General features: G+C 34.1%; 45 protein-coding genes and 2 tRNA genes (1 of these 47 running past the window's edge). 36 read left to right on the forward strand and 11 right to left on the reverse strand.

Annotated elements, in window-relative coordinates; genetic code table 11:
- Positions 1-122: 122 nt before the first annotated feature.
- Together LNP27_RS05015 and LNP27_RS05020 are read left to right on the forward strand one after the other, a co-directional pair.
- Complete coding sequence (locus tag LNP27_RS05015) at positions 123-1097, forward strand: polyprenyl synthetase family protein (protein ID WP_229943441.1); 975 nt, start codon at positions 123-125, stop codon at positions 1095-1097.
- 72 nt (positions 1098-1169) lie between these two features.
- On the forward strand, positions 1170-1523 hold the full coding sequence (locus tag LNP27_RS05020; protein ID WP_229943443.1) for a hypothetical protein: 354 nt from the start codon (positions 1170-1172) through the stop codon (positions 1521-1523).
- A 26-nt stretch (positions 1524-1549) separates the two neighbouring features.
- On the opposite strand, the gene LNP27_RS05025 is transcribed toward LNP27_RS05020, so the two are convergent.
- Entirely contained in the window at positions 1550-1996 is a 447-nt protein-coding gene (locus tag LNP27_RS05025; protein ID WP_229943444.1) for a hypothetical protein, read from the reverse strand.
- Between the two features lie 218 nt (positions 1997-2214).
- Between LNP27_RS05025 and LNP27_RS05030 the strand changes: the two genes are divergently transcribed.
- The 5 genes from LNP27_RS05030 to LNP27_RS05050 all read left to right on the forward strand — a co-directional run bounded on the left by LNP27_RS05030 (position 2215) and on the right by LNP27_RS05050 (position 5704).
- The gene (locus LNP27_RS05030; RefSeq protein WP_229943446.1) at positions 2215-3048 is read left to right on the forward strand and encodes a hypothetical protein; all 834 of its coding nucleotides are present in this window, start codon (positions 2215-2217) and stop codon (positions 3046-3048) included.
- 2 nt (positions 3049-3050) lie between these two features.
- Positions 3051-3470, forward strand: a complete 420-nt coding sequence (locus LNP27_RS05035; RefSeq protein ID WP_229943448.1) for a hypothetical protein — start codon at positions 3051-3053, stop codon at positions 3468-3470.
- A 105-nt stretch (positions 3471-3575) separates the two neighbouring features.
- Positions 3576-4136, forward strand: a complete 561-nt coding sequence (locus LNP27_RS05040; RefSeq protein ID WP_229943450.1) for a glycosyltransferase family 29 protein — start codon at positions 3576-3578, stop codon at positions 4134-4136.
- Entirely contained in the window at positions 4129-4800 is a 672-nt protein-coding gene (locus LNP27_RS05045; RefSeq protein WP_229943451.1) for a glycosyltransferase family protein, read from the forward strand. The genes LNP27_RS05040 and LNP27_RS05045 overlap by 8 nt, the downstream gene beginning before the upstream one ends.
- A gap of 4 nt (positions 4801-4804) precedes the next feature.
- Complete coding sequence (locus tag LNP27_RS05050) at positions 4805-5704, forward strand: glycosyltransferase family 2 protein (RefSeq protein WP_229943453.1); 900 nt, start codon at positions 4805-4807, stop codon at positions 5702-5704.
- A 65-nt stretch (positions 5705-5769) separates the two neighbouring features.
- Here the strand turns inward: LNP27_RS05050 and LNP27_RS05055 are convergent, their stop codons facing one another.
- Positions 5770-6312 carry a hypothetical protein gene (locus LNP27_RS05055; RefSeq protein ID WP_229943454.1) on the reverse strand — a complete coding sequence of 181 codons (543 nt, stop codon included), beginning with the start codon at positions 6310-6312 and terminating at the stop codon, positions 5770-5772.
- A 118-nt stretch (positions 6313-6430) separates the two neighbouring features.
- On the opposite strand from LNP27_RS05055, the gene LNP27_RS05060 reads away from it, so the two are divergent.
- The 5 genes from LNP27_RS05060 to LNP27_RS05080 all read left to right on the forward strand — a co-directional run bounded on the left by LNP27_RS05060 (position 6431) and on the right by LNP27_RS05080 (position 11780).
- The gene (locus LNP27_RS05060) at positions 6431-9205 is read left to right on the forward strand and encodes a 2-oxoglutarate dehydrogenase E1 component (RefSeq protein ID WP_229943456.1); all 2775 of its coding nucleotides are present in this window, start codon (positions 6431-6433) and stop codon (positions 9203-9205) included.
- Positions 9205-9438 (forward strand): DUF4160 domain-containing protein, encoded by a 234-nt coding sequence (locus LNP27_RS05065; RefSeq protein ID WP_229943457.1) that lies wholly within the window; start codon positions 9205-9207, stop codon positions 9436-9438. The genes LNP27_RS05060 and LNP27_RS05065 overlap by 1 nt, the downstream gene beginning before the upstream one ends.
- The gene (locus tag LNP27_RS05070) at positions 9419-9655 is read left to right on the forward strand and encodes a DUF2442 domain-containing protein (RefSeq protein ID WP_229943461.1); all 237 of its coding nucleotides are present in this window, start codon (positions 9419-9421) and stop codon (positions 9653-9655) included. Before LNP27_RS05065 ends, LNP27_RS05070 begins: the two co-directional genes overlap by 20 nt.
- Positions 9656-9682: 27 nt before the next feature.
- Positions 9683-10906, forward strand: coding sequence for a 2-oxoglutarate dehydrogenase complex dihydrolipoyllysine-residue succinyltransferase (odhB, locus tag LNP27_RS05075; RefSeq protein ID WP_229943463.1), 1224 nt, complete (start codon positions 9683-9685; stop codon positions 10904-10906).
- Positions 10907-10991: 85 nt separating this feature from the next.
- Entirely contained in the window at positions 10992-11780 is a 789-nt protein-coding gene (locus LNP27_RS05080; protein ID WP_229943465.1) for a ThuA domain-containing protein, read from the forward strand.
- A 39-nt stretch (positions 11781-11819) separates the two neighbouring features.
- Here LNP27_RS05080 and LNP27_RS05085 read toward each other — a convergent pair whose 3' ends face one another.
- Positions 11820-12260, reverse strand: coding sequence for a retropepsin-like aspartic protease (locus LNP27_RS05085; protein ID WP_229943466.1), 441 nt, complete (start codon positions 12258-12260; stop codon positions 11820-11822).
- Between the two features lie 421 nt (positions 12261-12681).
- On the opposite strand from LNP27_RS05085, the gene LNP27_RS05090 reads away from it, so the two are divergent.
- From LNP27_RS05090 to LNP27_RS05105, 4 genes are all read left to right on the forward strand, one after another.
- Positions 12682-13449, forward strand: a complete 768-nt coding sequence (locus LNP27_RS05090) for a TatD family hydrolase (RefSeq protein ID WP_229943468.1) — start codon at positions 12682-12684, stop codon at positions 13447-13449.
- 66 nt (positions 13450-13515) lie between these two features.
- The gene (locus LNP27_RS05095; protein WP_229943472.1) at positions 13516-14652 is read left to right on the forward strand and encodes a 1-acyl-sn-glycerol-3-phosphate acyltransferase; all 1137 of its coding nucleotides are present in this window, start codon (positions 13516-13518) and stop codon (positions 14650-14652) included.
- Positions 14642-15670 (forward strand): asparaginase, encoded by a 1029-nt coding sequence (locus LNP27_RS05100; RefSeq protein WP_229943473.1) that lies wholly within the window; start codon positions 14642-14644, stop codon positions 15668-15670. The genes LNP27_RS05095 and LNP27_RS05100 overlap by 11 nt, the downstream gene beginning before the upstream one ends.
- A 61-nt stretch (positions 15671-15731) precedes the next feature.
- Positions 15732-15816: transfer RNA gene (locus LNP27_RS05105), tRNA-Ser, on the forward strand.
- Positions 15817-16073: 257 nt separating this feature from the next.
- On the opposite strand, the gene LNP27_RS15335 is transcribed toward LNP27_RS05105, so the two are convergent.
- Together LNP27_RS15335 and LNP27_RS05110 are read right to left on the reverse strand one after the other, a co-directional pair.
- Positions 16074-16196, reverse strand: coding sequence for a hypothetical protein (locus LNP27_RS15335; protein ID WP_428979011.1), 123 nt, complete (start codon positions 16194-16196; stop codon positions 16074-16076).
- Positions 16197-16636: 440 nt separating this feature from the next.
- Positions 16637-17200 (reverse strand): hypothetical protein, encoded by a 564-nt coding sequence (locus LNP27_RS05110; protein ID WP_229943474.1) that lies wholly within the window; start codon positions 17198-17200, stop codon positions 16637-16639.
- A 70-nt stretch (positions 17201-17270) separates the two neighbouring features.
- Here LNP27_RS05110 and LNP27_RS05115 point away from each other — a divergent pair, with 70 nt between their 5' ends.
- Positions 17271-18044 carry an amidohydrolase gene (locus LNP27_RS05115; protein ID WP_229943476.1) on the forward strand — a complete coding sequence of 258 codons (774 nt, stop codon included), beginning with the start codon at positions 17271-17273 and terminating at the stop codon, positions 18042-18044.
- On the opposite strand, the gene LNP27_RS05120 is transcribed toward LNP27_RS05115, so the two are convergent.
- On the reverse strand, positions 18034-19698 hold the full coding sequence (locus LNP27_RS05120) for an Ig-like domain-containing domain (protein WP_229943477.1): 1665 nt from the start codon (positions 19696-19698) through the stop codon (positions 18034-18036). The two genes, LNP27_RS05115 and LNP27_RS05120, sit on opposite strands and share 11 nt — an antisense overlap.
- A gap of 234 nt (positions 19699-19932) precedes the next feature.
- Between LNP27_RS05120 and mce the strand changes: the two genes are divergently transcribed.
- From mce to LNP27_RS05135, 3 genes are all read left to right on the forward strand, one after another.
- A complete protein-coding gene (gene mce, locus LNP27_RS05125) occupies positions 19933-20334 on the forward strand; it encodes a methylmalonyl-CoA epimerase (protein WP_229943478.1) in 402 nt (133 codons plus the stop codon).
- 123 nt (positions 20335-20457) lie between these two features.
- Positions 20458-20531 (forward strand) — tRNA-Ile (locus tag LNP27_RS05130).
- 164 nt (positions 20532-20695) lie between these two features.
- Complete coding sequence (locus tag LNP27_RS05135) at positions 20696-21448, forward strand: hypothetical protein (RefSeq protein WP_229943480.1); 753 nt, start codon at positions 20696-20698, stop codon at positions 21446-21448.
- Positions 21449-21612: 164 nt separating this feature from the next.
- On the opposite strand, the gene LNP27_RS05140 is transcribed toward LNP27_RS05135, so the two are convergent.
- Positions 21613-21771, reverse strand: coding sequence for a hypothetical protein (locus tag LNP27_RS05140; protein WP_229943482.1), 159 nt, complete (start codon positions 21769-21771; stop codon positions 21613-21615).
- 38 nt (positions 21772-21809) lie between these two features.
- Between LNP27_RS05140 and istA the strand changes: the two genes are divergently transcribed.
- From istA to LNP27_RS05165, 6 genes are all read left to right on the forward strand, one after another.
- Positions 21810-23192, forward strand: coding sequence for an IS21 family transposase (gene istA / locus LNP27_RS05145; RefSeq protein ID WP_229943484.1), 1383 nt, complete (start codon positions 21810-21812; stop codon positions 23190-23192).
- 182 nt (positions 23193-23374) lie between these two features.
- A complete protein-coding gene (istB, locus tag LNP27_RS05150) occupies positions 23375-24112 on the forward strand; it encodes an IS21-like element helper ATPase IstB (protein ID WP_131910895.1) in 738 nt (245 codons plus the stop codon).
- Positions 24113-24163: 51 nt separating this feature from the next.
- The gene (locus tag LNP27_RS15225) at positions 24164-24286 is read left to right on the forward strand and encodes a hypothetical protein (RefSeq protein ID WP_255673717.1); all 123 of its coding nucleotides are present in this window, start codon (positions 24164-24166) and stop codon (positions 24284-24286) included.
- A gap of 296 nt (positions 24287-24582) precedes the next feature.
- Positions 24583-42045, forward strand: coding sequence for a PKD domain-containing protein (locus tag LNP27_RS05155; RefSeq protein ID WP_229943491.1), 17463 nt, complete (start codon positions 24583-24585; stop codon positions 42043-42045).
- Positions 42046-42108: 63 nt separating this feature from the next.
- Complete coding sequence (locus LNP27_RS05160) at positions 42109-43014, forward strand: PorP/SprF family type IX secretion system membrane protein (protein WP_229943492.1); 906 nt, start codon at positions 42109-42111, stop codon at positions 43012-43014.
- A gap of 14 nt (positions 43015-43028) precedes the next feature.
- The gene (locus LNP27_RS05165; protein WP_229943494.1) at positions 43029-44612 is read left to right on the forward strand and encodes an OmpA family protein; all 1584 of its coding nucleotides are present in this window, start codon (positions 43029-43031) and stop codon (positions 44610-44612) included.
- Positions 44613-44747: 135 nt separating this feature from the next.
- On the opposite strand, the gene LNP27_RS05170 is transcribed toward LNP27_RS05165, so the two are convergent.
- Complete coding sequence (locus LNP27_RS05170) at positions 44748-45974, reverse strand: site-specific integrase (protein ID WP_072943815.1); 1227 nt, start codon at positions 45972-45974, stop codon at positions 44748-44750.
- A gap of 394 nt (positions 45975-46368) precedes the next feature.
- Here LNP27_RS05170 and LNP27_RS05175 point away from each other — a divergent pair, with 394 nt between their 5' ends.
- Positions 46369-46596 carry a hypothetical protein gene (locus tag LNP27_RS05175; protein ID WP_229943495.1) on the forward strand — a complete coding sequence of 76 codons (228 nt, stop codon included), beginning with the start codon at positions 46369-46371 and terminating at the stop codon, positions 46594-46596.
- Positions 46597-46629: 33 nt separating this feature from the next.
- Here the strand turns inward: LNP27_RS05175 and LNP27_RS05180 are convergent, their stop codons facing one another.
- A complete protein-coding gene (locus LNP27_RS05180; RefSeq protein WP_229943496.1) occupies positions 46630-47217 on the reverse strand; it encodes a riboflavin synthase in 588 nt (195 codons plus the stop codon).
- Between the two features lie 58 nt (positions 47218-47275).
- On the opposite strand from LNP27_RS05180, the gene pdxA reads away from it, so the two are divergent.
- The 9 genes from pdxA to LNP27_RS05225 all read left to right on the forward strand — a co-directional run bounded on the left by pdxA (position 47276) and on the right by LNP27_RS05225 (position 54879).
- Positions 47276-48325, forward strand: coding sequence for a 4-hydroxythreonine-4-phosphate dehydrogenase PdxA (gene pdxA / locus LNP27_RS05185; protein ID WP_229943497.1), 1050 nt, complete (start codon positions 47276-47278; stop codon positions 48323-48325).
- A gap of 85 nt (positions 48326-48410) precedes the next feature.
- Complete coding sequence (locus tag LNP27_RS05190; RefSeq protein WP_229943498.1) at positions 48411-48950, forward strand: YceD family protein; 540 nt, start codon at positions 48411-48413, stop codon at positions 48948-48950.
- A 9-nt stretch (positions 48951-48959) separates the two neighbouring features.
- Complete coding sequence (gene rpmF, locus LNP27_RS05195) at positions 48960-49154, forward strand: 50S ribosomal protein L32 (RefSeq protein WP_007137315.1); 195 nt, start codon at positions 48960-48962, stop codon at positions 49152-49154.
- Between the two features lie 174 nt (positions 49155-49328).
- Positions 49329-50324, forward strand: coding sequence for a beta-ketoacyl-ACP synthase III (locus LNP27_RS05200; RefSeq protein WP_229943499.1), 996 nt, complete (start codon positions 49329-49331; stop codon positions 50322-50324).
- 26 nt (positions 50325-50350) lie between these two features.
- Positions 50351-50830, forward strand: a complete 480-nt coding sequence (gene accB / locus LNP27_RS05205) for an acetyl-CoA carboxylase biotin carboxyl carrier protein (protein WP_229943500.1) — start codon at positions 50351-50353, stop codon at positions 50828-50830.
- Positions 50831-50920: 90 nt separating this feature from the next.
- A complete protein-coding gene (gene accC / locus LNP27_RS05210; RefSeq protein ID WP_229943501.1) occupies positions 50921-52267 on the forward strand; it encodes an acetyl-CoA carboxylase biotin carboxylase subunit in 1347 nt (448 codons plus the stop codon).
- 269 nt (positions 52268-52536) lie between these two features.
- The gene (locus LNP27_RS05215) at positions 52537-52860 is read left to right on the forward strand and encodes a PepSY-like domain-containing protein (protein ID WP_229943503.1); all 324 of its coding nucleotides are present in this window, start codon (positions 52537-52539) and stop codon (positions 52858-52860) included.
- A 25-nt stretch (positions 52861-52885) separates the two neighbouring features.
- Positions 52886-53218, forward strand: a complete 333-nt coding sequence (locus LNP27_RS05220) for a hypothetical protein (RefSeq protein WP_229943504.1) — start codon at positions 52886-52888, stop codon at positions 53216-53218.
- Positions 53219-53535: 317 nt separating this feature from the next.
- A complete protein-coding gene (locus LNP27_RS05225; protein WP_229943506.1) occupies positions 53536-54879 on the forward strand; it encodes a sigma-54-dependent transcriptional regulator in 1344 nt (447 codons plus the stop codon).
- A gap of 1 nt (position 54880) precedes the next feature.
- Here the strand turns inward: LNP27_RS05225 and LNP27_RS05230 are convergent, their stop codons facing one another.
- Positions 54881-57307, reverse strand: a complete 2427-nt coding sequence (locus LNP27_RS05230) for an ATP-binding protein (protein ID WP_229943508.1) — start codon at positions 57305-57307, stop codon at positions 54881-54883.
- 111 nt (positions 57308-57418) lie between these two features.
- Positions 57419-57671, reverse strand: the end of a protein-coding gene (locus tag LNP27_RS05235) for a S9 family peptidase (protein WP_229943511.1). It continues 1649 nt past the right edge of the window; only the last 253 of its 1902 coding nucleotides appear in the window; its start codon lies beyond the right edge, outside the window; it ends in the stop codon at positions 57419-57421.

A 57671-nucleotide genomic window follows, 5' to 3' on the forward strand; every position in this document is an offset into this window, starting at 1 on the left:
GTTTTATTTAACATTTGTGAAAGTTTAAAATTTAACTTTATTGAGTTTCTTTGTACTGTATATGTCAAAAAGACTGGTTTAGCTACCTTTTTTTCTAACTTGAACTTTAAACAAAAAAAATAATGCATACCATTTCTCAGTATCAAAAATTTCTTGCCGATTATTTACAGTCACAATATGAATCGAAAGAGCCTAAAAATTTGTATGAACCCATTCATTATATTTTAGATTTAGGAGGCAAGCGAATTCGTCCAGTATTGACTTTAATGGCAGCCGAAATTTTTGATGCCGATTATAAAAAAGCATTGCCAGCTGCGCTAGCGGTTGAAGTTTTTCATAACTTTTCGCTGGTTCATGATGATATTATGGATGATGCGCCACTGCGAAGAGGGAAAGAAACGGTGCATGAAAAATGGGATCTAAACACGGGTATTCTCTCTGGTGATGCAATGTTAATATTGGCTTATCAGTATTTTGAGCAATACGAACCAGCTGTTTTTAGAGACTTAGCTAAGTTATTTAGTAAAACAGCACTGGAAGTTTGTGAAGGTCAACAATGGGATGTTGATTTTGAAAAACGCAATGATGTTACCATTCCGGAATACTTGAAGATGATTCAGTACAAGACTGCTGTTCTAGTTGCTGCGGCAATGAAAATGGGCGCTATTATCGCAGAAACGACCGTAGAGAACGCTGATTTAATTTATGATTTTGGATTAAATCTTGGTTTGGCTTTTCAATTACAGGATGATTATCTAGACGCTTTTGGTAATCCAGAAACCTTTGGTAAACAAGTTGGCGGAGACATTATTGAAAATAAAAAAACGTATTTGTACTTAAAAGCTATGGCTTTTTCTAGTGAAAAAGACGCGATGGAGTTAACGCACTTATTTTCTATTCATCCAGAAGATAGCTCCGATAAAATAGAGGTTGTAAAAGAGCTTTTTAACAGTTCAGGTGCTGCCAAAGCTACTCAAGATGCTATACATGATTTTACTTTTCTAGCTTTTCAAACTTTGGACAAAATGAAAATTAGTGCCGATAAAAAAGAGATGTTGAGAAATTTTGGCGAGAACTTAATGGGAAGAAAAGTTTAAAAAAACCTTAGTAATGTCAATCGAATTAACAATTACAATTTCTAAAATCTGCGATCTTAAATCAAAAATTACATGTATTTAGCTCCCATAAATGCGGATTCGTTATTATTAGAAGCGGAAAAAGAAACCTTATATCTTAAATTAGTGGAACAACTTAATAAGGACTTTAATCTTGCTAATGAAGCAATTGATTTTCCTATGAGTATTTCTCCAAATGAATTAAAGTTACAACTGCATGAAAAAATCTACCGACTGATTCAATACAAGTTTGCCGAATATCTCAATTTGCTATACATAATTGACGTTTCTGAAGAAGAAATAAAAAAACTTGACGGCTCTGATTTAGTCATTTTAGCGGAGCAAGTGGCGTTTTTAATCTTAAAAAGAGAATGGCAAAAAGTTTGGTTTAGGAATAAATATCGCTAATACACCTCATTATTTTGCGGATTTCGTTAAAAGTAAACTCTTACAAAAGGCATAAAAGCACTTCCGTAGATACTGTTTTTATCATCCAATACATTATAACGTGCACCTATTGTTACGTTGCCAGAGCGATATCCTGCACCTATAAATAGTGCTGTATTCCAATAGTTTTGGGAGTTGCTGTTGGATCCTTCCAGGTTTACATTTACTCGCAGTTGCTCTAATTCTGCTGAAAGTTGAATTTGTCGTATCGGATTTAGTAATCCAATAATACTTCCTCCATAAAAATGAAAGGCGTAATAATCTTTTTGCTTCAAATATTTATACTGCAAACCCACACCTAAAGCTGCATATTCACTGAAGTTATAAATAGCACTTGGAGCAATTGAAATATCAGTATAACCAGAGCCTAAACCTAAGGCAAGATCACCACCAATTTGTACATTTTTCCAAAATTGATTTTCTTGTGGAGGCATGTTAGGTTGCTGTGCAATCGTAATAGTTGTAAATAACAAGGTGATAATCGCTAAAAATGATTTAATAGGATACTGAAAACTAAGTTTTTTTTTGTTAAAAAAAAATATTTTTTATTATTTTTTTTTATATAATATTGTAATAATTAATCTTAAAAGTGTGAATAAAGTGATTTTTTTGAAAAATATAAAAAAATAAAAACTTTTATTAACTATTAATTATGACTAACAAATCAAAATTGGCATTCGACCTGCTGGAGCAGGAAATGGAAGTGATCTGTAAAGAGGATCAGGTTCGATTCGTTGGGGGAAGCGGTGGGTATACCTGGCAACAAATAATGGAAGCAATCAATAGCGGGAACATTGGACTAGTACCAGCTGGCTCATACGTTATGAGTAGCAGTGGTGACTCATTCACCTTTTTTGGGGGTGAATTAAATGAAGTGATTGTATCAAAAAAGAGTCCAGCTGCAGGTTCGTCTAGTGGGTTTGTTTTTTGGGACTGGTCAGACCATTCCGGTGGATCAGGGTCTTTCAGGTTAAGTAGTGGAGGATATGTTCAGGGCGGTGGTGGTTCATCAGGTGGTGGTTCATCAGGTGGTGGTTCAACTGGCGATGGAGGTTATAACCCAACTAATTATGAATTAGCTAGAGATATTACTGCAGGAGCAATATCAACCGGGCTATCCTTTAATGAATTTTATGCAAATATGTCCGTTGCTATATTTAGTAATACTCCCGTAACTGCAAATGATCTTTTAAAAAATATATTTGATAATAATCCTGCAGGTTCCTTTGTGGATGATCTAAGAGCCGTGCAACAATTTAAAGGTATTGCAATTCTTAGTTTGACAGGTAAGCTGTTAGGGTACTCACAGGCATATGATAGTTTAGGTACCTTAAAAGACGATATACTCGATGGTGGTGGTGTATCTGCAGTAAATGTAGCAGATGCTGCCATAAATGTAGGTTCTTTATTTATAAAATCAAATGTAGTAGGGTTAGCTGTTTCGGGTGGTTGGCTATTAATTAAAGGACAACTTGACGATCAGTAGTTATGGTATATAAATTATTCTATATTATTTATAACGCCTATTATAAACATGGTGAGTATAAAAATGATATCCCTTCCCTAACGGTTGGAGGAATTTTTTTGGGTTGTTTTTTTGGAATTGGATTATCAATTTCAACCATAATAGATTTGATGGATCCGGTATATGATCCGGTAAATAAAACATTATCAAAACCAAGTACATTGACTTCAATTTTAGCAGTAATTTTTTATGGTAGTATCGTTTATTTTGTTTTTTATTATAACAAAAGATACCGGAAAATATACGAAACTTATAAAGGAGATGTGTTTTTAAATAGTCAATTTGCAAAATATATTGGTTTTACTGCTGTTATTATTATTATAGTATCGCCGCTTATTATCTCATTGCTATATAATAAAATTTGTCGAGGGTATTGGGTTTAATTTTATGTGCCATTGAAAAATTATATTAGGGCAGAATACAAACATGGATTAAGATTTCTTTAAACGATTGTATCTATTGTTCCATTAAAAAAAATGTAGTTATATATGAAAAAAAAACTAGTGTTTGTAGGTAATAAACCACCTATGCGAGAAACATTGGCCAATGAAATAGATTCATTCGATTATGTTATGCGCATCAACCGAATGAATTATGTGGGTCATACTGGAAATAGAATTGATGGCCTGTGTTTAGAGGCAAATGATGCATTTAAGTATGAATTTAAAGGAGGTGAAAACAAAAAATCCATAAAAAATGCAGGTCAGATTCTTATGAGACCTTTCTGGCACAGCAAATTCTCAAATTGGGACGAGTATTTAACCGAAGAGCAATATAAAAACATTGAGTTAATTGAAGATCGATTTGCTATAAATGAAACAGGATTTGAACGTTTAACTACATCTATTTTGTTATTAGGCTATTTACTAAATTCACATTGGAATGATGAGTATGATATTTATATAACTTGTCTGGATGTAGAAAATCGCGCGTTGTTAATCGACAATTTCCCTATTTGGAATTGGCATAAGGGTTCAGGTTTGTATGAACAACGCTTTTTAATGGATAAATTAAAAAACAAACAAATATTCAGGCTAGAGGATGAATGATATACCAATAATTGTTCCTGTTAAGTCAATTAGCATACGATGTCCATATAAGAACTATTTTCTTCTCCCTTATACTTTAGATTATTTGAAAGCCGAAGGAAAAAAAAATGTCTGGGTTGTTTCTGACGCAGAGGATCTCTTAAAAACGGCAGAAGATTATGGGTATAGAACTTTTTTGGAAACTAGAAATGAAGGTCAAGACGAGCTTTCTTCCTGCTGGTCTTTTCTTCAAAATAATAACTTCGAACGTTTTATCCTGTGTCCGGTTACACATCCATTTAAATCAATTGGGTTGATAGATGAAATGGGGTACCTTATGACTAAGAATTATGATACTCTTGATTTTATTGCTACATCTAATACTATGCCAGATAGAGAACAATATTTTATAGAACAAAATGAGGAAGCCGAGTATCGATTTAAAAAAACATTGAATAATAGAAAAGGAAAACTTAGCAAACCATCGGAAACCATTATTGATGGTTCCATGTATTTAATAAAAAGAGCATTCTTAAATAAGGTAGTATTATCAGGAGATACAAATGCAACATTTTGGAGCGGTCGTTTCTCTTGCGTAAAAAATAATGTCCCATTTCTTGACATTGATAGTCCCGAAGATCTTGAAAAATTTAAATTTATTTGCAATCTAACAAAACAGGTTTAAACTTATGCCACAAACAACCGTACTTATTCCTACTTACAATTGCGCAAAATATATAGTACCAGCCATAAAAAGTGTTCTTGCCCAGAAATATGCTGACTATGAATTGTTAATCATTGATGATGGCAGTACCGATACTACGGAGGAAATTGTTTCTAAAATATCGGATAGTCGCATTGTTTACCTTAAAAACAGTTGCAATAAAGGCATTGTATATACTTTAAACAAAGGTATTGAGATGGCAAAAGGTGAATACATTGCCCGAATGGATGCCGATGATATTGTTCTAGGAAACCGTTTGCAGGCGCAAACCGATTTTCTTACTAAGAACCCTGATTATGGGATTGTTGGCGGCTGGTATCAGGTGACTAATGAGAATGGAAAAATAATTGATACCGTAGAAGGTGTCACAGACTACGGCAGCGCACAATTGGGACTGTTATTTCGCAATCAGTTTACTCATTCTGCCGTTACCATGCGTACTGATTTAGCAAAGCAATTAAAGTACGATCCTGAGTTTCAATATTGTGAAGATTATGATCTTTGGGTGCGTTTTGCAGAAGTTAGCAAAGTCGCTAATTTGCCAGCTTATTATCTCAGTTATCGCTGGTATAGTGAGAATAGTTGTAATCGTAAACAAAAAGAATTAAAACAAGCTATTTTAAATTTATTATCACGTGAGTTAGATAAAATAGAAGTGGAGCATACGGCTGAAGAGTTGATGTTGCATGCTGGGGTTTGTTTTGGTATGGCGCCTAAGCTGTTTAAAAATGAAGAAAAAATAAATGGACTAAATCAATGGTACGATAAGGTTTTTGCTTCAGAAGTTTTGATTCAACGATATGATGAGGAATGGTTACTAGATTTTAGAAAAAATATTTTAGGAAAGTATTGCGGGATATATTAAATCTAAAGGAATCCTAGATGTTTTTTATGTTAAGATAAGTTTAGCTCCGTTTATGTGGATTTCCCTCAAAAATAAACCCTTACAAAAGGCATAAAAGCACTTCCGTAAATGCTGTTTTTATCATCCAAAACATTATAACGGGCGCCAATTGTAGCATTTCCGGATCTGTATCCTGCGCCAACAAATAATGCGGTGTTCCAATAATCTTGGGAGTTGCTATTGGATCCAACTAAATTAACATTTACTCGTAATTGTTCTAGTTCTGCCGAAAGTTGGATTTGTCGTATCGGATTTAGTAATCCAATAATACTTCCACCATAGAAATGAGAAGCGTAATAATTTTTTTGTTTTAGATATTTATATTGCAAACCTAAACCTAAAGCTGCATATTCGTTGAGGTTGTAAATAGCACTTGGAGCAATTGAAATATCAGTATAACCAGAGCCAAACCCCAAACCAAGACCGCCTCCAAATTGCACATTTCTCCAAAACTGATTTTCTGGCTGTGGAGCCATGTTAGTCTGTTGTGCAATCGTAATAGTTGTAAAAAACAAGGTGATAATCGCTAGTAATGATGGATAACCATTTAAAAAGGATTTCTTTTTCATGAGTTTTAAATTTTTAACAAGATAGTATGTAAAAGTATCTTAAAATAAAGTATAAATTTATTGTATTATTGTACTTTTGCCAAACTATTTTAACAAAAAAGTATATTCACTCAATATTATGGATAGGTTTTCATTTTTAAACGCAGCACACACCGAATTTTTCGCACAGTTATACGATCAATATTTAGAAAATCCAGATAGCGTTGAGCCTAGTTGGAGAAGTTTTTTTCAAGGTTTCGATTTTGGAATGACGACTTACAATGAGGAGAGCAAAGTGGAACAAATTGCAAATTTTGCTTCAAACAACTCAGATTGCAGTTTGGTTTCTGATAAACTTCAAAAAGAATTCAATGTATTGAAATTAATTGATGGATATCGTTCTCGCGGCCATTTGTTTACTAAAACGAATCCCGTTAGAGAAAGACGCGCTTCATCACCAACACTTGCTATTGAAAACTTCGGACTTTCGTCTGCAGATTTAAATACCGTTTTTGATGCCGCAAAGGCAATTCACATTGCGCCTTGTACACTTAAGGAAATCATCTTACACTTAGATTCAATATATTGTCAGCATATAGGGGTTGAATATATGTATATTCGTAATCCGGAGGTAAAAGAATGGATCCAAAAGAAATTAGGTGTTAATGATAACCAACCTGCATTTTCAACGGATGAAAAAAAATCAATTCTGAATAAATTAAACCAAGCCGTTTCTTTTGAAAACTTTTTGCATACAAAATATGTAGGTCAAAAACGTTTTTCTCTTGAAGGTGGGGAGTCTGTAATTCCTGCTCTGGATGCTTTAATCGAAAAAGCGGCAGAAAAAGGAGTGGAACACTTTGTTATGGGAATGGCGCACCGTGGTCGTTTGAATGTTTTAGCGAATATCTTCGGAAAATCGACTCAGGATATTTTTGGAGAATTTGACGGTAAAGACTACGATCAAGAATATTTTGATGGTGATGTAAAATACCACTTAGGACTTACGGCTGAAAAAGTGACTAAGTCTGGAAAAAATATAAATATTAATTTAGCTCCAAATCCTTCACATCTTGAAACAGTAGGTGCTGTTATTGAGGGAATCACAAGAGCAAAACAAGATAGATATTTCCCTAACGATTTTTCTAAAGTATTGCCCATCGCCGTTCACGGAGATGCTGCAATTGCTGGTCAGGGAATTTTGTACGAAATTGTACAAATGGCGCAATTAGATGGATACAAAACTGGCGGAACAATTCATATTGTTATCAATAATCAAGTTGGTTTTACCACTAATTATATTGACGCGCGTTCTTCAAAGTATTGTACTGATGTTGCTAAGGTAACACTTTCACCAGTATTACACGTAAATGCTGATGATGCTGAAGCGGTGGTACACGCCATGTCTTTTGCCTTAGATTATAGAATGCAGTTTGGTCGTGATGTATTTATCGATTTGTTAGGATACAGAAAATATGGGCATAATGAAGGTGACGAACCTCGTTTTACACAACCGGTTCTTTATAAATTAATAGCGAAACATGAAAATCCAAGAGATATTTATGCTGATAAATTATTGGCTGCTGGAGTTATTGATGCCACTTACGTAAAAGGCTTGGAGGTAGAGTACAAGTCTAATCTTGAAGTGAATCTTGAAGAATCACGTAAAAAAGATTTGACGATAATTACTCCATTTATGCAAAATGAATGGCAAGGTTTTACAAGAGTTTCTAACGATGGAATGCTTGAAAAATTTGATACTTCTTACACTAAAGAAGGACTTACGGCTGTTGCAAATGCAGTGTGTAATTTACCATCAGATAAAAAGTTTATTAATAAAATTCAGAAACTAATCAACGATAGAAAAACAATGTTTTTCGACACTAATAAGTTAGATTGGGGAATGGCAGAGCATTTAGCGTACGGGTCATTGTTGCAGGAAGGATATGATGTTCGTATTTCTGGACAAGATGTAGAGCGTGGTACTTTTTCGCACCGTCATGCTGTTGTAAAAGTAGAAGATTCAGAGGAAGAGGTAACTCTTATAAATAGTTTAGAAGGTAAAAAAGGGAAGTTTAATATCTTCAACTCTTTACTGTCAGAATATGGTGTACTTGGTTTTGACTACGGTTATGCATTAGCAAATCCAAATACATTGACGATTTGGGAAGCACAGTTTGGAGATTTCTCTAATGGAGCCCAAATTATGATTGACCAATACATTTCTTGTGGCGAAGATAAATGGAACAACCAGAACGGAATTGTTTTGTTATTGCCTCACGGATATGAAGGGCAAGGAGCAGAGCATTCTTCTGCTAGAATGGAAAGATACTTACAGCTTTGTGCGAGACACAATATGTATGTTGCTGATTGTACAACGCCAGCGAACTTCTTTCACTTGTTAAGACGACAAATGAAAACAACTTTCCGTAAACCACTTGTTGTGTTTACACCAAAGAGTTTGTTGCGTGATCCAAGATGTGTATCTCCAATAGAAGATTTCACACAAGGAACTTTCCAAGAAACTTTCGATGATGAAACAGTAAATAAAGCGGAAGTGAAAACATTAGTTTTCTGTACTGGAAAATTCTATTATGATATCGTTGCCGAAAGAGAAATTAACGGTCGTAATGATGTTGCAGTGGTTAGAATTGAGCAATTGTTTCCACTTCCAGTAGAACAGTTGAAAGCTATTGTTGCTAAATATCCAAATGCTGATGATTATGTTTGGGCACAGGAAGAGCCTAAAAACATGGGGGCGTATAGTTATATGTTAATGAATTTTGACTTAGTCAAATGGAGATTAGCTTCGTTAAAAGCATACGCGGCACCAGCAGCAGGAAGTTATACAAGAGCAAAACGCCGTCACGCCGATGCGATTCAAATGGTATTTGATAAAGATTTATTTAGATAATGCCAACGGACTTAGTGATTGATGGATTTCGATTTTTCTTTTATAGTAATGAGCATTTGCCAAAGCATATTCATATTGAGAAAGCAGAAAAGACTGCTAAATTTAATCTGGAAAATGTAGAATTAGTGAAATCTTCGGGATTTAATTCTACTCAATTAAAAACAATGCGTAATTTAGTAGAAGTAAATCAACAACTTTTAATACAAAAATGGGATGAGTTTTTCAGTAATTAGTAAATCAAAAAATGCAGTAGACATTGTTTTTTCTGAAAACAAAATGATTGTTTTCTTAGAAGATGGTCGAGAGCTCGCAGTTCCTTTGGAATGGTTTCCTAGATTAAGAAAAGCAACGAAAGAGCAGCTTAAAAAATGGAGATTCATCGGTAAAGGAGAAGGTGTTCATTGGGAAGAGATTGACGAAGATGTTTCGATTGAGAATTTATTAGAATAAAATAACACACAAATAAAATTATAAAAGATGATTTTAGAAATGAAAGTCCCATCACCAGGGGAATCAATCAAAGAAGTTGAAATTGCAACTTGGTTAGTAAAAGACGGAGACTATGTTGAGAAAGACCAAGCAATTGCTGAGGTTGATTCAGACAAAGCAACATTAGAATTGCCAGCAGAAGCAAGCGGAATTATTACATTGAAAGCAGAAGAAGGCGATGCTGTTGCAGTAGGAGCGGTAGTTTGCTTAATTGATACAGCAGCTGCAAAACCAGCTGGTGATGCACCAGTTGCTCAAGCTGCTAAAACAGTTGAAGCACCAAAAGCTGAAGTTAAAGCTGAAGCGCAAAAAGCAGCTCCAGCTCCAACCTATGCTTCTGGAACGCCATCTCCAGCAGCAAGAAAAATATTAGACGAGAAAAATATAGCGCCAGCTTCTATAACTGGAACTGGAAAAGACGGAAGAATTACTAAAGATGATGCTGTAAATGCAGTGCCATCAATGGGAACTCCTACTGGTGGATCTCGTGGTTCAGAAAGAACTAAATTATCAATGTTGCGTCGTAAAGTAGCTGAAAGATTAGTGGCTGCTAAAAACGAAACGGCTATGTTGACTACTTTCAATGAAGTAAACATGACGCCAATCAATATGATTCGTAATGAATATAAAGATGCGTTTAAAGCAAAACACGGTGGTGTAGGTCTTGGTTATATGTCTTTCTTTACAAAAGCGGTAACAAGAGCATTACAATTGTATCCAGATGTAAACTCAATGATGGATGGTGATCACAAGATTGCTTTCGATTTTTGCGATATTTCAATTGCAGTTTCAGGACCAAAAGGATTAATGGTTCCTGTTGTTCGCAATGCTGAAAATTTAACTTTCCGTGGTGTAGAAGCTGATATTAAAAGATTAGCTATTAAGGCACGTGACGGACAAATCACTGTTGATGATATGACAGGTGGAACTTTTACAATCACTAATGGTGGTGTATTTGGTTCTATGTTATCTACTCCAATTATCAATCCTCCACAATCAGGAATTCTTGGAATGCACAACATTATTGAGCGTCCTATTGCTGTAAATGGTAAAGTGGAAATTCACCCAATGATGTATGTGGCACTTTCTTATGACCATAGAATTATTGATGGTCGTGAGTCAGTAGGTTTCTTAGTTGCTGTAAAAGAAGCTTTAGAAAACCCAATGGAATTATTGATGGAAAACAATCCTAAAAAAGCTTTAGAATTGTAAATGCAAATATAGTTTAAAGATTAACCCCAAATGATTTATTTCATTTGGGGTTTTCTTTTTATATTCGGGTAAATAAAAGTGGATTATGAAAATAAAATTAATGTTGCTGCCCTTTATCTTATTTGTAACTGTAGTATTTGCAAACCCACCTATTCAAAAACGCGTTTTAGTTTATACTAAAAACGGTAAAGGATTTGTACATACTAACATTGCTACTAGTGTTGAAGCCTTAAAGAAAATTGGAATACTAAACAATTTAATAGTAGATGTTTCAGAAGATCCTTCAGTCATGACTTCTGAAAAGTTAGCGAAGTATAATTGTCTTGTTTTTTCGAATACTAATAATGAAATATTTGAAACCGAAGAACAGCGCCGAGCTTTTGTGTCTTACATTCACAATGGTGGTGCTTTTGTAGGGATTCATATCGCTTCAGGTTCGGAGCGCAATTGGCCATGGTTTCACGAAATGATTGGTGGTTTGTTTAAAAGGCATCCTGCATTTCAATCATTCGAAATTAAAGTGATTGATAAAAATCATCCATCGACAGTTATGCTTCCTGAAATTTGGAAAAAAGAAGATGAATGTTATTTTATGACTGAACTCAACCCAAATAGTCACGTTTTATTAGCCGCTGATTTGAGAACCGTAATAGATACTGAAAAAGAAGTCTATCCTGGACGTGTATTTGGAGATTACTTTCCTTTAGCTTGGTGTCATCAGTTTGAAGGAGCTAGAGTGTTCTATACTGCTTTAGGGCATGCTGACAAAGATTATTTAGATCCTTTGTTTATTAAGCATCTTACGGGAGGAATCTTATGGGCATTAGATAAAAACTCAAAAAAGCCTAACAGGAATAAAAAAGCAAGAATTTAAAACGCATCGTTAATAATTTTACAAGTAGTAACTCCAAGTTTACTTTAGTAAATACAGATAGTGGTTGTAATAATCTACAATTGCTTTGCCTTTCATTAATATGTCAGCGCCAATGATTCCATGAACTGGTTTGACTTTATGTTGCATTAGTGCTTCATTTACATGCGATAAATCAAAGATAACCAGATCAAAAGAATTGTCTTTCCAATTGCCTAATTGCAAGTTATTATCTGTAGCTATTTGTGTAAACATCCCTGTTGCTCCTGCACCTGAGGCCTTAGTTTTTGATGTTTGTGCTTGTAATAAAAATAAAGTTACACTTTCAAAACCTATGCAGCTGCTGGAAGCACCAGTATCTACAATAAAATTTCCTGGCACACCGTTTATTTTGGCTTTTATCAAAAGATGCTGGGTTTTAGTAATCTTAAATTTTACTTTCTTGTAGTTTTCTTTCTTAAGGATATCGTGTAGGTTCTTCATCGGGGCTGAATTTGTCTCAGTATCTTTTAATTTTTTGCTCTGAATTTCACAAGAGCTTTTTACAAAGATACAGGAAGGTTTAATTATTTATTCTTCTTTCTTGGAATACTTAATGCGCTATTTTTACTTCTAACTTGAGTTTGTACTCTTTCAGGTTACTTCAAAGTTTGAAATAGTTTTTCAGAAAATCTAATGCGTTTCAAAATTTTTAGTAAAGTATCTTTCGAACCAAGTTGCAAAGAATGTTTAGGAATGTAGATTTTTGTGATTTTTCAGATTTCAGATTAAATTTTTGTTTTTTTAAGTAGTTTTCTATAAGCTTAACGCTACAAATAGCATATTAGGTTTAAATACTAATAGTATTACATTGGGAATTTTTGTTAATAGTTGTAATTTTGCCAGTTAATATTTTTGATACCTAATGATAATAACTGACACTCATACCCATCTGTATAGCGAAGAATTTGATCAAGATAGAGATGCAATGATACAACGCGCTTTGAATGCTGGGGTTTCTCGTTTTTTTATTCCTGCCATCGACTCTACTTGTACCGCTAGTATGTATGAATTAGAAAAGAGTTATCCAGACAATGTTTTTTTAATGATGGGTTTGCACCCAACATATGTTAAAGACAATTATTTGGATGAATTAATGCATGTGGAAAGTGAATTGTCGAAAAGAAAATTCTACGCCATAGGAGAAATTGGAATTGATTTGTATTGGGATAAAACCCGTTTAGAAGAGCAAAAAATTGCTTTTAGAACCCAAATTCGATTGGCTAAAAAACATAAATTACCCATAGTAATCCATTGTCGGGAAGCATTTGAAGAGATTTTTCAAATATTAGAAGATGAGAAATCAGATGAATTATTTGGTATTTTTCATTGTTTCACCGGGACATACGAGCAAGCGCTTCAAGCTATTTCGTATAATATGAAATTGGGAATTGGTGGTGTAGTCACCTTCAAAAATGGAAAAATTGACCAGTTTCTAAACCAAATTGATTTGAAACATGTAGTTCTAGAGACTGATTCTCCTTATCTAGCACCTATTCCATATCGAGGAAAAAGAAATGAAAGTAGTTATGTTGTTGCTGTTCTGGACAAGTTGTCCCAAATTTATAGCCTTTCGGCCAATGAAATTGCGAACATCACTACTGCGAATTCTAAAGCTATTTTTGGGATTTAAAATAGAATTCACAATATTTAGATATTTTTTTTGTTCATTTGCCAATATTAAAATTTAAGAACCAAAATGCATAGATTTGACGCGATTCGGCCTTTTTATGATTCCGAAATAAACCAAGCACTTCACAAAGTTGTTAATCATCCGATGATGAAAGCATTGATGAGTTTTACGTTCCCAGATGTTTTAGACGATGTTTGGAAAGAACAACTGCTACGCACGCATTCGATTCGAGATTTCCAATGTAATTTTATATATCAATCCGTACAAAGAGTTTTAGAAAAAAGCTCGAACGGATTAACTACATCTGGTTTTGAAAACCTAGAGCCTAACACTTCTTACTTATTTATTTCTAATCATCGTGATATTCTTTTAGATACCACTTTGTTGAACACCGCTTTATTTGAGCATAATCTAACTATGACCGCTTCAGCTATTGGTGATAATTTAGTCAAAATGCCATTCTTGAATACATTGGCTAAGCTAAATAGAAACTTCTTAGTGCAACGTGGCTTAACGCCAAGAGAAATGCTGCAAAGTTCTAAATTGTTGTCAGAGTATATTGGACATTTATTGTTGCACGAAAATCGTTCCGTTTGGATTGCACAGCGAGAAGGTAGAACTAAGGACGGAAAGGACGAAACGAATCCTGGTATATTGAAAATGCTTGGAATGGGTTCTGATGAAAAGAATTTGATGGACTATTTTAAGAAAATCAAAATTGTACCAGTTTCTATTTCGTATGAATACGATCCTACTGATGCTCTAAAAATGCCTCAATTGATGGCCGAAGCCAATAATGAAGTATATGTCAAAGATAAGAATGAGGATTTCATGACCATTTTGAGCGGTGCTCAAGGGCAAAAGAAAGGTATTCACATTCATATAGGTACTGTTCTTGATACTGAAATTGAACAAATAAAGGCTAGTGATGAGAGTTCAAATAAGCAAATTGTAACTTTAGCAGGAGTTATTGATGATGCTATTTTGAGTAATTATAAATTATGGCCTACTAATTATATAGCTTACGATCTTGTAAATAAGACCAATAGTTTTGCTCATTTATATACCGAAAACGAGAAATCATTATTTGAGCGCCGATTAGAAATGCGTATTGACCATGATAATCCGGTAGCATTAGATGGTTTCTTGGCTATGTATGCTAATCCAGTTGTGAATAAATTGAAATACCACGATGTTGTGTAAATCTAAAATACTACTAATCTATACTGGTGGAACCATTGGTATGCGAAAAGATTTTGAAACAGGCGCTTTAAAGGCATTCAATTTTAGTAAATTATTGCAGCGAGTTCCTGAGCTGAAACAATTAGATTGTGAGATAGAAACTTTTTCTTTTAAACATCCTATTGATTCTTCGAATATGAATCCTGCTGAATGGGCTAAAATTGCTACAATCATTGAAGATAATTACACTTCATTTGACGGATTTGTAGTGCTTCACGGTTCTGATACTATGTCGTATTCCGCATCAGCGTTGAGTTTTATGTTGGAGAACCTGGCAAAACCAGTAATTTTTACGGGTTCGCAGTTGCCAATAGGCGATTTGCGTACGGATGCTAAGGAGAATTTGATAACAGCTATACAAATCGCTTCGTTACGAAAAGACAATCAACCCGTTATTAGAGAAGTCTGTCTTTATTTCGAATATAAATTATTCCGAGGCAATAGAACTACAAAAGTCAATGCCGAACATTTCAAAGCATTTAAATCGCCTAATTACGCTGATTTAGTCGAATCAGGTGTGCATTTAAAATTAAATCCAGAGTTATTTTTGCCTTTGTGTAAGGATAAAAAGCTAAAAGTTCATATTGATTTAGATACTAATGTAACAATCATTAAAATGTTCCCTGGAATCAGTGAAGCTGTTTTATCTGCTATTTTAGATATTCCAAGTCTGAAGGGAATTGTTTTAGAAACCTACGGAGCTGGAAACGCTACAACAGAAGATTGGTTTTTAAACTTATTAAGTAAAGCAATTGCTAGTGGTTTACATATTATAAACGTCACACAATGTTCAGCAGGAAGTGTTAATATGGGACAGTATGAAACTAGTACAGGACTAAAGAAAATAGGAGTGATTTCGGGAAATGACATCACTACTGAGGCAGCCATTACAAAATTAATGTTTCTATTGGGTCAAAAAACACCAGCAAAAGACTTCAAAACTATTTTTGAAACTTCATTACGTGGAGAAATGCTGTAATAATTAGGTTTTAACTTTTCTAACTCATTTTTTTTGATGTTCTTTGCAGCCGTTACAAAATAGAGAGGTGGCCGAGTGGCTGAAGGCGCACGCTTGGAAAGCGTGTATATGGCAACATATCGAGGGTTCGAATCCCTTTCTCTCTGCAATAAACACTGATAATTAGCTAGTTGTGTCTTTTATACCCAGTTTTACACCCAGTTTTGTAAGGCGCTAAAGAAATTTTTCAGTGATGATTACCAAAAAAGCCAACTGTTGAGTTGGCTTTTTTTATTTAAGATTGAATTGTACTTATATTTTAAATATGTTGTTTTTTGTTGACTTGTTTAACATGACTATTATAACGTGTTAACTTTTTTCTGTTTTTTTAACATGACAATACAAACGTGTCAACAAAATTGAATTATTTGAACTTGAGTTTTTGTGGCGCATTTTGTAAAAAGTCATAAAGCGCAATATTAATATAAAAGTTTTCTTTACCTATTTTATGCAAAGTAATCAGATTTAATTCTATTAATTGATCCAAGTATTTTGAAGCTGTTTGTCTTGTGATACCTAAATCTTCATCTTTCTAAATTTCTAATATGTATTCCTAAATAATCTGAAACTTCTTGACGAGTTTTAAATTTATTCTTCTTTATATAAATCAAAGATTTAATTTTTTCCTCACCTGTTAGAATTTTCTGTTTAGATAGTAAGCTTGTAAGCTCAGCTTAAGTTTCTATAATGTCTAAAGTGGCCGTTTTTCCCATGCGTATATATGCAAATTTCATGCGCCATTACACAACTGAATTAGTATTATTTGACAGAGAAAACTAAAAGGTTAGATATTTTTTTTAACGATGAGGAAGAGATTTGTTTAGTTTGATTTATAGGTTTTAAAACTGAAAATCTTTAAAATAAAAACGTAAAAAACGCATTCATTAATTTGAATGCGTTTTTTATGTCCAATTTATTTGAAATATTTTAGTCTTTCCAGCCCCAAGGTGCTGCAGGTGTAGGAACTGTTTTTGTTAAGTCAAATTTTACTGTAAACAATCGGTCGGAGCCTATGCGTCTTAGATTGTAGGTAAATGATGTTTCATCTAAAGTGATCCACCAAACATTGGCGGCAGCAGTTGGAAGTAGATTACACGTTTGTTGGTCTGCTGGGAAGAATTGGAGTGTTGACGAACCAGAATTAGTTGTCGTGCCGCCATATTGGGTAACCTTGTCTTCGGAACCATCTTCATGACGGTGATCGTGTTTGAGTTTGATTCGGTTATTTTTATACGTTAAAACCCAAGTTCTTGATTTGTCATCTGATACAAAAAAAGGAATCCGAATGGTGTTTTCATCGCAATTGCGAATGTGCATCACTAGTTTTTTATCTCGAAAAGTGTCATTGTCTGCTCCTTCTGTTACTTTGCCTTCAAAAGACTTTCCGCATTGTTTTTGTAAATTCTCCCAAAATTGTTTTGCTCCTGATTTCTCTTGGCAATAAGCAAAAATAGAGAATAGCATTGTGCATAAAACTAGTGTCTTTTTCATTTCTTGTTTTTGCTAATATAAGGAACATAAATTACTGTTATTATGCTTAATTTTATGAAAAAATAAAAAGATGCAAGTTTTATTGATTCAAGCTCCTTTGGTTTGGGAAAACCCAAATTTAAATCGTGATTATTTCGAAGGGAGAATTAATTCTATTTCTGGAAAGGTAGATTTAATTGTTCTTCCTGAAATGTTTTCGACAGCATTTACTATGAATCCCAGTGCTGTTGCTGAAACAATGCATGGAGAAACAGTGTTGTGGATGCAATATTTGGCCAAAGCTAAAAATAGCGCCATAACAGGAAGTGTCGTTATTGAAGAGAATGGTAACTACTACAATAGAATGTTGTTTGTGTTTCCTTTGGGTGAAATACAGTATTATGATAAAAGACATTTGTTTACACTCGCCGGTGAAGAGAAAGTATATACAGCTGGAACTCAAAAATTGATTGTTGATTATTTAGGCTGGAAAATTTGTCCTTTAGTTTGTTATGATTTGCGTTTCCCTGTTTTTTCAAGAAATGTTGAAGAGTATGATTTACTGATTTATGTAGCGAGCTGGCCAAAAGTTAGAACGACAGCTTGGGATGCGTTATTGAAAGCACGAGCGATTGAGAACGTTAGCTATGTAATTGGTGTGAACAGAACGGGAGAAGATGCAAGTGGACACAGCTATATTGGTCATTCCCAAGTTTTCGATTCATTGGGAGAATATGTGGTAGAGCCGCAAGAATCTGAGGCTATGTTCAAAGCAACATTAGATAAATCAAAACTAACTGAAATCAGAAAAAAGTTTGCATTCTTAAGCGATAAAGATACTTTTGAAATTAAAACTAAAAACTAGATTTTTTCTTGGTATCTGTTTTCTTTTTTGGTTCTGGCGTATAGGGAATGTTTAAGTCAAAAACTTGTTCAACATCCCAATTAGGTCTAACATCTATTTCTTTTGAAAAATAAATTACTTCTTCGGGAGCTCGTTTTTCTATATAATTACCCGTATCGTAAATTTTATTTTTGTTTGTATCATATATAGCTCGAAGTGTAAATTGTGCTGGTTCGAGAAGATTAAAATAGACAGTTGAATTACTCTCCGCATATTCAGAAGCCAAAACATCACCCTTTGAATCTGTCAATTCAACGATAACGGGAAATTTTTTGACGTTTTGTAATTTTACAATAATGTTTCCATAATCGGCAGTGTTTAGGGTACTCACTTTATATGATAAGGTGTCATTAGATTTTTCGAAAAAATCACTCAAAGCACCTGGTAAAATGGTGAAGGTGTATTTTTCTGAAGGTTCTTTCTTGAAATCAAAAAATAATTTTTGATTGAACTCGTCGTATTCTGTGGTGAAAGCAACAGCAATAGAGTCTTTGTTAATCAATCTCATTTTTGAGTTGTCAAATTTCACCAATGGCGTAGCGGTTTCTAAAGTGAACCGATTTCTAAAATGTAAGGTGCCACTGTATAAAGCAGTGATGTTAAGAGTGTCTTTTTTCTGGTCTTTAATTTTAAAAGTGAATTCTTTTGTGTATTTATCTTTTGTTATCGCTACTGCCAAAGAATCAGCTTTTAAAGGTTTAAACCATATCTGGAGCGAATCCTTCTTAGGAAACTGAGTAACAATTGTGGGTAAAATTTCGTTGTTCTTTTTTAAAACTATTTTTGGTCTGGATTGAACTTGGTTTATATCTCCTTCATAACCTATAAGAAGCCTGTTTCCTGATGCTTGTGTAGGTTTAAAAGCGTTGAAAGGCAATACTTCTTTGAAAAGTTCTAACTCGTATATCGTGTCAGATGGCACAGTAATAAACTCTTTATAAAACCCAATTTTATCTGTTTTTGGGTTGTATTTATTGTTGTTATTTTGGTCTTTCATAGCCAAAAGTAGATACTTTCCAGCTTTTAAATTCTCTAATCGAAACGTTTTTAAGCTGTCTAAAGTATTAGTAATATACCTTGGGGTTTCTTTGTAAATAATTGAATCTTTAAAGCTCTCATTGACTTCGTAGAGCATTATTGAAACGAACGATTCTACTTCTTTGTCAATAGCACTTTTTACTTTTCCTTCAATACTTAATGAATCAATGTAGTCACCAGTGGAAAATACGTATTTGAATTGGTTCAATGTATTTCCTTCGTTATTATCTGCTATACTTTGCCCGAAATTAAAGCTGTATGTTGTGTTGGGTTGTAGGGTATCTTTTATCTTAATAGTCATGTATTTGCTAGCAGTGGTTGGCAGAATTAGTGGTTCCTGCTTCATTGGTGGCGAAATAATCAGTTGCTTGTTTAGGTTTTTGAGTTTTATATATTCGTCAAACTCTAATTTGATTTCACTTCCCTTAAAATTTGTGTTGAAGTTCTTTGGAAAACTCATTTTTAAAACGGGAGCAATTGTGTCTTTCATTCCGCCAGTAATAGAGCCTCGCTTGGCACAACTAGCTAACGAAAGAGTTAATATGATATATATAAGGAGTGTTTTATTTTTAAACATAAAATTTGAGAAATTAAGTTTACAAAATAACAATTATATTTGCTCTCATCGAAACTTTTATGTTTTTTTTATATCACCAATAAGTACGCTTAATATTGTTTCGTTTTTAGATTGATTTACTTTCTTATTACTTGTTTTGTAAAAGTAAAATGTCAATTTTTGATGAATGCAATAGAATACAAGTCTATTGAAGGATAAATGTGGAAAAGACTTTAGTTTTTAATAAATTATAAAATGAGAAAAATAGAACATATAGGAATTGCAGTAAAAGATTTAGAAGTATCAAATTTAGTTTTTGAAAAACTCTTTGGCGCTCCAGCATACAAGTTTGAAGTGGTACAAAGTGAAGGAGTAAGCACTTCTTTTTTTATGAATGGACCTAATAAAATTGAGCTTTTGGCTGCTACTAATCCAGAAAGTCCAATTGCTAAATTTTTAGAAAAAAAGGGAGAGGGAATACATCACATCGCGTTTGATGTTGAAGATATTGTTTCAGAGATTGCTCGTTTAAAAAAGGAAGGATTTATTGTTTTGAACGAAATTCCAAAAAAGGGTGCTGATAACAAATGGGTTGCTTTTTTGCACCCTAAAAGTACTAATGGAGTTTTGATAGAACTTTGTCAGGAAATAAAATAAGTACTGTTCTAATATTCAGTTAGTTTGTATATCAGAGAAATTTATTATCTAAATTTTTGAAAATCTAATTAAAAAATAGTTGTAGTAAACCAAAAATAGTAGTAATATTGCAAACTCTAAACCGGTCCTATAGCTCAGCTGGTTAGAGCACCTGACTCATAATCAGGTGGTCCCTGGTTCGAGCCCAGGTGGGACCACTAGTAAAATCAAGCCTTCGCAGAAATGTGAAGGCTTTTTTGTTTCTATCAGTACAACATATGTACAACAAATTGTCGACTTCGCAAAGATACTAAACTTTTCATTCTGTTTCAATTAGCTATATTTTTTAGTATTTTTACTCTTAAAAAAAAATATTAGAATTATGAAAAATATAATTGAAGAAATTTTTTTCTTTCTTCATGAACAAATTGAAAAGTTAAATTCGATCTTTAGTTCTAAGATATCGCCTCTCATATTAGCTCCATTATTACCTTTTTCAGTTGTGATTATTAGTGTTATTCAATTGAGTGGCGGTGTTTTTATTTTATTCAATTCAATAGTAATATTTATAGGAATTATTTTCACTTTCTTACTTGGAGCATCTTCATTTTATTTCTACAAAAATGAAAATATTTATACGATAATTAAAAGAAAAAAATCGAATAAGAATCTGTCTCAATTTAAGAGTAATTCTAATATCGTAAATTTCAGTAATGAAAAAAGTATTTTAGAAATTCTTGAAAAGAACAAGGGTAAAATTGGGCATTATTATTTCGAGCTCAGAAAAATAGATGTTTTTGAATTTGACACTTCATTAAATGACTTCACAAATTTAATTTCTAATTGTTTCAACGATAAGTCCAATGATAGTTATGCTTTTAATTTAGAAATTAGCGCTTACCATGCTCACTATTTTATTAGGGAGTTCTTAATTCCATTCTTGGGAAAACTAGATCCGAATTTTATTATATCCAAAAATCATATTGTTTCACTTTTAAAATACAAAAAAGATAATAATTATCTTCCAATAAGCGAAGGGTCATTTTCAAACTTAGGAAGAGTAAAGTATACTGAAGATCAGAAGAAATTATATGATGATGACCGCATCGCTTTTAAAGCTAGTCAATCGAAATAAGAGCGAATTATTGATTTTGGAGTTACTACATGAATGTTTTGAGAAAATGGACGAGGAGGAACTTAAAGTGGCACCTAACGACTTGTATCTTCTTTTACGCAAGCAAAACAACAGAATTTCTATTTCTGCTAATGAAATAAGAAACATTTTGAAACGATGGAATTTCATTCCCGAAGATAATTGGAAAAACCGGTCAAATTGACCACCACTTTCCAGTGTAAATTGACCACCAGTTCCGGAGCAAACTGACCACCACTTTCCAGTTCAAATTGACCACCTAATTTTGGGGTAAATTGATTATTAAAAACTACTGACTTTTTCATGTTGTTAGCACCATACATTCGTTAAAAAAATACGGATTATGGCAAACAAAATAACAGACATGAGTAAAATTAGAAAAGTAATTAAATTCTATTGTGAAGGAAAGAGTAAGTTGTTTATAAGTAGCTACTTATCCCTTTCCAGGAATACGGTAAAGAAGTATATTTCTTTATTTGAAGTTCTCGGATTAAACTTTGAATTAATTGATAGAAAAACAGATGCAGAACTAGAACTTTTGTTTTCACAGACTACTGTGGAATCCATTAGTCCCAAATTGCAGATCCTATACGATTTTTTCCCTAAAATGGAACGTGAACTAAAGAAAGTTGGCGTTACCGTACAACATATGTGGGAGCAATATATTGCCGTAAACCCCGATGGTTACAGGAGTTCGCAATTTGCTCATCATTACAAAGTATGGGGTAAACGAGTCAATCCTGTAATGCATATGAATCACAAAGCCGGTGATAAAATGTATGTGGATTATGCCGGAAAAACACTCTCCATCATTGATAAAGATACCGGAGAAATCAAAGAAGTACAGTTTTTTGTAGCCATATTGGGAGCCAGCCAATATACCTATGCAGAAGCTTCCATGAGCCAACAAAAGGAAGATTTTGTTACTTCGGTAGAAAATGCCATGCGTTTTTTTGAAGGTACTCCTGCGGCAATTGTTCCCGATAATTTAAAATCTGCAGTGATAAAAAGCAGTCGTTTTGAGCCAACAATCAATGAAACCCTGGCTGATTTAGCGGAATATTATCAAACCACAATCTTACCTGCCAGGGCTTATAAACCAAGGGATAAATCATTGGTTGAAGGTGCGGTAAAGATATTGTACAGAAGGATTTACGTAACTCTAAAAGAAACCAAATTCTTTTCTCTAGAAGAATTAAACCAGCAGATATGGGATTTATTAGATGCTCATAATAGTCGAAAACTCACAGGACGTCCTTACTCCCGTAAAGAATTGTTTTTAGAAGATGAGAAACAAAAACTACGCCCACTACCACAAGAACGCTTTGAAATCAAATACCAATCCTTTGCAACGGTGATGCAAAACGGACATGTCCAATTAAGTCAAGACAAAAATTACTATAGTGTTCCGTATCAATATGTAAAGAAAAAAGCGAAACTCTTGTATACCAAATCAACGGTAGAGATCTATTACAAATACAATCGAATAGCCATTCATCCGAGGAATTACAAACCTTATGTCTATACCACAACCCCAGAACATTTAGCCAGTACACACCAATTTGTAGCCCAATGGAGCGCTGCCCGCTTCATTGATTGGGCCAGTAGTATTGATGAATCCGTAGGAGAATATATTTTGCAAATAATCGAAAGCAGAAACCACCCCGAACAAGCCTATAAAAGTTGTCTGGGAATACTAAACTTCGAGAAAAAGGTAGGCAAGTAGCGATTAATAAATGCCTGTAAACGGGCACTTGATTTTAAAATTTACAATTTTAAGACCATACAAAATATTTTAGAAAACAACCTAGACCATATTGATTTTGAACAAGAACCCGAGCAGGAACTCCCTGTTCACGGCAACATCAGAGGAAAACAGTATTATAATTAAATTAAAACCCAATAATCATGAATGAATCCACAGTAACAAAAATGAAACAAATGAAGCTTTATGGTATGCATAATGCTTTTAAAACCGCCATTGAAAGCGGGAAAACTGACCATTACACACTTGATCAGTTTGTATCGATGCTTATTGATGCCGAATGGGATGAAAGACATAATCGTCGCATTGAACGCAGTATCAAAAATGCCCGATTCCATTACAAATCAAATATTGAAAGTATCAATTTTGACCAAACCCGTAATCTGGATCGAAACATGGTGCTACGTCTGGCAGAATGCGAATTTGTAGAGAAAAACGAAAACATTTTAATCACAGGAAGTACTGGTGTAGGTAAGAGTTATTTAGGTACAGCATTAGGTTATCAAGCCTGTATACAGGGTTTTAAGGTAAGTTATTTTAATACTTCAAAGTTGTTTGCTAAATTAAAAATGGCCAAAGCAGATGGTTCTTATCTTCGAGAACTGGCAAGAATAGAACGGCAAGATGTTATTATACTGGACGATTTTGGACTCCAAGCATTAGATAGTCATAACCGAATTACCCTTTTAGAGATCATTGAAGACAGGCATAATAATGGTTCTATAATTGTAACATCACAAATCCCAGTGCAAGGCTGGTATGACATCATTGGAGAAAAAACAATAGCTGATGCAATTTTGGATAGGCTGATACATCAATCTCACCGAATCGAATTGCACGGAGAATCTATGAGAAAAAAAAGGGGCATAAACAAAAGCTAATATTTAAGTATATTTGAATACTAATTAACAGATGAAAAAAAGTAGTTTTTAATGAAAAATGGAGGTGGTCATTTTGCTCCGGAATTAGGTGGTCATTTTGAATTGGAATCAGGTGCTCACTTTAAATTGGAATTGGGTGGTCAATATCACTGGAATTTGCAATCTGTTTTCTAAATTAATAAGTATTGTTTACTTTTAAATATTTTGGATAAATTTAAGTTGGTTTAAAATTATTTTTTCTTTTTAATGATAATTTTAAGTGTTATATGTATTTTTTTAACAAAAAAAATACATATAACACTTAAAATTAAAATGATGTTTGTCAATTATTTTTTTATTTATTAATATTAACGTTTGTTTTTTATTTTTTATTTTTTAGAGTACTTTTACCCGCAAATTACAGTCCAGATTTATAGTTATTTTAAAGAAATCCCCAGACTACAAAAATTTAAAACTTAGAAAGAAAATTTATGGAGAAAAATTACTCGTTCACACAAAAAAAAATAAGTCTTTATAACAAACTCTCTTATTTTTTAGCGTTATTTTTTGCTACTATTTTGTTAAACACTAATGTATATGCTCAAAACTGTACAACTAATGCTGGTTTAAGTAGAACTATTTGTGAGAACACTCCTTTTACTCTAAATGGAGTGGTAGGAGGAAATATTGTAAGCAGTAAATGGACTCAAGTTTCTGGCCCATCTGTAGTTATTGAGAATCCCAATATTCTTAACACGAATGTTTTAGGTGCGGTAGGCGGAAATGTCTATACCTTTAGGCTTTCATCAGTTTGTACTGCTGGAGTTAGTTTTCAAGATGTAGTTATTACTGTTAATAAAATAACTACAGCTAGAACAGGAGCTAATATAATGGGTTGCCCAGGAACGTATAATTTATCCGGAAATGCACCTTTGAATAGTGGCGAAACAGGTTTGTGGACTATTGTTGGTAGTAATGCATCAGGGGTAGTTATATCCACCCCTTCCTCACCTACCTCTGCAATTACTTTTCCTACAGGCTCTATAGGGACGTCCACATTAAGATGGACCATTACAGGTCCGGGTCCCGCCAGTACCAGATGTAGTTCTCAAGCAGATATGACTGTTACTAATTATGGTGGCGTAGTAATCGCAAATGCTGGTCCAGATCAAAATTTATCTGCCTGTTATGATGCTAAGCAAGGTGCAAATTTGAATGCATCAGTAGCTGGAAATGGAACTGGAACGCAAATAGGAACATGGGGTTTTGTGTCTGGCCCTTCAGTTCCAGTTATTAGTAGTGTTAATAATCCTACTACCGGTATATCAAATTTAGTGGAAGGAAGTTATGTCTTTAGATGGACGGTAATGGGGCCTTGTGCTCAGGGTTCAGATACAGTTACTATTAATGTTCCTGCCGCAACGCAAGGAATAACTACTGCTGTAGCTACTAATCCTAATCAAAATTTTTGTAGTGGTGTAACACAAACTTTGCTACAAGGAAATGTTCCCCTACGTGCAGGAGAAACGGTAGAATGGACTCAAATAGCGGGTCCAACAGTTACAATAGTAAATCCAAATAGTCCAACAACACAAGTGACCGGTCTAGATGGAACTAGCAATTATACTTTTAGATATACTATTAAAGGAGGAGCAGCCAATCCATCATGTTCGAATTTTGCAGATGTAAATATTCGTTATTATTTAGGATCGGCTACTATTTCTTTAAACGGTGGAGTAAATGTATTAAGCCTTGCAGAAAACATAACTGCTGGTACAGTATCGATCACTACTACTGGGGGAAATGCAAATGCACCTCAATTGATATCTTCACCTGCTGGTACTTCACCAGTTTTTAGTATAAGCGGCAACAACTTAAATTTTTCAAATCTTTTAAAGGCAGGAACATATACCTTTAGAGTTAGGCATTATACTAATGGTGACATTAAGACATCATGTAGTGAAGCTTTTGATGATGTTAATATTATTGTTTCTCTTAGTCCACCTGGAGCTAATGGGGGTACAAGTCTTGCATTAGCATGCGGAGTCACTTCTGGAACTCTTTCTGGAAATGTACCAGATGCGACCAAAGGTCATATAGGTAGATGGTCACAGTTAAATGGTCCAACTACGACTACGTTTTCTAATGTGTTTTCTACAAATCCAGTAATTTCAAATTTAATGCCTGGTATTTATACCTATAGATGGACTATCACTGGTGGTCTTTCAGGTATTGATAAATTTAGTGATGTTACTATTACGGTTTCTGCTCCGCCTACCTCTACGATTACACCTAATCTTGTAACGAGTTGTGCAGGTAATTCTTTATTATTAACGGGAAATGAGTTAGTAGGAGGAACAACAGGATTATGGCAATATGTTTCCGGACCAGGAACTCCTACATTTTCTGATCCTACTAAAACAACAACTAGTGTAATGGGTTTGTTACCATCTAGTACTTATGTTTTTAGTTGGACAGTTACAAGTCCAAATCCTACTAACGTATCTACTTGTGGTCCATCTACATCAAATGTTACCGTTACCACTTTGGCTGATGAAGCCCCTTCTAGTGCAAATGCAGGTCCAGATGCTTGTTTTTCTCCAGCTACTAATTCGGCAACTTTAGGCGCAGCTGCTCCAACTGTAGGAACGGGGACGTGGAGTTTTGTATCAGGACCTAATACACCTGTTATCACAAATCCGGCTCTTCCAAACACTACTGTTACTGGTTTAGTGAATGGAATCTATGAGTTCGAATGGACTACTTCAAATTTACCATGTGGAAATCCAAGCAAAGACAGGGTGAAAATTACCATTGCTGCTGAACCAACTTCAGCTGCTGGACCAGATCAAAATTTTATATGTGGTTCTACTATCGCTATGGCAGCAAACGCACCTACTGCAGGATTGCTAGGAACCTGGATTCAAATTTCTGGAAGTGGAGGTTGGTCTGTTGATAATATTAATAGTCCTACTGCTGTATTTTCAAATTTAGCAGAAGGGAATTATGAATTTCAATGGAAAGTAGCAAAAGGTTCTTGCACCACAGCTACGGATAATCTTACATTTAGGATTCAATTACCTCCAACTACCGCAAATGCTGGTGGAGATCAAACAATATGTGGAGGCACCACTGCAACACTTGCAGCTCTTCCAGTTACACAAGGCGTTGGAACGTGGTCTGTAATTTCTGGACCAAATAATCCTACTATAACAACAGCTAATGGCAATGCATCTACGGTGACCGGTTTAGTGACCGGTACCTACACTTTAAGATGGACAACTTCATCAGGTGGTATCTGTGCAGAAAGCAGGGATGATATGGTTTTAAATGTTTCTGCACCAGTTAGTGTTATAACGCCACAAAATTTATGTGCTGCAACTTCAGTATTACTACAAGCAAATACGGGATCTTCTGGAGTATGGACTTTGTCTTCTTCTACCGGAGGACCAGTACCAATTATTTCGGCTATTGGTCCAAATAGTGCCTCGGCAACTATTACCCCTGGTTTTAATTATGTTTTCACGTACACTACTAATTCTTTTGCTGGTTGTCCTGCTGGCTCGGCTGATATAGCTGTTTTTAATAGTGCAGTTCCAGCTACACCATACGCTGGTCCAGATCAAAGTATTTGTACCTCAGGCGGTACTTCAGTAACTATGGCAGCAACAGGAACTCCGGGAACCTGGGTAAGAGTTAGCGGGCCAAATACACCTGCAATATCTAGTGCAACTAATCCAAATGCTGTCCTTTCAGGTTTGGTAGAAGGCTTGTACGTATATCAATGGACTACTAGCAATGGATTTTGTGCAACCTTAAATGATGTTGTACGAATTTATGTTTACGATCCGCCAACTGCAGCGAATGCTGGACCAGATCAAACTTCTTGTCAACTAGCAACAAAACTAGATGCAACGGTGCCTTTAAGAGGAATTGGTAAATGGACTTTGACCACAGATCCTTCAAATGGAGGTATCATTATTGATAGTCCGAATGATCCAAAATCTAAATTAACGATTGCGAATCCATATTTATTACCAATAGGAACCTACACCTTTACGTGGACAGTAACTAATGGTCCATTACCTTACGTATGTGTTTCAAGCACGGACACTGTAAATATTAATTTTTCAGCAGTACCGCCAACTCCAGCGAATGCAGGACCAGATCAAACTTTGTGTGGGGCTACGAGTGTAACCATGAATGCAAACAATATTAATCCAGGTATAGGTACGTGGACTCAGGTTTCAGGACCTAGTACAGGAGTATTCTCGGATAAATTTAGCCCACAAGCTACGGTGACTGGTTTAGTAAGTGGTGTTTATGAATTTAAATGGACAAGTTCTAATACTGGTGGCGGATGTAAATTAGAAGACAATGTAAAAGTGACAATCAGTCCTGCTGTTGCCAACGTAAATGCGGGGCCTGATCAATTTCTTGGGGAGTACAATACAGTAACAATGGCTGCCCTGAACCCTTCACCAAATGTGGGTGTTTGGTCTATAGTATCAGGACCCAATACTCCTTTGATCTTAAATGTAAATAGTCCTACAACTCAAATAGCAGGAACCATTCCAGGAACTTACGTCCTTAGATATACTGTAGCAAACGGTATTTGCGCAGAAAAATCGGATGACGTAGTAATTGTACTGACAGGACAAACTGATTTGAGTTTGCTTAAATCAGCAAATACTACTACTCCTGCTGTGGGATCTACAGTAACTTTTACGGTAGTGGTAAAAAATAATGGAGCTCGAAATGCTACTGGAGTTGCGGTAAATGATATACTGCCTTCAGGCTTTACTTTAGTTCCAGGTAGCGTTTCTAATGCAGGGATTGTTAATACAGGAAATAATAGTATTATTTGGTCTGGTTTATCAATTGCAAACGGTGCTACGTTAAATTTAACCTATCAAGTTAAAGTGAATGCAACGACTGCTGCGGCAAATGAATATAGAAATACAGCTCAAATAACAGCAAGTGATCAAATTGATCCAAATTCTACACCAAATAATAATGTTTCAACAGAAGATGATCAAAGTACGGTAACGTTGATACCTTCGCCTCGAATTGATTTAGCGATAACGAAACAAATAAATAATACCATACCAAATGTGGGATCTACAGTTCAATTCACTATTGAAGTTGTAAACAATGGACCAAGTACTGCTACTGGTGTAGTTGCCACTGATCAGTTACCAACCGGTTATACATTTTCTAGTGCAACGCCATCTATTGGGACTTACAACGCCACTTCTGGTGCTTGGACAATAGGCAATTTAGCAAACGGAGCAAAAGCAACTTTAACTATTTCTGCTACCGTAAACGCAACTGGAAATTATGTTAATACAGCAACAGTAAAGAGTACTGAAATTGATGTAAACCCTGCTAACGATAATAGTGTTGTTTCTAGTATACCAAGAGCAATTGCAGATTTAAGTTTAACAAAAACGGTAACTGGAACTCCAAATGTAGGTAGTAATGTTACTTTTACAATAACAATTACAAATGCTGGACCAAGTGTAGCGACAGGGGTAAATGTAGTTGATTATTTACCTTCAGGGTATACTTATTTAACTCATACTAGTACAGGAACAACTTATTCTAATGTTACAGGTTCGTGGAATATAGGAACTCTAAATAGTAGTGCTTCAAGAGTTTTAATAGTTATTGCTAGAATAAATCCTACGGGTGATTATAGAAATACTGCTCAAGTAGTAAGTTCTAATGAATTTGACCCTGATTCAACGCCAGGAAATAATAATGCAGCAGAAGATGATCAGGCACAAGTAGTTATTACACCAATTCAGAGAGCTGACTTATCAGTTGTTAAAACAGTAGATCTTGCTACTCCACGAGTAGGTGATAATGTGAAATTTAGAATTGCATTAAACAATGCAGGACCAAGTGATGCTACTGGAGTTGTAGTAAATGATTTATTGCCGTCAGGTTATACTTTTGTGAGCTATACTTCAACTTCTGGTCTATATAATTCCACTTCTGGAAATTGGACACTTTCAGGAAGTGTTATTAATGGAAAAACAGAATATTTAGATATTGTAGCCAAAGTTAATCCTATAACAGGAACAGCTAATGAATATAGAAATAATGCTCAGGTAATTGCAAGTGGTCAGACAGATCCAGATTCTATACCAAATGATGGACTAGGAGATGATTTTTCAACTGTAACTACTGTTCCAACCGCTTTAATTGATTTGTCATTGACTAAATCAGTTGATAACATTAGTCCTTCAGCAGGATCAAATGTAGTATTTACTGTAAGAGTTTCAAATGCAGGTCCAAGTACTGCTACTGGAGTACAAGTTAGAGATGTATTGCCTAGCGGTTACACTATTGTCGGTGCAACACCTTCAAGTGGAACATACACTAATGCAACTGGTTTATGGACTATTGCAACTATTGCAAATGGAGCTTCGGCAGTTTTAACTGTTACAGCTACAGTTAATGCAACTGGAAATTACACCAATGTTGCTGAAATTGTAGCAGCTGATCAAACCGATGTAAATTCTACACCAGGGAATAATATTTTGACTGAAGATGATCAGGATCAAGTAACCATATCCCGAGGTCCATTAGTAGATTTAAGTTTGACTAAATCTGTTAATAATAATACACCTATTGTTGGAGAAAACGTAACTTTTAGAATTACGATTTCTAACGCTGGTCCAAGTGAAGCAAATGGAGTTGTAGTTACAGATAAATTACCTTCTGGATATTCATTTGTTAGCTCTGCGCCATCTGTTGGAACTTATAATAATATATCAGGTTCTTGGACCGTAGGAAATTTAGCTAATGCTGGAACTGCCACTTTAGACATTACAGCAAAAGTATTGCCTACTGGTAATTACAACAACATTGCTGAAGTGACAGGAGTAAATGAAGTAGATAGTAACTCTACTCCTGGTAATAATGATGCTACTGAAAACGATCAAAGCGAAGTTGTTATAACTCCTGTACAAAGTGCTGATTTATCTGTTGTTAAAACGGTAAATATAACTACGCCAAAAGTAGGCGATACTGTTACGTTTACTATTGCAGTTAAAAATGACGGGCCTAGCAACGCTACTGGTGTTGTTATAAAAGACATGCTGCCTTCTGGTTACGAGTTTGTTAGTGCAAGCCCTACTGCTGGCATGTATAATACCACAACTGGATTGTGGACAGTTTCAAGACCAATTACAGCCAATACTACAGAGACTATTCTGATAACAGCTAAAGTTTTAAAGAATGGTAGCTATGTAAATACTGCTGAAGTAATTGCAAGTGATCAACCAGATCCAGATTCTACACCAAATAATACTATTGGAAGTGAGGATGATCAAAGTACTGTAACAACTACACCGTCTGCTTTAGTAAATCTTGCAGTAGTGAAAAGAATTAATAATGTCACTCCAGACGTAGGATCTACAGTTGTATTTACTCTTGAAGTTGTAAATAATGGACCAAGTGATGCAACAAATGTTGTAGTTACTGATAATTTACCAAGCGGTTATACATTTTCTACTGCAACGGCATCAATTGGAACTTATAGTGCTGGAACAGGCCAATGGACAATAGGAAGTTTAGCAAATGGAGCAAAAGCAACTATAGATATTTCTGCAACTGTAAATCCAACAGGTATTTACCTTAATACAGCTACAGCAACAAGTACTGAAACTGATGGAAATCCTGATGATAATACAAGTAGTGTTTCTAGTACACCAAGAGCAATTACTGATTTAAGTTTAACAAAAACAGTAAGTGCAGCTCCACACAATGTTGGTAGTGATGTTACTTTTACAGTAACAGTTACTAATGCTGGACCAAGTGCAGCGACAGGGGTAAATGTAGTTGATTATTTACCTTCAGGATATACTTATGTCAGCCATACTAGTGTTGGAGTATATTTTAAAGATAATGGTTCTTGGAACATTGGAACAATAAATAATGGAGCATCGGCAGTATTAACTGTAGTTGCCAGAGTAAACGCTACGGGCGATTATAGAAATACTGCTCAAGTAGTAAGTTCTAATGAATTTGACCCTAACTCAACGCCTGGAAATAACAGTCCAACAGAAGATGATCAGGCGCAAGTTGTTATTACTCCTGTTCAGATGGCTGACTTATCGGTTATTAAAACGGTAGATGTTGCTACACCAAGAGTAGGTGATAATGTGAAATTTAGAATTGCATTAAACAATGTAGGACCAAGTGATGCTACTGGAGTTGTAGTAAATGATTTATTGCCGTCAGGTTATACTTTTGTGAGCTATACTTCAACTTCTGGTCTATATAATTCCACTTCTGGAAATTGGACACTTTCAGGAAGTGTTATTAATGGAAAAACAGAATATTTAGATATTGTAGCCAAAGTTAATCCTATAACAGGAACAGCTAATGAATATAGAAATAATGCTCAGGTAATTGCAAGTGGTCAGACAGATCCAGATTCTATACCAAATGATGGACTAGGAGATGATTTTTCAACTGTAACTACTGTTCCAACCGCTTTAATTGATTTGTCATTGACTAAATCAGTTGATAACATTAGTCCTTCAGCAGGATCAAATGTAGTATTTACTGTAAGAGTTTCAAATGCAGGTCCAAGTACTGCTACTGGAGTACAAGTTAGAGATGTATTGCCTAGCGGTTACACTATTGTCGGTGCAACACCTTCAAGTGGAACATACACTAATGCAACTGGTTTATGGACTATTGCAACTATTGCAAATGGAGCTTCGGCAGTTTTAACTGTTACAGCTACAGTTAATGCAACTGGAAATTACACCAATGTTGCTGAAATTGTAGCAGCTGATCAAACCGATGTAAATTCTACACCAGGGAATAATATTTTGACTGAAGATGATCAGGATCAAGTAACCATATCCCGAGGTCCATTAGTAGATTTAAGTTTGACTAAATCTGTTAATAATAATACACCTATTGTTGGAGAAAACGTAACTTTTAGAATTACGATTTCTAACGCTGGTCCAAGTGAAGCAAATGGAGTTGTAGTTACAGATAAATTACCTTCTGGATATTCATTTGTTAGCTCTGCGCCATCTGTTGGAACTTATAATAATATATCAGGTTCTTGGACCGTAGGAAATTTAGCTAATGCTGGAACTGCCACTTTAGACATTACAGCAAAAGTATTGCCTACTGGTAATTACAACAACATTGCTGAAGTGACAGGAGTAAATGAAGTAGATAGTAACTCTACTCCTGGTAATAATGATGCTACTGAAAACGATCAAAGCGAAGTTGTTATAACTCCTGTACAAAGTGCTGATTTATCTGTTGTTAAAACGGTAAATATAACTACGCCAAAAGTAGGCGATACTGTTACGTTTACTATTGCAGTTAAAAATGACGGGCCTAGCAACGCTACTGGTGTTGTTATAAAAGACATGCTGCCTTCTGGTTACGAGTTTGTTAGTGCAAGCCCTACTGCTGGCATGTATAATACCACAACTGGATTGTGGACAGTTTCAAGACCAATTACAGCCAATACTACAGAGACTATTCTGATAACAGCTAAAGTTTTAAAGAATGGTAGCTATGTAAATACTGCTGAAGTAATTGCAAGTGATCAACCAGATCCAGATTCTACACCAAATAATACTATTGGAAGTGAGGATGATCAAAGTACTGTAACAACTACACCGTCTGCTTTAGTAAATCTTGCAGTAGTGAAAAGAATTAATAATGTCACTCCAGACGTAGGATCTACAGTTGTATTTACTCTTGAAGTTGTAAATAATGGACCAAGTGATGCAACAAATGTTGTAGTTACTGATAATTTACCAAGCGGTTATACATTTTCTACTGCAACGGCATCAATTGGAACTTATAGTGCTGGAACAGGCCAATGGACAATAGGAAGTTTAGCAAATGGAGCAAAAGCAACTATAGATATTTCTGCAACTGTAAATCCAACAGGTATTTACCTTAATACAGCTACAGCAACAAGTACTGAAACTGATGGAAATCCTGATGATAATACAAGTAGTGTTTCTAGTACACCAAGAGCAATTACTGATTTAAGTTTAACAAAAACAGTAAGTGCAGCTCCACACAATGTTGGTAGTGATGTTACTTTTACAGTAACAGTTACTAATGCTGGACCAAGTGCAGCGACAGGGGTAAATGTAGTTGATTATTTACCTTCAGGATATACTTATGTCAGCCATACTAGTGTTGGAGTATATTTTAAAGATAATGGTTCTTGGAACATTGGAACAATAAATAATGGAGCATCGGCAGTATTAACTGTAGTTGCCAGAGTAAACGCTACGGGCGATTATAGAAATACTGCTCAAGTAGTAAGTTCTAATGAATTTGACCCTAACTCAACGCCTGGAAATAACAGTCCAACAGAAGATGATCAGGCGCAAGTTGTTATTACTCCTGTTCAGATGGCTGACTTATCGGTTATTAAAACGGTAGATGTTGCTACACCAAGAGTAGGTGATAATGTGAAATTTAGAATTGCATTAAACAATGTAGGACCAAGTGATGCTACTGGAGTTGTAGTAAATGATTTATTGCCGTCAGGTTATGCTTTTGTGAGCTATACTTCAACTTCTGGACTTTATGATGCGACTAATGGAAATTGGACACTTTCAGGAAGTGTTTTTAATGGAAAAACAGAATATTTAGATATTATAGCCAAAGTTAATCCTATAACAGGAACAGCTAATGAATATAGAAATACTGCTCAGGTAATTGCAAGTGGTCAGACAGATCCAGATTCTATACCAAATGATGGAATAGGAGATGATTTTTCAACTATATCTACTGTTCCAACAGCGTTAATTGATTTGTCATTGACTAAATCAGTTGATAACATTAGTCCTTTAGTAGGATCAAATGTAGTATTCACTGTAAGAGTTTCAAATGCAGGTCCAAGTACTGCTACTGGAGTACAAGTTAGAGATGTATTGCCTAGCGGTTACACTATTGTCGGTGCAACACCTTCAAGTGGAACATACACTAATGCAACTGGTTTATGGACTATTGCAACTATTGCAAATGGAGCTTCGGCAGTTTTAACTGTTACTGCTAGAGTTAATGCTTTAGGAGATTATATAAATGTTGCTGAAGTTATGCAGGCTAATGAAACTGATGTAAATTCAACACCAGGCAATAATATTTTGACTGAAGATGATCAGGATCAAGTAACCATATCCCGAGGTCCATTAGTAGATTTAAGTTTGACTAAATCTGTTAATAATAATACACCTATTGTTGGAGAAAACGTAACTTTTAGAATTACGATTTCTAACGCTGGTCCAAGTGAAGCAAATGGAGTTGTAGTTACAGATAAATTACCTTCTGGATATTCATTTGTTAGCTCTGCGCCATCTGTTGGAACTTATAATAATATATCAGGTTCTTGGACCGTAGGAAATTTAGCTAATGCTGGAACTGCCACTTTAGACATTACAGCAAAAGTATTGCCTACTGGTAATTACAACAACATTGCTGAAGTGACAGGAGTAAATGAAGTAGATAGTAACTCTACTCCTGGTAATAATGATGCTACTGAAAACGATCAAAGCGAAGTTGTTATAACTCCTGTACAAAGTGCTGATTTATCTGTTGTTAAAACGGTAAATATAACTACGCCAAAAGTAGGCGATACTGTTACGTTTACTATTGCAGTTAAAAATGACGGGCCTAGCAACGCTACTGGTGTTGTTATAAAAGACATGCTGCCTTCTGGTTACGAGTTTGTTAGTGCAAGCCCTACTGCTGGCATGTATAATACCACAACTGGATTGTGGACAGTTTCAAGACCAATTACAGCCAATACTACAGAGACTATTCTGATAACAGCTAAAGTTTTAAAGAATGGTAGCTATGTAAATACTGCTGAAGTAATTGCAAGTGATCAACCAGATCCAGATTCTACACCAAATAATACTATTGGAAGTGAGGATGATCAAAGTACTGTAACAACTACACCGTCTGCTTTAGTAAATCTTGCAGTAGTGAAAAGAATTAATAATGTCACTCCAGACGTAGGATCTACAGTTGTATTTACTCTTGAAGTTGTAAATAATGGACCAAGTGATGCAACAAATGTTGTAGTTACTGATAATTTACCAAGCGGTTATACATTTTCTACTGCAACGGCATCAATTGGAACTTATAGTGCTGGAACAGGCCAATGGACAATAGGAAGTTTAGCAAATGGAGCAAAAGCAACTATAGATATTTCTGCAACTGTAAATCCAACAGGTATTTACCTTAATACAGCTACAGCAACAAGTACTGAAACTGATGGAAATCCTGATGATAATACAAGTAGTGTTTCTAGTACACCAAGAGCAATTACTGATTTAAGTTTAACAAAAACAGTAAGTGCAGCTCCACACAATGTTGGTAGTGATGTTACTTTTACAGTAACAGTTACTAATGCTGGACCAAGTGCAGCGACAGGGGTAAATGTAGTTGATTATTTACCTTCAGGATATACTTATGTCAGCCATACTAGTGTTGGAGTATATTTTAAAGATAATGGTTCTTGGAACATTGGAACAATAAATAATGGAGCATCGGCAGTATTAACTGTAGTTGCCAGAGTAAACGCTACGGGCGATTATAGAAATACTGCTCAAGTAGTAAGTTCTAATGAATTTGACCCTAACTCAACGCCTGGAAATAACAGTCCAACAGAAAACGATCAAGCTCAAGTAGTTATTACTCCTGTTCAGCTGGCTGACTTATCAGTTGTTAAGACAGTAGATCTTGCTACTCCAAGGGTTGGAGATAATGTGAAATTTAGAATTGCATTAAACAATGCAGGACCAAGTGATGCTACTGGAGTTGTAGTAAATGATTTATTGTCGTCAGGTTATGCTTTTGTGAGCTATACTTCAACTTCTGGACTTTATAATTCCACTTCTGGAGATTGGACACTTTCAGGAAGTGTTTTTAATGGAAAAACAGAATATTTAGATATTATAGCCAAAGTTAATCCTATAACAGGAACAGCTAATGAATATAGAAATACTGCTCAGGTAATTGCAAGTGGTCAGACAGATCCAGATTCTATACCAAATGATGGAATAGGAGATGATTTTTCAACTATATCTACTGTTCCAACAGCGTTAATTGATTTGTCATTAACTAAATCTGTAGATAACATTGCTCCTCAAGCGGGATCAAATGTTGTATTTACTGTAATCATTAAAAATGCTGGGCCAAGTACTGCTACGGGTGTAGAAGTTATCGATAAATTACCTAGTGGATATGATTTTGTAAGCGATGATGCATCAGGAAGCTATGTTAATAATATTTGGAGTATTCCAACTATTGCAGCAGGTGCTTCTGTAGTTTTAAATGTTACAGCCACAGTAAAAGCAGATGGAATTTATACCAATGTTGCTGAAATAACTAAAGCCAATGAAACCGATGCGAATTCTACACCAAATAATAATATTTTGGCTGAAGATGATCAAGATCAAGTAACCATATCCCGAGGACCATTAGTAGATTTAAGTTTAACTAAAAAAGTTGATAATAAAACGCCTAATGTTGACGAGAATGTCGTATTTACTATTGAAGTTACAAATGCTGGACCAAGCGATGCAACTGGAGTTGTGGTTACAGATAAATTACCTTCTGGATATTCATTTGTGAATCCTTCTATCCAATCCGTTGGAAGTTATGATCCTATATTAGGTTCTTGGACAATAGGAAACTTGGCAAACAAAGCAAAAGCAACTTTAAACATTACAGCTAAAGTTTTACCTACTGGTAATTACAACAACATTGCTGAAGTTACAGGAACCAATGAAGTAGATGCAAATTCTACTCCTGGAAATAATGACGCGACAGAAAATGATCAAAGCGAAGTTATTGTAACTCCTATACAAAGTGCTGATTTATCTGTTGTTAAAACAGTTGATTTAGTAGGTACTCCAAAAGTAGGTGATACTGTTACGTTTACTATTGCAGTGAAAAATGATGGACCTAGTGACGCTACAGGTGTTGTTATAAAAGACTTGCTGCCTTCTGGTTACGAGTTTGTTAGTGCAAGCCCTACTGCTGGCATGTATAATAGAACAACTGGATTGTGGACAGTTTCAAGACCAATTAAAGCAAATACTACAGAGAATATTCCAATCACTGCCAAAGTTTTAAAGAATGGTAATTATACAAATACTGCAGAAGTTACTGCAAGTGATCAACCAGATCCTGATTCTACACCAAACGATGGAACTGGTGATGATTTTTCAACAGTAACAACTACACCGTCTGCTTTAGTAAATCTTGCAGTAGTGAAAAGAATTAATAATGTCACTCCCGACGTAGGATCTACAGTTGTATTTACTCTTGAAGTTATAAATAATGGCCCTAGTGATGCAACAAATGTTGTAGTTACTGATAATTTACCAAGCGGTTATACATTTTCTACTGCAACGGCATCAATTGGAACTTATAGTGCTGGAACAGGCCAATGGACAATAGGAAGTTTAGCAAATGGAGCAAAAGCAACTATAGACATTTCTGCAACTGTAAATCCAACAGGTATTTACCTTAATACAGCTACAGCAATAAGTACTGAAACTGATGGAAATCCTACTGACAATACTAGTAGTGTTTCTAGTACACCAAGAGCAATTGCTGATTTAAGTTTAGTTAAGACCGTAGTAAATGCCTCTCCAAATATTGGTGAAAATGCTATATTTAATATAGTTGTTACAAATAATGGCCCTAGTGATGCAACCAATATTGTAGTTACTGATAGGCTTCCTTCTGGTTATTCATTTGTGAGTGCAACGACTTCAGTAGGAACATATGATAGTAATTCTGGCGGTTGGGATGTTGGAAATTTAGCCAGCGGTAACTCTGCTAGCTTAACTATAAATGCAAAAGTATTAGCTACAGGAAATTATAACAATGTTGCAGAAGTAACGGGTTCTGACCAATTTGATCCCAACTCGACACCTGGAAATAATAATCCACAAGAAAATGATCAGAGTGTTGTAGTAGTTACTCCGGTTAACGTAGCTGATTTAGTTACAACAAAAACAGTTGATAAATCAAATCCAAATCAAGGAGATATTGTACAGTATACCATAACAGTTGTAAATAATGGTCCAAGCATAGCGACTGGAGTAAATTTAATGGATAATTTGCCTGTAGGAACAACTTATGTTTCTCATATTGCAACTGGAGGAACGGTAAATACGTTTTCTGGTGGACAATGGGCTATTGGAAATATAAATATTGGATCTTCTGCAACTTTAGTAATTAGGGCAAGAGTTACTGCAGCAGGAACGGTTAGTCAAACACCTATTGTAAATACAGTTACTCCAGCGGCAGGAAATGAATCTGATCCAACAACTGTAGGAGATGATCTAACAGAGCCAATTATTGTGACAAGTTCAGATTTAGTAACTGAAAAAAAGGTAAGTAAATCAAATCCTAGTGAAGGTGAAACGATTACTTACAGCATTAGAGTTACTAATAACGGTCCAAGTGATGCAACGGGAGTTCGTTTAACAGACATTCTTCCAATTGGAGTTACTTATGTTAGAAATAATCAAGGAGCAGATTATAATTATGGTTCTGGTATCTGGACAATAGGAGATCTTGCAAATGGAGCAACTAAAGTTTTAGATATTAATGTAATAATCAATTCTGGATCGGCAGGTAAAACAATTGTAAATACAACGACTGCTGCTAAAGGAGATCAATCAGATCCAACAACTGTTGGCGACGATTTAACAGAAACCATCATAGTTCAAAACGGTGCAGATGTTGTATTGACTAAAGTAGTTAACAATAGAACTCCTAACATTGGAGAAACAGTAACTTATACCGTTACAGTAACCAATAAAGGAACAACATTAGTAACAAACTTAGTGGTGAAAGATGACCTTCCAGCTGGCTTAACCTTTGTTTCAGCAACTCCAGGAAAAGGAGTGTGGACAACTCCAAATTGGACAGTAGGTACATTACAGCCAGGTGAAGAAGGATCTATTGAAATTAAAGCTATTGTAGATTTAAATCAAGGAGGAAGTGTATTAACAAATACAGTATCTAATACACAAGATCAATTTGATACCAATATAACTCTTGATGATCCTACTGAAACAATAACAGTTACAAGTTTAGATTTAGCAGTTGTAAAAAAGGTAAACAATGCGAGACCAAATGAAGGAGAAACTATTCGTTATACGATAACAGTCACTAACAACGGTGCTAGTAATGCAACCAATGTAAGTTTAGTGGATAAATTACCTGTAGGAGTTACTTATGTAAGTGATATAGTTTCAGCAGGAAATTATAACAATGGTTCAGGATTATGGACAATAGGTAATCTTATAAATGGTGCGGTTGCGACTCTTACTATTGATGCAAAAGTTAATACAGGAACTTATGATACAACAATAACAAACACAACTACTGCGGTAAAAGCAGATCAGGCAGATTCTAATGCAGCGAATAACATTGGCAGTGTTGCAATTACACCAACAGCATTTATAGACTTGAGTTTAACAAAAGAAGTTGTTGGTAATGTTACTAATCCTGCTGTAGGCGATATAATTACTTTTGAAGTAAGAGTGATGAACGACGGGCCTACAAAAGCAACAGGAGTTGAGGTAGTAGATTTAATACCGTCTGGATATAAATTTATCAACTATAGCTCAACTATAGGTACTTACAGTCCTTCAACAGGTCTTTGGAAAGTAGGATTTGTAGAAGCAGGAAACACAGCAGTTTTATTAGTTGATGTAAAAGTTCTAGACAATGGAAATTACATGAACTGTGCAGAAATTACCAAAGCAAACGAACCAGATATCGATTCTACTCCGGGTAATGGTAATGTTACAGAAGATGATTATGCTTGTGCATCTGCTCCGCCAAATCAATCAGTAGACCTTGCAGTTGTTAAAACCATTTTGAAGAACAACACAAATCCAAAAGTGAATTCTCAAATATCATTCGAGATTCTATTAACAAACAATGGAAATATAGATGCAACAAATGTTGTCGTGTCCGATTTACTTCCTTCGGGCTATACGTTTGTAAATTATAGTTCTACTAAAGGAATTTATGATTATGTAACTGGCGACTGGAAAGTAAGCAAAATACTAAATGGCGAAACAGAGATTTTAATTGTTGATGTAATTGTAAATGAATCTGGCGACTACTTAAATTGTGCAAGCATAAAAGCATTGCATCAAACAGATACAAATCCAGCAAATAATCAAAGCTGTATTGCTACAACACCTATAGCAGTTATAGATTTAGAATTAACAAAAGAGGTAGATGAAATAAAACCTGTTGCAGAAACTAATGTTGAGTTTACGATTACATTGTCAAACAAAGGACCTAGTATAGGAACAGGTGTTGAAGTGAAAGACTTACTTCCAACTGGTTTCAATTTCGTAAGCGCTACAACTACAACTGGTGTTTATGATGCTACAACTGGAATTTGGAAAGTAGGAAGTATTGATGTTAATGCAATACAAACATTAAAAGTAAAAGCTTATGTATTACCGGTAGGTGAGTTTACAAACGTTGCCGAAGTTATAGCAGCTAATGAACTTGATGTTGATTCAACTCCTGGAAACAACAAATTACAGGAAGATGATCAAGATGCTATAACAATAGAGCCTGAAGTTTCATTAGTTATGCCAGAAGGTTTCACTCCTAATGGAGATGGCATAAATGATGTTTTTGAAGTAGAGCACTTACAAGTATTGTATCCTAACTTTAGTATGGAAATTGTAAATAGGTATGGAAACATTGTTTACAACTACAAACATAACGGAGACAAATTCAAAACGCCACTATGGTGGGATGGTCATTCAACAGGTAGATGGAATTTCTCAAAAGAAATGCTTCCTACTGGAACTTATTTCTATACTATTTACTTTAATAATGATGAAAGAAAACCGCAAACGGGTTGGATCTATTTAAAAAAATAAAACAAATAATTTAAGGAGAGAGATGAATACCCCCTCTCCTTTTTAAAATTTAAACTCGCTTTTATGAAAAAATTTAAATTACTAATTGGAATATTTGTTTTAATATCATCCATTAGTACTGTTTTTGCGCAACAAGATCCTCAATACACACAATACATGTATAGTATGAATATTCTAAATCCCGCCTATGCTGGTTCAAGAGGAGTTACAAGTATTGGTTTGTTAGGAAGAACACAATGGGTAGGAGTAGATGGTGCACCACAAACAGCAACATTGTCTATAAATGGTCCTGTAGGAAAAAATGTTGGATTAGGATTTTCGGTAATTCATGATGAAATTGGACCAGTAAAAGAAGACAATCTATACGCTGATTTTTCATATACTTTGAATTTTTCTGGAGAAGATAAGTTTGCTTTTGGTATTAAAGCAGGAGCAACATTTTTAAATGTAAGAGAATTTACAACAGTAGATCAAGATCCATTAAACGTACCTGTTAGCTTAGTCGCTCCTAACTTTGGTGTTGGTGTAATGTATTATAATGATCGCTTTTATGCGGGATTATCGGTACCCAATTTTATTGAATCAAGATATTTAGATACAAAAAACGGAATCTCATCTTCAGCTTCAGAAAAAACACATTATTTCCTTACTTCAGGATATGTATTTGACCTAGATGAAAACTTAAAATTAAAACCTTCTACCATGTTAAAGGCAGCACCAGGAACACCTCTTTCTGTTGATTTGTCGTTAAACTTATTAATTCAAGAAAAAGTAGAATTAGGACTTTCCCATAGATTAGATGATTCAATTAGTGGTATGGTTGGCTTTCAGGTAAGTCAAGATTTAAGAATTGGATATGCTTATGATTACACTACTACCAATTTTGGGGTATTTAATTCAGGATCTCATGAGATTATGATTTTATTTGACTTGAATAAGAAAAAAATAAAAAGCCCTCGATTCTTCTAAATAAAAAATAAAACATGAAAAAAATTACTGTCATTATAGTATTATTATTGGGAGTTATTGCTTATTCTCAAAATTATTCTATCAAAAATATAGAAGCCAACACTAAATATTCTGATTTTGGTGTAACTTATTATGGTGAAAATACTGCTATCTACGCTTCTTCAAAAAAGATAAAAGGCTCAAGAAATAAAAAATGGTATTTAAATAGTCAACCATTTTTAGACTTGTATAAAGCAACGGTAACAAGCACTGGTGAATTTGTAGAATCAGAACCATTCTCTAAAGAATTAAATACTAAAATGCATGAATCTAATGTAACATTTACAAAAGATTTAAAAACGGTTTATTTTTCTAGAGACAACTACAATAGTAAAAAGTACTATACCGATGATAATGGATGGATTCTCATACAACTATACAAAGCAGATATTGATAGTGCAGGTAACTGGAAAAATATAGTAAAACTACCTTTTAATAGTGATCAGTTTGATACTGGTCATCCTTCGCTAAATGCTAATGACACAAAATTATATTTTACATCGAACAGACCTGGTTCTTTAGGTCTAACTGATATTTGGGCAGTAGATATAAACAATGATGCAACTTATAGCGATCCATACAATCTCGGACCAAAAGTCAATACTACAAGAAGCGAAATGTTTCCTTATATCGATAATAACAATGTACTGTATTACTCTTCAGACGGTTTGCAGGATGGAAATGGTGGTTTAGATATTTATGCTGTAAAAATTGAAGATAAACTAGGAATTGGTAAAGCAATAAACTTAGGATTTCCATTAAACAGTTCTAAAGATGATTTCTCTTTGGTTTTTCAAAATGGAAAAAAAACAGGTCACTTTTCATCTAACAGAGATGGAGGAAAAGGAGATGATGACATCTACTATTTTGAAGAATTAATTAATCCATTTGCTGTCGAATGTAAGCAATTTGTTCAAGGCATTGTTCGTGAAAAAGAAACAGGAGCACTATTGCCTGGAGCGTTAGTAACATTATACGATGCTAAAGGCAACAAAGTTGAAAGTACAATTGCTGATAAATTTGCCGTTTTTAATTTTAAAGTAAATTGTGATTCTTCATACAAAGTGACAGCTGTAAAAGAGTATTATGATATGGACGAAAAAATATTTACTACTACAAATAAAGCAGATTTAGAACTTGCTATTAATTTGGATTTAGGCTCTAGCGAATTTGTTTACATTAGAGGTAATTTAATGATCAAAATTAATCCAATATACTTTGATCTTGATAAGTCATTTATTCGCCCTGACGCACAACTTGAACTGGAACGAGTGGTTAGAATCATGGAAAAATATCCACTGCTTAAAATTAATTTAGGCTCACATACAGATAGTAGAGCGAGCGATTCTTACAACTGGTCTCTATCTAACAGAAGAGCACAATCATCTAAAAATTGGATTGTAAGTCAAGGAATTGATGCAAATAGAATTAATGCACAAGGTTATGGTGAAACAGAATTAGTAAATAAATGTTCAAACGATGTTATTTGTTCTGAAGCAGATCATCAATTAAATAGAAGAACTGAATTTATTATTACCAATCCAGAAGTAATTAAATAAAATAACTTAAGAGTCAACTTATTAATAAGTGGGCTATTGAAATATAAAGATGTAAAAGTTATTTCCGAAAAATATTTTTGAGCTTTGTAATTAGCTCAAATATTTTTCAGAATAACTTTTTACATTTTTGGCTATTTACATTATATCTTCAAATGCTAGATCCAATTCTTCCGTACTAAAATCTTCCAAGTACGTTTCAGTTGTTTTAATTGATTGATGTCCTAATCCTTGCTTGATCATTACGGTACTTAAGCCTTTTTTGAGTGATAATGTTGCGAAGGTATGCCTAGCGGTATAAAATGTAACTTTTGTTTTAATACCGCATTCCACTGAAATTTTGTTAAGTAACTTTCCGTAATAATTAAGAACACTTTTCTTTCGATCTCTCAACTGAATCTTAGTATATAGGTTTTGTTCTTTTTCTAAAATCGGAAAAATGTAATCAGTGTCAAACGGTCGATATTTTTCAAAGTAGTGTAAAATTTCATCCATGTATTTATTTTCTGGAATTTTCACATTTAACTTTACCAAGGTTTTATTTCTAATGTATGAAAAGCTACTTAAATCTACATCATCCCATCTTAATTCAGCTAAATCAGTAAAATTCATACCACGGCAGTAGAAACTGAATAAATAAGTATATAATGCTTTGACCGCTTCCTTATTAGTCGAAAAGTCATAATCTAGTAACAATTGTAAGTCCGCTTTACTGAGAGCTTTTTTTACTTTACTAGATTTTAATTTTGAGATGATATAATCTTTGAAAGGATAGTTGTCGCTTGCAACAATTTTTGCCTTGATAGCAGAATTATAAACCGATCTAATATTTCTCATATATACACCAATTCCACCATCATGACTACCGTGAGCTCGCAAATAGGCTTCAAAGGCCACTAAGAAGGTGTAATTTATTTTTGTAAAAGAATAGTTTTGAATATCTGGTGTGAACTTTTTTAGAGCGGAGATTGTATCACGGTACGAACATGCTGAACTTACTTTACCCGCTTCATTAAATTGATTTCTCTTCAATTCAAAATAAGGCAAAAAATTTAATTTTTCAATCTCTTGTGGTCTAAATAAAGAATCAAATATTTCTAAATTAAATTCTTGTTCTTGCTCAATCATTAAGTCCAATATTTTTGAAGCATCTTGTTTGAATTTGTATAAAATTCGATTGGCTTGTAAAAAGTTTGGAGATTTTGAAGTAAATTCACTCGCACTTTCGTTCCAGAATTTAGGAGCAGAATTATAAGGCGTTTTGTAGAATTTCGATTTCCTATTAATAGTTACACGTAAATTAACAGGGCAAGTTCCATTGCTTAATTTTGTCTTTTTTAAGATTAATTTTACACTAGCTTTCATTTTAATATTTTTAAAATTTAATAATGAGTACAACATATGTACAACAAATGCTGGCATTTGATGAAACATGATGAAACAAAAATATTTTTAAAAATCATAAAACATTGAAAAACAGTAACTTTGAAGTTAAATGCAGTTTAATGCAAAGACTATTTGTCTATCTCATAATCAGGTGGTCCCTGGTTCGAGCCCAGGTGGGACCACAGTTAATACTTAAAAAGCCTTTCAAGCAATTGAAGGGCTTTTTTGGTTTTGTGTCAAAATAGAATTTTATAATATTCATAATTTTAACAATATTGCTTTTTTTTATTAAAACTAAATACTTAATTTGTAGCCAATTAATTTTTAAATTAAAAATTTCCTTATTGACAATGTTTATTATTTTGGCAAATTAATGAAAATAACAAAAAAAATTATATTGACAGTACTCATGTTTTTATATGGAGTATTGGATATGTTTTGTAAAACGGACGATCCGCCTACTCCATCTAAATATAAGAAGCCGCCTCCGCCTCCAGGATTGCCAATAGATGAAAATATTTATATGCTGCTTATAGTTGCCTTATTTTTAGGAATTTATATCATTTATAATAATAAGTTAAAAACAAAAACTCCAACTTAAATTGGAGTTTTTGTTTTTTAAAATAATTGTTCTCTATTTGTTAGAATACAATCGAGAAACATATTTTCCAATCACATCAAATTCTAAGTTAATTTTTGTTCCTACCTTGAAAGTTTTAAAGTTGGTGTGCTCATGAGTATACGGAATAATTGCAACACTAAATTGATTGTTTTTAGAGTTTACAACCGTTAAGCTAACTCCGTTTACTGTAATAGAACCCTTTTCGATTGTGATGTTGTTTAGTGTAGTATCATATTCAAAGGTGTAAAGCCAACTTCCATTAGTCTCTTGTGCAGCAATGCAAGTGCCTGTTTGATCCACGTGTCCTTGAACAATATGGCCATCAAGTCGGTCACCAAGTTTCATCGCTCTTTCAAGGTTGATGCTGTCTCCAACTTTCCAAGATCCTAAATTTGTCTTTTTTATTGTTTCATCAATTGCGGTTACAGTGTAAGAGTTGTCTTTTATCGCTACAACCGTAAGGCATACTCCGTTATGAGCGACACTTTGATCTATTTTAAGTTCACCAGTAAAAGAGGAGTTCATTGTTATGTGTAAATTGGTATTTTCTTTTTTTATTTCTTGGATAGTGCCAAGGCTTTCTATGATTCCTGTAAACATTTCTTGTTTTATTTTACTAAATTTGCACTTCAAAATTAGCAATAAATAACGGTAAGTCATGATGAAAAAAGCAGAAAATATAATCGTAGGAATTTCTATTGGAGATTTAAACGGTATTGGAAGCGAGGTTGTTTTAAAAACATTTGAGGATGCTCGTATGTTAGAGTTGTGTACTCCGGTAATCTTTGCGAACGTTAAGTTGATGTCTTTTGTGAAAAAGAGTTTTCAGTCAACTTCAATTTTGCATGGAATTGATCGATTAGATCAGATTGTTCTTGGAAAAATAAATATTTTAAATCTTTGGAAAGAAAGTGTAGATCTTAAACTTGGTGAAAGCGATCCTAAAGTAGGAGAATATGCAATAAAATCATTTGTTGCGGCAACCAAAGCTTTAAAAGAAGGATTGGTTGATGTTCTAGTTACTGCGCCAATAAGCAAATATAATATTCAATCGGAGGAGTTTAAGTTTCCTGGGCATACTGATTATTTAGATCAGGAATTAGAAGGAAATGCACTGATGTTAATGGTTCAGGATAATTTGAGAGTGGGTTTGTTAACGGATCATATTCCTTTAAGTGAAGTGGCAAAACATCTTACGGAAGAGCTAATAAAAAGGAAAATTGAAACGATAAAGCAAACTTTGATTCAAGATTTTAGTATTAATAAGCCTAAAATTGCAGTGTTGGGTCTAAACCCTCATTGCGGAGATGGAGGAGTTATTGGGAGCGAAGATGATTTAATTATAAAACCTGTTTTGAAAAAATTATTTGAAAAAGGTACCTTGGTTTTTGGTCCTTTTGCAGCGGATGGGTTTTTTGGTAGTAATCAGTACGAGAAATATGATGCGGTTATTGCGACATACCATGACCAAGGATTGATTCCGTTTAAAACTCTGTCTTTTGGGAAAGGAGTAAATTATACAGCGGGATTAAATAAAATTAGAACATCTCCTGATCATGGTACCGCCTATGACATTGCAGGAAAGGGTGAGGCTGATTTTAATTCTTTTAAAGAAGCAGTATATTTAGCAATAGATATTTATCATTCGAGAAATCAATATGCTGAAATCAGTGAAAAACCATTGAAAACAAAAGAAAAGCAGTTGTGAACAAAAAAAAGTGAATAAGATTATTAGATTTGCAATAATTTTATATCTTTGCACTCCCGAAGTTTAGGGGTAAATTGTTGTTGAAATGAAGAACACAAAAGAATATTTAATTCCTTTTGTAGGATTAAAGCTAGGGAAACATCATTTTGAGTATCAAATTAGTAATGCGTTCTTTGAAATCTTTGATTATAATGAATATCAAAATTCAGATATCAAAGTAAATGTAGTTTTAGAGAAAAAAAGTACGCTGTTAGAATTGAGTTTCAAGCATAAGGGTGTTGTAAATGTACCTTGCGACTTAACAAGCGAAGATTTTGATTTGTCAATTAAAGGCAAGATGAAGTTAATCGTTCGTTTTGGAGAAGAGTTTAATAATGACAATGAAGAGTTATTGATTTTGCCGCACGGGGAGTTTGAAATTGATCTTGCGCAGTACATTTATGAAATGATTGTATTGTCAGTCCCTCTAAGACGCGTTCATCCAGGCATAAAAGATGGAAGTTTAAAAACGGAAGCGTTAACTAAGCTTAATGAGCTTAAAGTAAAGGAAGTAAAAAAAGAGAATAAAGAAGAAGATATAGACCCACGTTGGGACAAATTAAAGCAACTATTAACGGATAAATAATATAGTAAAATGGCGCATCCTAAGAGAAAAATCTCCAAAACAAGAAGAGATAAAAGAAGAACACATTACAAAGCTACTGTAGCTCAAATCGCTACTTGTCCAATCACTGGAGAGGCACATTTATACCACAGAGCTTACTGGCATGAAGGTAAAATGTATTACAGAGGGCAAGTTGTTATAGATAAATCTGTAGCGGTTGCATAATGCATTTTTGTAAATAATACTCTAACTCTCACTTCGTGAGAGTTTTTTTGTTGTTTATGATTTTCTTTAAATAAGAAGTTCCGACTCAAAATAAAACGGAATTTTTTTTGTATTTTTCACGTCTTTTCAAAAAATTTCGAATGGTCAAATTTGAAAGTAAATAAATTGCATCTTATGAATACAATCACAGCCGCAATCACCGCTGTTGGAGCTTATGTCCCTGACTTTGTGTTGACTAACAAAGCTCTTGAAGCGATGGTTGATACTAATGATGAGTGGATTACCTCTCGCACAGGAATAAAAGAAAGGCGAATTCTCAAAGATGAGGATAAAGGAACGTCTTTTTTAGCAATCAAAGCAGCACAGGATTTGTTAGCGAAGGCCAATATTGACCCTCTAGAAATAGATCTACTTATCATGGCAACTGCAACCTCAGATATGCCAGTTGCTTCTACTGGAGTTTATGTTGCAACTCAAATTGGGGCTACAAATGCTTTTGCTTATGATTTGCAAGCTGCATGTTCTAGTTTCTTATTTGGAATGTCAACTGCTGCTGCCTACATACAATCTGGAAGGTATAAAAAAGTGCTTTTGATAGGTGCTGATAAAATGTCATCTATCGTAGATTATACGGATAGATCAACTTGTATCATTTTTGGTGATGGTGCAGGTGCTGTTCTGTTCGAACCTAACTATGAAGGTTTAGGATTGCAAGATGAATATCTTCGTAGCGACGGTATAGGTAGAGATTTTTTAAAAATCGATGCAGGTGGATCGCTTAATCCTACCACTATAGAGACTGTAACGGAAAATAGACACAACATTATTCAAGATGGAAAAACAGTCTTTAAATATGCTGTTACAAACATGGCAGATTCAAGTGAACTTATTCTGAAAAGAAATAATTTGACTAATGAAAATGTCGATTGGTTAGTTCCTCATCAAGCAAATAAGCGTATTATTGATGCTACGGCTAGTAGAATGAACCTTGAAGACTCAAAAGTGTTGATGAATATCGAGAAATATGGTAACACAACATCAGCCACTTTGCCACTAGTTCTTAGTGACTTTGAACATTTATTCAAAAAAGGAGATACAATAATTTTGGCTGCTTTTGGAGGTGGATTCACTTGGGGATCTATTTATCTAAAATGGGCATACGATAAATAATAAATTTAATCTAAAAATAAATAATTATGGATTTAAAAGAAATTCAAAATCTAATCAAGTTTGTTGCTAATTCGGGTGTAGCAGAAGTTAAATTAGAAATGGATGATGTAAAAATCACTATCAGAACAACTTTAGAAGGAAATACTACTGAAACTACTTATGTTCAGCAAATGCCTGCTCAAGCTGCAATTCAGCAAGCAGTAGTACCGCAAGTAGCAGCTCCAGTTGCTCCAGTTGCAGCCGCTCCAGTAGACGAAAACGCTCATTACATCACTATAAAATCTCCAATTATTGGAACTTTTTATAGAAAACCAGCTCCTGATAAACCAATGTTTGTTGAGGTAGGAAAAACTATAAATCAAGGTGATGTTCTTTGTGTAATCGAAGCAATGAAATTATTTAACGAAATCGAATCTGAAATTTCTGGTAAAATTGTAAAAATACTTGTTGACGATATGTCACCAGTAGAATTTGACCAACCTTTATTCTTAGTAGATCCATCATAATAATTTAAATTCCGATGTTTTAAGTTCCAAATTCCGAGTCTGGAAGTTTGGAGTTTGGAATTTGTTATTTGAATTTTAAATCAATAAAAGATGTTTAAAAAAATATTAATTGCAAATAGAGGGGAAATTGCTTTACGTATAATTAGAACGTGTAAAGAAATGGGGATTAAAACAGTAGCTGTTTACTCTACTGCAGATGCCGAAAGTCTACACGTAAAATTTGCAGATGAAGCAGTTTGTATTGGTCCACCTCCAAGCAACTTGTCGTACTTGAAGATGTCAAATATAATTGCTGCTGCAGAAATTACAAATGCAGATGCAATACACCCAGGTTACGGATTCCTTTCTGAAAATGCTAAATTTTCAAAAATTTGTCAAGAACATGGTATCAAATTCATTGGGGCTTCTCCTGAAATGATTGATAGAATGGGAGACAAAGCTTCTGCTAAAGCAACTATGATTGAAGCAGGTGTTCCTTGTGTACCAGGATCAGTTGGGATTTTAGAATCATACGAACAAGCATTGGAACTTGCAAGGGAATTTGGTTTTCCAGTAATGCTGAAAGCTACGGCTGGAGGTGGAGGAAAGGGAATGCGTGCAGTATGGAAAGAAGATGAGTTGCTGAAAGCATGGGAAAGTGCACGTCAGGAATCAGCTGCTGCTTTTGGTAATGACGGCATGTATTTAGAAAAACTAATTGAAGAGCCACGCCACATCGAAATTCAAATTGTTGGTGATTCTTATGGAAAAGCGTGTCACTTGTCAGAAAGAGATTGTTCAGTACAAAGACGTCATCAAAAACTGACAGAAGAAACTCCGTCTCCATTTATGACAGAGGACTTACGCCTAAAGATGGGAGAAGCCGCTGTAAAGGCTGCAGAATTTATTAAATATGAAGGAGCAGGAACGGTAGAATTTTTAGTTGATAAGCACCGCAACTTCTATTTCATGGAAATGAATACGCGTATTCAAGTAGAGCATCCCATTACAGAACAAGTTATTGATTATGACTTAATCCGTGAGCAAATATTAGTTGCTGCTGGTGTTCCAATTACAGGAAAAAATTATTTACCTAAATTGCATGCAATAGAGGTTAGAATTAATGCAGAAGATCCTTTTAACGATTTCCGTCCTTCACCAGGAAAAATTACAACGCTTCACATGCCAGGAGGACACGGTGTTCGTTTAGATACACATGTGTATTCAGGTTATACGATACCGCCAAATTACGATTCAATGATTGCAAAGTTGATTACAACAGCGCAAACACGTGAAGAAGCGATTAGTAAAATGAGAAGAGCATTAGATGAGTTTGTTATCGAAGGTATTAAAACAACTATTCCTTTCCACAGACAGTTAATGGATGATCCTCGTTATATAGCAGGTGATTATACAACCGCATTTATGGATACTTTTAAAATGAATGATCCAGAATAAATGATAATATCATTATATATTAAGAAACCTTGCAGCGATGCAAGGTTTTTTTATTTTTAAATTTTATCGAAATTTTCTTTAAGTGTGTAAAAATTACCCGTCTTAAATAACAAATTACCCATTATTCGCAGTTTTGTTTTTTTCGTTATAATTCTTAAGCACTTGTATGTGAGCTATATGTATATATTTATTAGTTGTAATTTTTAATGGTACGATTATTCTATTAAGGTAAATAATCAATATTATAATTAACTATTAAAGTAAGTATCATGAAAAAATTAATTTTATCAGCAGCAATTGTTTTAGGAAGTTTATCAACTTATGCAACAGTAGTTCCAACTTCTACTGAAGTAATTAAAACAGTTTCACTTCAGGAAGAATACACCGAGGTTAAATTAGAAGAAGTTCCCGCAGCTATTAAAGAGGCTTTTAAAACTTCATTTCCAGAAGGAACATTAGATAAAGTATTTGTTAATGCTAAAAAAGAGTACAAACTAGATGTAACTGTTGGAGAGAAAAAAGGGAATCTTTTTGCTGACGAAAATGGAAAATGGATTCAAAAAGAAGCATCAGAAACACCAGAGAAAAAATAATTAGAAACATTTAAATATGCATATCATGAAAAAAATAATTTTATCAGCAGCAATCGTTTTAGGAAGTTTATCAACTTATGCAACAGTAGTTCCAACTTCTACTGAAGTAATTAAAACAGTTTCACTTCAGGAAGAATACACCGAGGTTAAATTAGAAGAAGTTCCCGCAGCTATTAAAGACGCTTTTAAAACTGCATTTCCAGAGGGAACGTTAGATAAAGTATTTGTTAATGCTAAAAAAGAATACAAACTAGATGTAACTGTTGGAGAGAAAAAAGGGAATCTTTTTGCTGACGAAAACGGAAAATGGATTCAAAAAGAAACTAAAGAAGCAACTGAAGCACTGAAAAAACAATAATTTCTGGTAGACGCTACTCTTATCTTTAGAAATGTTTTTAGAGATTTTAAAGCATCTTACAAGTATTTATTTGCGTATTTGAGCGCTACAGTAGAAATATTTTAGATTCAAGAAAAAATAATATAAACTAAAGATTACAGTTAAAAACCTTAAAGCTACTGTGCATGCGGGTGCTAATGGGAACTGGAATTATAAACAATTTGTAGAATTTATTTTTTTAAAAGAGAGATTGTTTTTAACAGTCTCTCTTTTTTTTGCAAAAAATTAATACAATACTATTTAAATAACTTTAATTTAGCCTTAAAAGTTAAATGGTAATGGCAAAAATTTTATTGATTGAAGATGATGTACCTTTTTGTAAATTATTAGAAAAATTTCTAATAAAGAAATCTTTTGAGGTTGTGACTGCATTTTCAGCATCAGAAGCGAAAGCTAAAATAAAGGTTACCGATTTTGATCTTATTATTACTGATCTAAGATTGCCTGATTGTGATGGAATTCAGCTTATGTCTGAAATTAAGACGACACATCCTAATATCCCAGTATTACTAATGACTGGTTATTCTGATGTAAGTACTGCTGTAAAAGCTATAAAAAATGGCGCTGCAGATTATATCTCAAAACCATTTAATCCTGAAGAAGTACTTTTAGTTATTACAAAGACTTTATCAAATCAGGAGTTTACGTCAAAAGAAAATTTAGCATCACCAAAAGCTGCAAAGCGCACCACGATAAAACCAGATGATAAATTTGTAAAAGGGATTTCTAAAGCTTCTCTAAAACTTGCGGAATATATAAAACTTGTTAGTCCAACAAATATGTCCGTGCTCGTCATTGGCGAAAGCGGTACTGGAAAAGAAGTAATTGCAAAAAGTATTCACGAAAACAGTTCTAGAAAAAATGCTATTTTCATTGCAGTTGATTGTGGTTCAATTCCAAAAGAACTTGCCGCGAGTGAGTTTTTTGGACACATAAAAGGTTCTTTTACGGGTGCCATACAAGATAAAGTTGGTTTTTTTGAAGCTGCAAATGGTGGAACTATATTCTTAGATGAAATAGGGAATCTCTCGTATGAAAATCAAATACAATTGCTAAGAGCGTTACAAGAACGAAAAATAAAACCTGTAGGCAGTAATAAAGAAATTGGTGTAGATATTAGAATTATTACAGCGACAAATGAAGACTTGCGAGAAGCTGTGAAAAAGGGAGATTTCCGTGAAGATTTGTATCACAGAATAAATGAATTTTCAATACACTCTCCTTCGTTAGTCGAAAGAAATGAAGATTTGATGCTTTTTTCAGATTTTTTTCTGGAGAAATCAAATCAGGAATTAAATAAAAATGTGATTGGATTTTCTCCTGAAGTGATGATCATTTTTCAAAATTACAAATGGCCTGGAAATCTTAGAGAGCTTCAAAACTGTATCAAACGAGCAACATTGTTGACAAAAGGGGATTTTGTCGAGAAAGATGCACTTCCGGCAGAGTTTTTTCAAAATGCGGAAGATTTAACTGTTGAATTCTCCTTGTCAGAAAATGAAAAAGAAACCATTTTAGAGGCTTTGAATAAAACTAATAATAATAAAACGGAGGCAGCTAAACTATTAAAAATAAACAGAAAAACCTTGTATAATAAGTTGAAACTATACGATATAAATTAAATCATTCTTTCTCTAGAAGTATGAATAGTAGTTTGATTTTGTTCTTCAAATCAAGAACTATATTTTGGATTTCAGTTAAATCCAGATTTTTAAGTTCTAATTGATCTAAAAGAGTGCTTACCTCAAATGCTTTTATCTGTTTAAACATTGGATTCATTTTGTGAGCAATATTTTTAACTTCTTCATGATTTGAATCTGTAACTGCTTGATCTAAAAGATCTAAATTTTGGTTGGTACTCGTCATAAATGACAGCAAAACTTCTTTTAAAGCACTTTCGTCCTCGTAAATAAATGATTTTAATGCCTTTAGTGAATAAGATTTATTTTTGTTTATAGCATTCTTTTCTGTTTTAAATTTTATTGGAATCACAGTATTGTTCAAAACTGCTTTAATGGTAGTCAATATTGTTTTTGGCGTGTAGGGCTTTTGAATAAGAGTTGCAAAACCTGCACTCTTATAGTATTCTAAATCTAAATCATTTCTTCCGGTGACTGCAATTACCGGTTGATCATTATAATTTGTATGGGAGTTATTTTTCAATTCTTTTAAAAATGAAAATCCATCCATCATAGGCATTTGAATGTCAGTAATAATGAAGTCGAAAGGATTATTTTTTATCCAAGTAAGGGCATCTGCAGCTTTGCTAAAAGGGAAAATGACAAATTTATTTTGTCTTAATACTTCAGTTGTTAGTTGTAGCAGGCTTTCATCGTCATCAATAATAACTGCGGTATATTCTTTTTTAACTGTTTCAATCAGTTTTTCTGGTTGAGATAAAGTCTCGTCAAATGATAATGGAATTTCAATTTGAAAAGTACTTCCTCTGCCTAGCTGACTTTTTAAACTTAATTCTCCACCTAAGATAGCAGTCATTTTTTTAGAAATTGTAAGACCTAAACCGGTTCCTCCATATTTTTTTTCTATTTTTTCATCCGCTTGTGTGAATTCATCAAAAACTAATTGTTGACTTTTTTCATCTATTCCAATGCCAGAATCTTCAATTCGTATAGTTACGGTTTTAGTCTCTAAATTTATTTTGCAATCTATTTTTATAAATCCTTTCTCTGTGAATTTAAAGGCATTTCCAATGATATTGGATAGTATTTGTCTTAATCGAAACGGATCGCCAATGATTTTTTGTTGCAGTTTATCATCAATTTTGACAGTAAGTTCTATTTTTTTTTGAAAATAAACGGATTGAATACTGTTAGCTACTTCATTAATTACATCAGGCAATAAGAAAGGAATTTTATCTACCGTAATTTTTCCTGCTTCAATTTGTGTGAAATCTAATAAGTCTTGAACAAGTTTCGATATATAATTAGAAGATCCCTTGATGTTCTTTGTAAAATGCAGCTGCTTGTTGTTTAAATCTGAATTTCCCAGTAACTCAGTATAGCCTAAAATAGTACTTAACGGTGTTTTTAAATCATGACTTACTGTCGAAATTAATTGTTCTCTGCTGATCAATAACTTTTTAGCCTTAAGATTAGCTTCTTCTAGCTGCTTTTTATAAGATTGTGTTTTTGAAAAATCGTTTAAGATTAGAAATAAAAAAAACGAGGTCAGTAATAATCCAATTATTGCGGCAGTGGTAACAATCTGGTTTGTTTTTTTTAAAGATTTTTCAGTTTCTAAATACCTAGCAGTTGTGTTTAGAATTATTTCTCGTTCTATAATTCCAAATACTTTTCGTACCTGAGCAGAAATTGAGAGTTCATTTTTAATCAATTTATTTTCTTCAGCGCTTAATAACTTTTTCTTGTTTGAGGTTTCTCGTTTTACCTCATTTAGTAGCATTTTTGAAACACTAACTATCGAGTCAGATTCTCTTTTGCTAAGCGTGTTAGTGCTGTCGTCTGGAATATTTTGATTAAGATAGGCGACATATTTCTTGAGTACATTTCGCTGATATTCCCCCATTTTGGCAGGATGCTTTACAAAATCTTCCATTTGTAAATTTCTCATCGACGATTCCATTTTAGTTAAATCATTGATGGCATTACTCACGGCAATTTCATCTTCAGTTTTGCTTTTTATAGCTTTTAACTGTTGGATGTTTTTTGTCTTTTCAGATAGTAGAATTTGGACACTATCCAGTAATTTGATTTGGTATTGAGTAGAAACTAATGCTTTCAAGGAGTCAATGGAAACTTTTAAAATCTCTGTTTTTATTAAATAAGCATTAAAGTCAGTAGAAGCTTCAGAATGTATAGCGATTCTTGCTAAACTTTCTGTTTCATATAAATTCGATAATATGGTACTGACTTTTAAAACAGAATTGTTTTTCTCCGCAAATATTCTCTCATTGGTAGAGAAATTATTGTTCTCTGAATATAAAAACCAACCCACACTTCCAAATAGAAGTACCAAAACCAGGTAGCTAATGAGCACTTTTATCGGTATGTAGCTTTTTTTGTTGTCCATTTTTCAAAGATAAAAATTAGAAAAGGCTTTAGAGTTAAGATATTCAGAAAATTTTAAAGCCAAAAAAACCTCACTGAAAAGTGAGGTTTGATGTTCTTAAAAAATAATGTGTTACAAAGTTTCTTTTAACCATTTGTAAAACTCTTTTTGCCAAACTTGTGCATTTTGCGGTTTCAAAACCCAGTGATTTTCCTCTGGGAAATACAGGAATCTACTTTTTATTCCACGTAATTGAGCTGCCTGAAAAGCTTCTTGCGATTGTCCTATTGCTACGCGGAAATCTTTTCCACCTTGAATAATTAAAATAGGGGTATTCCATTTATCAACGTGATTAATAGGGTTGAATTCATTGTATGCTTTTTGA

This window comes from Flavobacterium galactosidilyticum (assembly GCF_020911945.1).
GTDB lineage: Bacteria > Bacteroidota > Bacteroidia > Flavobacteriales > Flavobacteriaceae > Flavobacterium > Flavobacterium galactosidilyticum.

Bases quoted from the DNA above. Each gene is read 5' to 3' on its own strand.
- LNP27_RS05015 (WP_229943441.1), top strand. From the start codon at position 123: ATGCATACCATTTCTCAGTATCAAAAATTTCTTGCCGATTATTTACAG.
- LNP27_RS05020 (WP_229943443.1), top strand. From the start codon at position 1,170: ATGTATTTAGCTCCCATAAATGCGGATTCGTTATTATTAGAAGCGGAA.
- LNP27_RS05025 (WP_229943444.1), bottom strand. From the start codon at position 1,996: ATGCCTCCACAAGAAAATCAATTTTGGAAAAATGTACAAATTGGTGGT.
- LNP27_RS05030 (WP_229943446.1), top strand. From the start codon at position 2,215: ATGACTAACAAATCAAAATTGGCATTCGACCTGCTGGAGCAGGAAATG.
- LNP27_RS05035 (WP_229943448.1), top strand. From the start codon at position 3,051: ATGGTATATAAATTATTCTATATTATTTATAACGCCTATTATAAACAT.
- LNP27_RS05040 (WP_229943450.1), top strand. From the start codon at position 3,576: ATGAAAAAAAAACTAGTGTTTGTAGGTAATAAACCACCTATGCGAGAA.
- LNP27_RS05045 (WP_229943451.1), top strand. From the start codon at position 4,129: ATGAATGATATACCAATAATTGTTCCTGTTAAGTCAATTAGCATACGA.
- LNP27_RS05050 (WP_229943453.1), top strand. From the start codon at position 4,805: ATGCCACAAACAACCGTACTTATTCCTACTTACAATTGCGCAAAATAT.
- LNP27_RS05055 (WP_229943454.1), bottom strand. From the start codon at position 6,312: ATGAAAAAGAAATCCTTTTTAAATGGTTATCCATCATTACTAGCGATT.
- LNP27_RS05060 (WP_229943456.1), top strand. From the start codon at position 6,431: ATGGATAGGTTTTCATTTTTAAACGCAGCACACACCGAATTTTTCGCA.
- LNP27_RS05065 (WP_229943457.1), top strand. From the start codon at position 9,205: ATGCCAACGGACTTAGTGATTGATGGATTTCGATTTTTCTTTTATAGT.
- LNP27_RS05070 (WP_229943461.1), top strand. From the start codon at position 9,419: ATGAGTTTTTCAGTAATTAGTAAATCAAAAAATGCAGTAGACATTGTT.
- odhB (WP_229943463.1), top strand. From the start codon at position 9,683: ATGATTTTAGAAATGAAAGTCCCATCACCAGGGGAATCAATCAAAGAA.
- LNP27_RS05080 (WP_229943465.1), top strand. From the start codon at position 10,992: ATGAAAATAAAATTAATGTTGCTGCCCTTTATCTTATTTGTAACTGTA.
- LNP27_RS05085 (WP_229943466.1), bottom strand. From the start codon at position 12,260: ATGAAGAACCTACACGATATCCTTAAGAAAGAAAACTACAAGAAAGTA.
- LNP27_RS05090 (WP_229943468.1), top strand. From the start codon at position 12,682: ATGATAATAACTGACACTCATACCCATCTGTATAGCGAAGAATTTGAT.
- LNP27_RS05095 (WP_229943472.1), top strand. From the start codon at position 13,516: ATGCATAGATTTGACGCGATTCGGCCTTTTTATGATTCCGAAATAAAC.
- LNP27_RS05100 (WP_229943473.1), top strand. From the start codon at position 14,642: ATGTTGTGTAAATCTAAAATACTACTAATCTATACTGGTGGAACCATT.
- LNP27_RS05110 (WP_229943474.1), bottom strand. From the start codon at position 17,200: ATGAAAAAGACACTAGTTTTATGCACAATGCTATTCTCTATTTTTGCT.
- LNP27_RS05115 (WP_229943476.1), top strand. From the start codon at position 17,271: ATGCAAGTTTTATTGATTCAAGCTCCTTTGGTTTGGGAAAACCCAAAT.
- LNP27_RS05120 (WP_229943477.1), bottom strand. From the start codon at position 19,698: ATGTTTAAAAATAAAACACTCCTTATATATATCATATTAACTCTTTCG.
- mce (WP_229943478.1), top strand. From the start codon at position 19,933: ATGAGAAAAATAGAACATATAGGAATTGCAGTAAAAGATTTAGAAGTA.
- LNP27_RS05135 (WP_229943480.1), top strand. From the start codon at position 20,696: ATGAAAAATATAATTGAAGAAATTTTTTTCTTTCTTCATGAACAAATT.
- LNP27_RS05140 (WP_229943482.1), bottom strand. From the start codon at position 21,771: ATGAAAAAGTCAGTAGTTTTTAATAATCAATTTACCCCAAAATTAGGT.
- istA (WP_229943484.1), top strand. From the start codon at position 21,810: ATGGCAAACAAAATAACAGACATGAGTAAAATTAGAAAAGTAATTAAA.
- istB (WP_131910895.1), top strand. From the start codon at position 23,375: ATGAATGAATCCACAGTAACAAAAATGAAACAAATGAAGCTTTATGGT.
- LNP27_RS15225 (WP_255673717.1), top strand. From the start codon at position 24,164: ATGAAAAATGGAGGTGGTCATTTTGCTCCGGAATTAGGTGGTCATTTT.
- LNP27_RS05155 (WP_229943491.1), top strand. From the start codon at position 24,583: ATGGAGAAAAATTACTCGTTCACACAAAAAAAAATAAGTCTTTATAAC.
- LNP27_RS05160 (WP_229943492.1), top strand. From the start codon at position 42,109: ATGAAAAAATTTAAATTACTAATTGGAATATTTGTTTTAATATCATCC.
- LNP27_RS05165 (WP_229943494.1), top strand. From the start codon at position 43,029: ATGAAAAAAATTACTGTCATTATAGTATTATTATTGGGAGTTATTGCT.
- LNP27_RS05170 (WP_072943815.1), bottom strand. From the start codon at position 45,974: ATGAAAGCTAGTGTAAAATTAATCTTAAAAAAGACAAAATTAAGCAAT.
- LNP27_RS05175 (WP_229943495.1), top strand. From the start codon at position 46,369: ATGAAAATAACAAAAAAAATTATATTGACAGTACTCATGTTTTTATAT.
- LNP27_RS05180 (WP_229943496.1), bottom strand. From the start codon at position 47,217: ATGTTTACAGGAATCATAGAAAGCCTTGGCACTATCCAAGAAATAAAA.
- pdxA (WP_229943497.1), top strand. From the start codon at position 47,276: ATGATGAAAAAAGCAGAAAATATAATCGTAGGAATTTCTATTGGAGAT.
- LNP27_RS05190 (WP_229943498.1), top strand. From the start codon at position 48,411: ATGAAGAACACAAAAGAATATTTAATTCCTTTTGTAGGATTAAAGCTA.
- rpmF (WP_007137315.1), top strand. From the start codon at position 48,960: ATGGCGCATCCTAAGAGAAAAATCTCCAAAACAAGAAGAGATAAAAGA.
- LNP27_RS05200 (WP_229943499.1), top strand. From the start codon at position 49,329: ATGAATACAATCACAGCCGCAATCACCGCTGTTGGAGCTTATGTCCCT.
- accB (WP_229943500.1), top strand. From the start codon at position 50,351: ATGGATTTAAAAGAAATTCAAAATCTAATCAAGTTTGTTGCTAATTCG.
- accC (WP_229943501.1), top strand. From the start codon at position 50,921: ATGTTTAAAAAAATATTAATTGCAAATAGAGGGGAAATTGCTTTACGT.
- LNP27_RS05215 (WP_229943503.1), top strand. From the start codon at position 52,537: ATGAAAAAATTAATTTTATCAGCAGCAATTGTTTTAGGAAGTTTATCA.
- LNP27_RS05220 (WP_229943504.1), top strand. From the start codon at position 52,886: ATGAAAAAAATAATTTTATCAGCAGCAATCGTTTTAGGAAGTTTATCA.
- LNP27_RS05225 (WP_229943506.1), top strand. From the start codon at position 53,536: ATGGCAAAAATTTTATTGATTGAAGATGATGTACCTTTTTGTAAATTA.
- LNP27_RS05230 (WP_229943508.1), bottom strand. From the start codon at position 57,307: ATGGACAACAAAAAAAGCTACATACCGATAAAAGTGCTCATTAGCTAC.